Origin of the sequence: Pedobacter quisquiliarum (genome assembly GCF_014642175.1) — a bacterium.
GTDB classification, from domain to species: domain Bacteria; phylum Bacteroidota; class Bacteroidia; order Sphingobacteriales; family Sphingobacteriaceae; genus Pedobacter; species Pedobacter quisquiliarum.
This window is the reverse complement of the sequence record NZ_BMIL01000009.1, coordinates 115343-171143: the sequence shown is the minus strand read 5'-3', so window position 1 is coordinate 171143 and position 55801 is coordinate 115343. Positions and strand designations below refer to the sequence as shown.

The 55801-nt window shown below is 43.3% G+C and carries 56 protein-coding genes and 1 pseudogene (1 of these 57 only partly in view); 35 read left to right on the top strand and 22 right to left on the bottom strand.

Annotated elements, in window-relative coordinates; all coding sequences use genetic code 11:
- Positions 1-138: 138 nt before the first annotated feature.
- The gene (locus IEW69_RS14050) at positions 139-831 is read left to right on the top strand and encodes an ankyrin repeat domain-containing protein (protein WP_188627502.1); all 693 of its coding nucleotides are present in this window, start codon (positions 139-141) and stop codon (positions 829-831) included.
- Positions 832-1443: 612 nt separating this feature from the next.
- On the opposite strand, the gene IEW69_RS14045 is transcribed toward IEW69_RS14050, so the two are convergent.
- Genes IEW69_RS14045 through IEW69_RS14035 form a run of 3 tightly spaced genes read right to left on the bottom strand, consistent with a single transcriptional unit; the run spans position 1444 to position 5036 of the window.
- Complete coding sequence (locus IEW69_RS14045) at positions 1444-3033, bottom strand: hypothetical protein (RefSeq protein WP_188627501.1); 1590 nt, start codon at positions 3031-3033, stop codon at positions 1444-1446.
- 18 nt (positions 3034-3051) lie between these two features.
- The gene (locus IEW69_RS14040) at positions 3052-4491 is read right to left on the bottom strand and encodes a hypothetical protein (protein WP_188627500.1); all 1440 of its coding nucleotides are present in this window, start codon (positions 4489-4491) and stop codon (positions 3052-3054) included.
- A gap of 32 nt (positions 4492-4523) precedes the next feature.
- Entirely contained in the window at positions 4524-5036 is a 513-nt protein-coding gene (locus IEW69_RS14035) for a papain-like cysteine protease family protein (RefSeq protein WP_188627499.1), read from the bottom strand.
- A 264-nt stretch (positions 5037-5300) separates the two neighbouring features.
- Between IEW69_RS14035 and IEW69_RS14030 the strand changes: the two genes are divergently transcribed.
- Positions 5301-5966, top strand: coding sequence for a helix-turn-helix domain-containing protein (locus IEW69_RS14030; protein WP_188627498.1), 666 nt, complete (start codon positions 5301-5303; stop codon positions 5964-5966).
- Between the two features lie 195 nt (positions 5967-6161).
- On the opposite strand, the gene IEW69_RS14025 is transcribed toward IEW69_RS14030, so the two are convergent.
- Entirely contained in the window at positions 6162-6740 is a 579-nt protein-coding gene (locus tag IEW69_RS14025; protein ID WP_188627497.1) for a fasciclin domain-containing protein, read from the bottom strand.
- Positions 6741-6933: 193 nt separating this feature from the next.
- On the opposite strand from IEW69_RS14025, the gene IEW69_RS14020 reads away from it, so the two are divergent.
- Together IEW69_RS14020 and IEW69_RS14015 are read left to right on the top strand one after the other, a co-directional pair.
- Positions 6934-7308, top strand: a complete 375-nt coding sequence (locus IEW69_RS14020) for a DUF1304 domain-containing protein (protein WP_229663628.1) — start codon at positions 6934-6936, stop codon at positions 7306-7308.
- Positions 7309-7440: 132 nt separating this feature from the next.
- Positions 7441-7851, top strand: a complete 411-nt coding sequence (locus tag IEW69_RS14015; RefSeq protein ID WP_188627496.1) for a putative quinol monooxygenase — start codon at positions 7441-7443, stop codon at positions 7849-7851.
- Positions 7852-7869: 18 nt separating this feature from the next.
- On the opposite strand, the gene IEW69_RS14010 is transcribed toward IEW69_RS14015, so the two are convergent.
- Positions 7870-8370, bottom strand: a complete 501-nt coding sequence (locus tag IEW69_RS14010; protein WP_188627495.1) for a MepB family protein — start codon at positions 8368-8370, stop codon at positions 7870-7872.
- 257 nt (positions 8371-8627) lie between these two features.
- On the opposite strand from IEW69_RS14010, the gene IEW69_RS14005 reads away from it, so the two are divergent.
- Positions 8628-9035, top strand: a complete 408-nt coding sequence (locus tag IEW69_RS14005; RefSeq protein ID WP_188627494.1) for an SDR family NAD(P)-dependent oxidoreductase — start codon at positions 8628-8630, stop codon at positions 9033-9035.
- A gap of 46 nt (positions 9036-9081) precedes the next feature.
- Positions 9082-9243 (top strand): annotated as a pseudogene (locus IEW69_RS14000) (helix-turn-helix domain-containing protein); the annotation flags it as partial.
- Between the two features lie 4 nt (positions 9244-9247).
- Here IEW69_RS14000 and IEW69_RS13995 read toward each other — a convergent pair.
- Complete coding sequence (locus tag IEW69_RS13995; protein ID WP_188627493.1) at positions 9248-10270, bottom strand: LLM class flavin-dependent oxidoreductase; 1023 nt, start codon at positions 10268-10270, stop codon at positions 9248-9250.
- Positions 10271-10372: 102 nt separating this feature from the next.
- Positions 10373-10975 carry an FMN-dependent NADH-azoreductase gene (locus IEW69_RS13990; protein WP_188627492.1) on the bottom strand — a complete coding sequence of 201 codons (603 nt, stop codon included), beginning with the start codon at positions 10973-10975 and terminating at the stop codon, positions 10373-10375.
- A 122-nt stretch (positions 10976-11097) separates the two neighbouring features.
- Here IEW69_RS13990 and IEW69_RS13985 point away from each other — a divergent pair, with 122 nt between their 5' ends.
- The 7 genes from IEW69_RS13985 (at position 11098) to IEW69_RS13955 (ending at position 17252) form a co-directional block, all read left to right on the top strand.
- A complete protein-coding gene (locus IEW69_RS13985) occupies positions 11098-11475 on the top strand; it encodes a winged helix-turn-helix transcriptional regulator (RefSeq protein ID WP_188627491.1) in 378 nt (125 codons plus the stop codon).
- A gap of 167 nt (positions 11476-11642) precedes the next feature.
- The gene (locus IEW69_RS13980; protein ID WP_229663627.1) at positions 11643-12107 is read left to right on the top strand and encodes a DinB family protein; all 465 of its coding nucleotides are present in this window, start codon (positions 11643-11645) and stop codon (positions 12105-12107) included.
- Positions 12108-12140: 33 nt separating this feature from the next.
- Entirely contained in the window at positions 12141-13724 is a 1584-nt protein-coding gene (locus tag IEW69_RS13975; protein ID WP_188627490.1) for a glycoside hydrolase, read from the top strand.
- Positions 13725-13802: 78 nt separating this feature from the next.
- Positions 13803-14594: a 3-keto-disaccharide hydrolase gene (locus IEW69_RS13970; RefSeq protein ID WP_188627489.1), complete on the top strand. Its 792-nt coding sequence runs from the start codon at positions 13803-13805 to the stop codon at positions 14592-14594.
- Positions 14595-14754: 160 nt separating this feature from the next.
- A complete protein-coding gene (locus IEW69_RS13965) occupies positions 14755-15318 on the top strand; it encodes a Crp/Fnr family transcriptional regulator (protein ID WP_188627488.1) in 564 nt (187 codons plus the stop codon).
- Between the two features lie 76 nt (positions 15319-15394).
- Positions 15395-16333 (top strand): alpha/beta fold hydrolase, encoded by a 939-nt coding sequence (locus IEW69_RS13960; protein ID WP_188627487.1) that lies wholly within the window; start codon positions 15395-15397, stop codon positions 16331-16333.
- A gap of 22 nt (positions 16334-16355) precedes the next feature.
- Positions 16356-17252, top strand: a complete 897-nt coding sequence (locus IEW69_RS13955) for an NmrA family NAD(P)-binding protein (protein WP_188627486.1) — start codon at positions 16356-16358, stop codon at positions 17250-17252.
- A gap of 21 nt (positions 17253-17273) precedes the next feature.
- On the opposite strand, the gene IEW69_RS13950 is transcribed toward IEW69_RS13955, so the two are convergent.
- Complete coding sequence (locus tag IEW69_RS13950) at positions 17274-18206, bottom strand: bestrophin family protein (RefSeq protein ID WP_229663626.1); 933 nt, start codon at positions 18204-18206, stop codon at positions 17274-17276.
- A 126-nt stretch (positions 18207-18332) separates the two neighbouring features.
- Between IEW69_RS13950 and IEW69_RS13945 the strand changes: the two genes are divergently transcribed.
- From IEW69_RS13945 to IEW69_RS13935, 3 genes are all read left to right on the top strand, one after another.
- Complete coding sequence (locus tag IEW69_RS13945) at positions 18333-18725, top strand: hypothetical protein (protein WP_188627485.1); 393 nt, start codon at positions 18333-18335, stop codon at positions 18723-18725.
- Between the two features lie 13 nt (positions 18726-18738).
- Positions 18739-20763 carry a BCCT family transporter gene (locus tag IEW69_RS13940; protein WP_188627484.1) on the top strand — a complete coding sequence of 675 codons (2025 nt, stop codon included), beginning with the start codon at positions 18739-18741 and terminating at the stop codon, positions 20761-20763.
- A gap of 71 nt (positions 20764-20834) precedes the next feature.
- Complete coding sequence (locus IEW69_RS13935) at positions 20835-22103, top strand: Hsp70 family protein (protein ID WP_188627483.1); 1269 nt, start codon at positions 20835-20837, stop codon at positions 22101-22103.
- Here the strand turns inward: IEW69_RS13935 and IEW69_RS13930 are convergent.
- Positions 22100-22492, bottom strand: coding sequence for a hypothetical protein (locus tag IEW69_RS13930; protein WP_188627482.1), 393 nt, complete (start codon positions 22490-22492; stop codon positions 22100-22102). The genes IEW69_RS13935 and IEW69_RS13930 overlap by 4 nt on opposite strands.
- A gap of 345 nt (positions 22493-22837) precedes the next feature.
- Between IEW69_RS13930 and IEW69_RS13925 the strand changes: the two genes are divergently transcribed.
- The 4 genes from IEW69_RS13925 (at position 22838) to IEW69_RS13910 (ending at position 26306) form a co-directional block, all read left to right on the top strand.
- Positions 22838-23512 carry a ferritin-like domain-containing protein gene (locus IEW69_RS13925; RefSeq protein WP_188627481.1) on the top strand — a complete coding sequence of 225 codons (675 nt, stop codon included), beginning with the start codon at positions 22838-22840 and terminating at the stop codon, positions 23510-23512.
- A gap of 10 nt (positions 23513-23522) precedes the next feature.
- Positions 23523-24353, top strand: coding sequence for a ferritin-like domain-containing protein (locus IEW69_RS13920; protein ID WP_188627480.1), 831 nt, complete (start codon positions 23523-23525; stop codon positions 24351-24353).
- Positions 24354-24491: 138 nt separating this feature from the next.
- A complete protein-coding gene (locus tag IEW69_RS13915; protein WP_188627479.1) occupies positions 24492-25331 on the top strand; it encodes an SDR family NAD(P)-dependent oxidoreductase in 840 nt (279 codons plus the stop codon).
- A 72-nt stretch (positions 25332-25403) separates the two neighbouring features.
- Positions 25404-26306, top strand: coding sequence for a helix-turn-helix domain-containing protein (locus IEW69_RS13910; protein ID WP_308420592.1), 903 nt, complete (start codon positions 25404-25406; stop codon positions 26304-26306).
- 110 nt (positions 26307-26416) lie between these two features.
- Here IEW69_RS13910 and IEW69_RS13905 read toward each other — a convergent pair whose 3' ends face one another.
- The gene (locus tag IEW69_RS13905) at positions 26417-28333 is read right to left on the bottom strand and encodes an ATP-dependent DNA helicase (RefSeq protein ID WP_188627478.1); all 1917 of its coding nucleotides are present in this window, start codon (positions 28331-28333) and stop codon (positions 26417-26419) included.
- 252 nt (positions 28334-28585) lie between these two features.
- Here IEW69_RS13905 and IEW69_RS13900 point away from each other — a divergent pair, with 252 nt between their 5' ends.
- The 4 genes from IEW69_RS13900 to IEW69_RS13885 are packed head-to-tail and all read left to right on the top strand — an operon-like array spanning position 28586 to position 32492.
- Positions 28586-29149 (top strand): UbiX family flavin prenyltransferase, encoded by a 564-nt coding sequence (locus IEW69_RS13900; RefSeq protein WP_188627477.1) that lies wholly within the window; start codon positions 28586-28588, stop codon positions 29147-29149.
- A 34-nt stretch (positions 29150-29183) separates the two neighbouring features.
- Positions 29184-30503 (top strand): tRNA (N(6)-L-threonylcarbamoyladenosine(37)-C(2))-methylthiotransferase MtaB, encoded by a 1320-nt coding sequence (gene mtaB / locus IEW69_RS13895; protein ID WP_188627476.1) that lies wholly within the window; start codon positions 29184-29186, stop codon positions 30501-30503.
- 29 nt (positions 30504-30532) lie between these two features.
- On the top strand, positions 30533-31687 hold the full coding sequence (locus IEW69_RS13890) for a prolipoprotein diacylglyceryl transferase (RefSeq protein WP_188627475.1): 1155 nt from the start codon (positions 30533-30535) through the stop codon (positions 31685-31687).
- 10 nt (positions 31688-31697) lie between these two features.
- Entirely contained in the window at positions 31698-32492 is a 795-nt protein-coding gene (locus tag IEW69_RS13885) for an inositol monophosphatase family protein (RefSeq protein ID WP_188627474.1), read from the top strand.
- A gap of 62 nt (positions 32493-32554) precedes the next feature.
- On the opposite strand, the gene IEW69_RS13880 is transcribed toward IEW69_RS13885, so the two are convergent.
- The 3 genes from IEW69_RS13880 to IEW69_RS13870 all read right to left on the bottom strand — a co-directional run bounded on the left by IEW69_RS13880 (position 32555) and on the right by IEW69_RS13870 (position 34859).
- Entirely contained in the window at positions 32555-33112 is a 558-nt protein-coding gene (locus IEW69_RS13880) for a NifU family protein (RefSeq protein WP_188627473.1), read from the bottom strand.
- Between the two features lie 77 nt (positions 33113-33189).
- Entirely contained in the window at positions 33190-34536 is a 1347-nt protein-coding gene (gene purB / locus IEW69_RS13875; protein ID WP_188627472.1) for an adenylosuccinate lyase, read from the bottom strand.
- Positions 34537-34640: 104 nt separating this feature from the next.
- The gene (locus tag IEW69_RS13870) at positions 34641-34859 is read right to left on the bottom strand and encodes a hypothetical protein (protein ID WP_188627471.1); all 219 of its coding nucleotides are present in this window, start codon (positions 34857-34859) and stop codon (positions 34641-34643) included.
- 139 nt (positions 34860-34998) lie between these two features.
- Here IEW69_RS13870 and IEW69_RS13865 point away from each other — a divergent pair, with 139 nt between their 5' ends.
- The 3 genes from IEW69_RS13865 (at position 34999) to IEW69_RS13855 (ending at position 37522) form a co-directional block, all read left to right on the top strand.
- Positions 34999-35565 carry an RNA polymerase sigma factor gene (locus IEW69_RS13865; protein ID WP_188627470.1) on the top strand — a complete coding sequence of 189 codons (567 nt, stop codon included), beginning with the start codon at positions 34999-35001 and terminating at the stop codon, positions 35563-35565.
- A 3-nt stretch (positions 35566-35568) separates the two neighbouring features.
- Entirely contained in the window at positions 35569-36663 is a 1095-nt protein-coding gene (locus IEW69_RS13860) for a S1C family serine protease (RefSeq protein WP_188627469.1), read from the top strand.
- 223 nt (positions 36664-36886) lie between these two features.
- Positions 36887-37522 carry a peroxiredoxin gene (locus IEW69_RS13855; RefSeq protein WP_188627468.1) on the top strand — a complete coding sequence of 212 codons (636 nt, stop codon included), beginning with the start codon at positions 36887-36889 and terminating at the stop codon, positions 37520-37522.
- A 16-nt stretch (positions 37523-37538) separates the two neighbouring features.
- On the opposite strand, the gene IEW69_RS13850 is transcribed toward IEW69_RS13855, so the two are convergent.
- The 5 genes from IEW69_RS13850 to IEW69_RS13830 all read right to left on the bottom strand — a co-directional run bounded on the left by IEW69_RS13850 (position 37539) and on the right by IEW69_RS13830 (position 42115).
- Positions 37539-38810, bottom strand: a complete 1272-nt coding sequence (locus IEW69_RS13850) for a THUMP-like domain-containing protein (RefSeq protein WP_188627467.1) — start codon at positions 38808-38810, stop codon at positions 37539-37541.
- A 66-nt stretch (positions 38811-38876) separates the two neighbouring features.
- On the bottom strand, positions 38877-40151 hold the full coding sequence (locus IEW69_RS13845) for an aspartate kinase (RefSeq protein ID WP_188627466.1): 1275 nt from the start codon (positions 40149-40151) through the stop codon (positions 38877-38879).
- Positions 40138-40971, bottom strand: a complete 834-nt coding sequence (locus IEW69_RS13840; protein WP_188627465.1) for a DUF3298 and DUF4163 domain-containing protein — start codon at positions 40969-40971, stop codon at positions 40138-40140. Before IEW69_RS13840 ends, IEW69_RS13845 begins: the two co-directional genes overlap by 14 nt.
- The gene (locus tag IEW69_RS13835) at positions 40971-41435 is read right to left on the bottom strand and encodes a GNAT family N-acetyltransferase (protein WP_188627464.1); all 465 of its coding nucleotides are present in this window, start codon (positions 41433-41435) and stop codon (positions 40971-40973) included. Before IEW69_RS13835 ends, IEW69_RS13840 begins: the two co-directional genes overlap by 1 nt.
- Positions 41435-42115 carry a YggS family pyridoxal phosphate-dependent enzyme gene (locus tag IEW69_RS13830; protein ID WP_188627463.1) on the bottom strand — a complete coding sequence of 227 codons (681 nt, stop codon included), beginning with the start codon at positions 42113-42115 and terminating at the stop codon, positions 41435-41437. The genes IEW69_RS13835 and IEW69_RS13830 overlap by 1 nt, the downstream gene beginning before the upstream one ends.
- A gap of 70 nt (positions 42116-42185) precedes the next feature.
- Here IEW69_RS13830 and IEW69_RS13825 point away from each other — a divergent pair, with 70 nt between their 5' ends.
- Genes IEW69_RS13825 through IEW69_RS13810 form a run of 4 tightly spaced genes read left to right on the top strand, consistent with a single transcriptional unit; the run spans position 42186 to position 46312 of the window.
- Entirely contained in the window at positions 42186-42548 is a 363-nt protein-coding gene (locus IEW69_RS13825) for a DUF4296 domain-containing protein (protein ID WP_262890784.1), read from the top strand.
- Positions 42545-44917, top strand: coding sequence for an endonuclease MutS2 (locus IEW69_RS13820; protein WP_188627461.1), 2373 nt, complete (start codon positions 42545-42547; stop codon positions 44915-44917). The genes IEW69_RS13825 and IEW69_RS13820 overlap by 4 nt, the downstream gene beginning before the upstream one ends.
- Positions 44918-44937: 20 nt before the next feature.
- On the top strand, positions 44938-45642 hold the full coding sequence (locus tag IEW69_RS13815; RefSeq protein ID WP_188627460.1) for a CoA transferase subunit A: 705 nt from the start codon (positions 44938-44940) through the stop codon (positions 45640-45642).
- A gap of 10 nt (positions 45643-45652) precedes the next feature.
- Positions 45653-46312: a CoA transferase subunit B gene (locus tag IEW69_RS13810; RefSeq protein ID WP_188627459.1), complete on the top strand. Its 660-nt coding sequence runs from the start codon at positions 45653-45655 to the stop codon at positions 46310-46312.
- Here the strand turns inward: IEW69_RS13810 and IEW69_RS13805 are convergent.
- Both IEW69_RS13805 and IEW69_RS13800 read right to left on the bottom strand, forming a co-directional pair.
- The gene (locus IEW69_RS13805) at positions 46309-46959 is read right to left on the bottom strand and encodes a uridine kinase family protein (RefSeq protein ID WP_188627458.1); all 651 of its coding nucleotides are present in this window, start codon (positions 46957-46959) and stop codon (positions 46309-46311) included. The two genes, IEW69_RS13810 and IEW69_RS13805, sit on opposite strands and share 4 nt — an antisense overlap.
- Complete coding sequence (locus IEW69_RS13800) at positions 46949-48142, bottom strand: LysM peptidoglycan-binding domain-containing protein (protein ID WP_188627457.1); 1194 nt, start codon at positions 48140-48142, stop codon at positions 46949-46951. The genes IEW69_RS13805 and IEW69_RS13800 overlap by 11 nt, the downstream gene beginning before the upstream one ends.
- Before the next feature lie 174 nt (positions 48143-48316).
- On the opposite strand from IEW69_RS13800, the gene IEW69_RS13795 reads away from it, so the two are divergent.
- Complete coding sequence (locus tag IEW69_RS13795) at positions 48317-48796, top strand: Dps family protein (protein WP_188627456.1); 480 nt, start codon at positions 48317-48319, stop codon at positions 48794-48796.
- A 91-nt stretch (positions 48797-48887) separates the two neighbouring features.
- Complete coding sequence (locus IEW69_RS13790; protein ID WP_188627455.1) at positions 48888-50717, top strand: UbiD family decarboxylase; 1830 nt, start codon at positions 48888-48890, stop codon at positions 50715-50717.
- Positions 50718-50962: 245 nt separating this feature from the next.
- Here the strand turns inward: IEW69_RS13790 and IEW69_RS13785 are convergent, their stop codons facing one another.
- Both IEW69_RS13785 and IEW69_RS13780 read right to left on the bottom strand, forming a co-directional pair.
- Complete coding sequence (locus tag IEW69_RS13785; RefSeq protein WP_188627454.1) at positions 50963-52477, bottom strand: OmpP1/FadL family transporter; 1515 nt, start codon at positions 52475-52477, stop codon at positions 50963-50965.
- A gap of 18 nt (positions 52478-52495) precedes the next feature.
- Complete coding sequence (locus IEW69_RS13780) at positions 52496-53449, bottom strand: hypothetical protein (RefSeq protein WP_188627453.1); 954 nt, start codon at positions 53447-53449, stop codon at positions 52496-52498.
- Between the two features lie 100 nt (positions 53450-53549).
- Here IEW69_RS13780 and proS point away from each other — a divergent pair, with 100 nt between their 5' ends.
- On the top strand, positions 53550-55022 hold the full coding sequence (gene proS, locus IEW69_RS13775; RefSeq protein ID WP_188627452.1) for a proline--tRNA ligase: 1473 nt from the start codon (positions 53550-53552) through the stop codon (positions 55020-55022).
- Positions 55023-55065: 43 nt separating this feature from the next.
- Positions 55066-55801, top strand: the 5' portion of a protein-coding gene (locus IEW69_RS13770) for a cystathionine gamma-synthase (protein WP_188627505.1). The gene runs 404 nt beyond the window's last position; the window shows 736 of its 1140 coding nt (coding positions 1-736); its start codon is at positions 55066-55068; the stop codon falls past the right edge of the window.

Below are 55801 nucleotides of genomic sequence, written 5' to 3'. Positions count from 1 at the left end.
CTAAATTCGAGCGAGTATTACACAACTGATTCAAAACTTTTGTCCAACTAATAAGGGGTCGGTGCACTTTTTTCTATACAAGCATGCGCACAACGGAATAGAAATGTAGATGCCTTTGAAAGTACCGGGGCTTATGAGTTGGCTCAAGCAGTAAGTAACGAGGACCTATCTAAAATTGAAAAAATAGTAAAACAAAATCCCAAGTTGTTAAATGTTATATCAGCATCTGGATTTAATGTACTGATGCTATGTTTGTATATTGAAAAGTTCGCTTCTTTTAAAAGGTTAATAGAATTGGGAGCTAACTCGAATTCTATCAACCCTTACACCAAGCATAGCGTGTTAATTGAAGCTTGCAAACCATTTGGAACTAGCTTAGAGTGGAGAACAGATAATAGATATGCTGAACTTTTATTAATGAAAGGAGCAGATCCAAATTATGCAGTCGAACAAGACTTTACGAATGAGCAAAGGGTAAATATTAGTGCAACCTCACCAATATTTCGGGCATCCAGATTGGATTTGGGACTGGTTAAAACCTTAGTTCGGTTTGGAGCTGACTATGAAAAACGTATTGGAGGCACAAAACCTTTCGCACAAGCAGTAACCTTCAAAAAGTTTGCTATAATTAATTATTATATCGACAGTTTAAAAATAGATCTAAAGGCCCCTTTAACAATCGGAACTTCTGATAGCCTATTCGTACAAGATTATATTGACAAGTTTATGGCTTATCAGGGGGGAACTGAAGGGTATGAGCTCAAACAAAAGCTGATTAAACGATTAACAGCGAAAGGCATAGACTTTAAAAATCATAAATATAAGCTGTAAGAAAGTCTATGAATTCAGTTGTACTAAGCCCTAAGTATAATTGATGCTGCTAGCAGAATTAACGAAGGTTTACAATCAAGGAGCACAGTTGAGTCAATTTCCTATGTGTTACAATATGCTATGAAAAATAAAATAGCATTAAAAAATGTTGTGTCAACTCCTTAGTACTATTACCTGGACAAAGGTTTTCAATCAGTTATCTAATACTCGTTGTTGAGTGTAAAGTGAACTGTTTCACTTTAATAAACGCCTATCAGAAGCCTCTATTCTCCTGAAAAGTTACGATCTGTGATGTGAAGACGGTAAATGCTAATTATACACTTTCCTTTACATTCAATTATAAGATCTTAATTGAGGATCGAAAATTATTATTTTGTTTTCGAGAGCGTTAATTGGATTGGGCAGCCGTATGGCTGTCCTTTTCTTCTTAATTTTTATTCGGAGTAAAATTCATACTTATGCTAGATATAAAAGACCTACTACAGAAAAAATCCAATAGGTTTATTTATTAACCTTATCTTAACATAAGAATAATTACAAGCTTTGTCTCACTGAAACGGTAATTAATTGCGACATTAACTTTGACCATTTTGGCTTGTAGAAGCGCTAGCCTTAGCCCTCCCAGTTTAATTGAAGGTCAGGAGATGGACATTGCGGAAGCTGATTGCAAATGAAAGCAAGTAATTCCATCTCCGGAGTACTAATCACTGTTGCTGAAGGCGTGGGCGCGGCCACCATATCTGGTTGTGCGTTCAACGTTGTAAATACCTTTGGCGACCATGAAGCCTTATAAAACCTTGAAACACGTGCTTTGACGACAGGTTGCTCAGTGGTCTTTAAATTGATCATAGTCGAAGGATGCACTCTTGGATTCACATTTATCATGTTGATTAGGCTAGCGTGGAAGACCGGGTTCACTGCTGGTGCAGCAGAAGTGCTGGATGCATCAATAAGGTTTTTCTTGAGTAACAATTCCTTGGTTTTGAAATGTCTGTCATTTCTTAACTTCAGCACTTCGTTATTTTTTAAAAGCATATTCGTCTGGAAAGCTGGTTTGAGTTTTCGAAATATGAGGTCGAGCAACCCTTTTTTTGTCCCTTGCGGTTCAACTACCGCTTGCTTCATCTCTACCTTAAGATTTCTGACGAATATCATTTTTTGCGGAAACGCAGGAAGTCTCCCGCTGCCAGACCCATCGGCTAGTGGTGCAATCCCGTCTGGTAGTTTCCAGAAACGTTGAAGCAGAAAGTCACTATAATGCAGCCATTCTCGGATAATCTCAACTACAGTATACTCTACACTTAGTTTATTGATGTCAATATTATCATCAGCGACCTCAAATAAATCTTTCAGACTTGCTGGCGCCTTACTGACCAGTGATTGTACTTCAGATTGGTCCAGGCTCAGTTCATGCCAGCCAGCATCATCTTCGAAGAAATTGATTGGTGAAAAGAAAGTGGGGATATAATTCAATTCGTTTGCAAGATGGTCGATTGAAGTCGCTTTTGAAAAGAGTTCATATTCAAGTTTCAGGTCGCCAATTGTTTTGTTAGGTGATGCTGCTGAAAGGGAAAGAAAGTCCCCTAGATATTTTTCTACTTGAGCGCGCTTTCCGGCCGATTCCCAAATTAAAAGGTTCCGTTCAATATCCTTCTTCAATATTGGCTCATCGTTGATCCATTGCTGCTTAACTGCCTCCGATCCATCTCCAGTAGCATTTATATTCGCTAGCGACCTGTTTTTGTATTCACTAACAGCAATCTTATAGAGCTGTTCATACTTATCGTAATTAGCCAGGTTCGTGGTGGTTTCGCCATTAGGAAGTATGATGGGCTCATTTAGATAAGCAATGGCTTTTGCGAACCTAACTTCTTGCTCTGGACCACGTACGTTACTCGCGGGTATGGCATTTTTTAGCGTTTCATGGTAGACTTCCTGCAAAGGTTCGCTTACTGGTCTGATAAAATCTCCTACTTCAGCCACAAAGTTGAAAGTATTTGAGAAGTCGAACATCTTTATCGCTGTATCAATTGGACCAACGCCATATTTGTCCGGTTGCATGAAGTAGAAGTTCTCCTTGGTCACAGGAAAGGCGCCGTTCTGAAATGCTAGAAACTTATTAGATTCACTATTCCCTTGCTTATCTGTTTCAAAGATGAGTTTCATTTTAGTGATGAGGGCAATCGCAATGGTAGGTGTCATGATTTTCTCCGAATTATATCAATCAAATGCAGCATTAGGGTCTGGGTTTGGACAGGTACCCACCAGGCGGTTCACAAAACCAAGTAATTGCATACCCTGGCATTTGATACCTTGTCCGGTGTCTTCCGAATGAAAGTCATGTATTTCCTGTCCTCTGGAATACCCACCCTTAACTCTAAAAGGTCCCCAGCCAGCAGATGCACTCGCATTGAACTGGCTTCTGAAGCTACTAGCTTCCCATGAACCCTTGTCGAACTGGATCTCCAGATCCTTTGCAAAGATGGCATTGGTCGAATAGGCGATGAAACTTCCATTCGGCGGGTTGCCGCCATCAGATAATTGAGGATTGCCAAATGTCCATGTGCCCGGATCTAGCTTCCATCCCCTGCATGAAAAGAGTTCGGTACCAAACCATGGACGGATAATTTTTACTTGTGTCAGGCCGAACTTCATGGAGTAGTTCTGTGTCTGGACGTTGCTGTGCGTTCTTTCGGTGCTACCACCGGCTGAACCACCTGCACTCCAAAGCCCCAGGTTCACGCCACCACCCACATTCCATTTAGTCGTCGTTTTATCGGAGTGACTGGTATATTCATTTTCAGAGAAAGAGAAGTCCATCCAGCTTTGTTTGTAGAAATTAGCAGGGTATAGGCGGACAGGATGAAAAGTGAAGTCGATCATCGACTCTGTGAAAGCGGCTCTGTCGTACACGTCTCGTAGCTCCGCAAACCAAGCCGCCATACTGCGGCCAGTTACCTGCGCAATATATGCTTGCATATCTTCTACTTCGTTCTTGTAGCCAGCACCAGTCCAGCTATTCATTGCAGCCTTCACCTTATTGCGATATATTGGAGCGTTGACCGAGAAGTCCAGTACCGCCTGCTTTTCATCGCTTGTAGCTGCATTTATTCTTTTGAGGTTGTAGAGTAGTGCGGCCTCTTCGTAAGCATATAGCTTTTCAGTATAGGCTTGTAAAACAGGTCCTTCAACAACGCTAGATTTTACTTCGTCGGTCACCAGGTTTTTCTCCTCTTTGATGGTGTAGAGTAACTTCTTGAATTTCTCCATCTTCTCTTTTTCTGTATCGGTAGGAGAAAGGTTGGTTACCTTGGCAAACTTCAGAATATTGCCATAAATTTTACTCAATCGTTCCTGGCTGTTACGATCCATGGTTTGACCTTGATCAGCGTTATAAACCGCGGTCGGGTCTGGTACCAAATCCGAGAACATGGCGAAGTCTGCCGCCTGCATCACCAGCCGGCGCACGTCGTTTGCGTCGGCTCCATTGAAGCCCTTCTCCAGAAACTCAAAATCACTTTCTGAAAAGGGCATTCCTGGCATGATCCAGGAGATAAAACTGTTTCTATTGGCAGGCGCATACTCATCACCACCAGTAATAATCTCATTAAGTTTTCCGAGTGTCGCTTTGATCAGGTCATCGCTGTTGAAAATTGCCATTGCTATTAGGTTTAAGAAAAATCATCGGACAGTTAAAAGTGCATCACCTGAATTCTGGGCGCACCATCTACCGCCTCAAACTTTGAGGCGAAGGTTTCAAAGTCTTCATCATACTCAGTTCCATCTCCTGGATCGACGATGTGGAGGTAAACAGTACCGGATTCGTCCCCACTAATTCCAGAAATGATCCTGGCATGGATGGCAAAGAACTCGCTGGTGTCTTCGTCTGTAATCACGATGACAGGACCGTAACTAACCAACAGGTTGTAAATGCCTTCAGGCGAATAGCATTGGGGATACTCAATGGTCATTCCAGCGGATTCGGCAAAGTCCTGATGGTCGCCGGCGCTTAACCCTTCCTCGCTGTCGAATAAGCTGCGATATTTGTCGCCGGCAATATCCATAGCGGTCTCAATGGCGTAGCTTTGTTGATCGCGCCAAGACATCAGCATGGTCGCTACGGTGGCCCAGCAGGCCATTCCGTTTGGTTGTTGAATCGGGAATATGTATCCCGGTACCTGGTAGTCGGTTATCGTTGTTGACATGATAGATAGTATTGAAATATCTTGTCAAAGGTAATTTCGTAACTGTCTGATGCATAGTATAAATACGACATAAATTAACTATATTGTATCTCCTAAACTCAAATCGTGTTTTTCAAATATTATTGTTGTCACCCGGCATTGAAGGAATTCATCAGTGGAATTTATGTGCTCAATATCGATTTCAGCTTAGTTACCAATCTCTCATCGCTTTATACTTACGTGCCCACCTACACACGTTTTATTTGTTTTTATTTGGAAGATCCTGTGAAGGTGAAAAAGAATGATGGTGAATACGAGATTCGAGCCCGCTCTATCATCATTGGGCCGCAATTAACTTCTGTTTCATTGGACCTGGGTAAAAAGCATAGAAGCGTTATCGTAGGTTTAACACCATGTGGAATGCATCGACTGCTTGGCATTCCACTCGAAGAAATTGTAGACAGAGACTACGACGCGACGCTGATTTTGGGTCCTGAGGTCGAAGAAGTCCTTGACAGGCTGATGGGCGCGAAGACGAATGATGATCAAAACGAGGTGATTCAAAATTATTTCTTGTACAAGCTTTCACAACTCAGGCCTGCCTTGCCCTTTGATAAAGCAATGCTTCAGCAAGTACAAGCCAGGGGCCTTCTGTCGATAGACTTCCTTGCGTCACAATCTTGCCTTAGTGTTCGGCAGTTTGAGCGTAAGACGCTTGAGCGGATTGGCTTCTCACCTAAACTATATGCCAGGATAATCCGCTTCACCAATGCTTACAAGTATAAGGAGTTAAATCCCAACGCTACCTGGAGTGACATTGCTTATCGCTTTGGCTATTTCGATCAGATGCACTTCATCCGCGACTTTAAATGTTTCGCCGGATTTACGCCCCACTTCCTTACTGAAAATGATCTTGTACATTCTGTTCGCTTTCAATCCATAGGAAACTAACCGCACTGTCGGAATTTGCTAGCTAAGTATTTTGAAAGAACATTCAGGAACAGTCCAAGCCTAATGCACAATAGGCTTATGCGCTTTTTAGCGGGATATTTCCGAGCGGAATACCCGGTAAAACAAAAAGGGCAAGCTGACAAATATGTCAGCTTGCCCTTTTCAGGATTTCTGTTCTTCGAACTCAGTAGGAGCTTAGTTTGGCATTAATACAGTGTCTACAACATGTATTACGCCATTTTTTTGCTGAACATCAGCAATCGTTACCGTGCTCATACCATCTTTTTCATCTTTAAGAACGAGTTTACCATCTTTCATCCATGCCCAAAGTTTACCTCCTGCAACGGTTGTAAGTTCGGCTTTGCCATTTCCTTTTTTAATTGCTGCTTGAATCGCTTCGGCGTCCATTTTACCGGCGACTACGTGGTAGGTTAAGATTTTACTTAGCGTGGCTTTGTTTTCGGGCATCACCAAAGATTCCACCGTTCCTTTTGGCAATTTGTCAAAAGCCGAATTTGTCGGCGCAAATACGGTAAAGGGCCCAGCACCTTTTAACGTTTCTACTAAGCCTGCAGCCTTTACAGCAGTAACCAGAGTTGTATGATCTTTGGAGTTAACCGCATTGTCAACGATGTCCTTGGACGGATACATTGCTGCGCCACCTACCATTTTAGTTTTTTCAGTAGTGCTCATCGCAGACTGCGCCTGAACATTCATGTTATTAGCAAAAGAGAATGCTACCACTGCAATTGCGGAGAAAATAATTTTTTTCATTTGTGATTATATTTAAGGTTTGGTTGATTTACGAAAACCCCGCAGTATTGGATTTCAAACTGGTATAATTAGCTAACAGGGGTTCGGGTCTTTACCTCAGTTTTAATCTCAAATGCTGACTTTCAAGACTTCCTCATAGGTGATCAGATCTATTTTTCTTTCTATCTTTAATTACAGTAGATATTAAATAATTATGGATTCTATATACATCATCTCAAAGGTTTTCATCGCAATAGTTGCTACTGAGCACCTGTTCATTCTATGGATGGAAATGTTTGCCTGGGAAACAACCGGTAAAAGAGTTTTTAGAGATGCGCTGCCTGAAGAATTATTTAAGCCCACAAAGGGTTTAGCCGCCAGTCAAGGACTCTACAACGGCTTTTTGTCGGCAGGATTGATATGGAGTCTTTTTATCTCCGATCCAAGCTGGCAAAATAACGTTGCTTGCTTTTTCTTAGCTTGTGTGATAACAGCAGGAGTTTATGGAGCGCTAGTTTCCTCTAAGAAAATTTTCTTCACTCAGGCATTACCTGCAATTATTACTTTGATATTAGTACTGTTGAGTTAGGCTTTAAAACCTTTTGATGTTTTGCCAAATAGGTTAATGGATTTTAGTATTATGGCTTAGGTCCATGGCATAAAAGATCAGAAGATGGACAATCGTGGTAACTGATTGCATATTTATCAAATAAATTAGAGCATGAAAATTAGATTCAAAAGTCTATTAACAATCGCCTTCGTCATGGTGCTACTAACCTTTGATAAGACACCAGCTACCGCTCAGCAGGACAACAGGAAAATAAGGATCGCAAATATTCAGATTGATCCGGTCTATTTGGCCGAGTATAAGGCAGCACTAGCCGAGCATGCAAAGGTAGCCATTCGCGTAGAACCAGGCGTGCTCGCTTTGCAGGCCGTTTACGACAAAGCGCAACCTACTAAGGTGACAGTTTTTGAAGTATACGCCAGTGAAGAAGCATACCAATTTCATTTAAAGACACCTCATTTCCTTAAATATAAAAATGGCACGCTTAAAATGGTGAAGTCTCTTGAACTGGTCGAGGTTGTTCCTATTGAGATAGCAATCAAACCGCAGCTGATTAGAAAATAACATGCTCAGGTTTGCCGGTTAATATGCCGCACTACATATTTTCTGCAACTTTTCTATTGTTTTTTCCTCATCGAATAGCTCGACGAAAAATTCATTCTGCCATTTCTTTGTGCTGAGACCTTGTCTATTAACAGGGACATCCCAGTCAGGGTAAACTCTGAACCCTCGTTTCCCTTCCCTGGCCTCAGCTGTTAGTATTCCCATTCTGGCCAGTATCTTCTTTGGAAAAACAAAAAAACCGCATTGAGGAGCACGCTCAATGAGAATGATGTAAAAGTCAAAATCATCATCCAAATCATATGGCAGGGTGCGGCCCATTGGGTCTCTTTTCCATAACGTCACGAATTGACCTATTTTCTTAGGGGTAATTTTAGCTTTTCTAAATTTTACATGTTTACCTCCAATTTGGAAACTGCAACCAAAGTAGTCCGGACACGCTTTATCCTCCTTTGCATTGACGATTTCAGATCCAAAGGTTTTGAATACAAACGACTCAATTTTAATTAGCTCTTCAAACATGTTTAATTATCATTGTAATTTGTTGCAAGAAATATGTTTCCAGTTCAAAGTATAACATTTATTTCTTTTTTGTGAATAGGATACGCAGTATCTACTGAATGTTCGAGTGGATAGCAATTCATTATCTGTTGCTCGAGATCGTCTTACCGATTTCTACTACTTTCTATGCATTAACCTTTTCAACAAAGAAAGTTGACCCTTTCAACAAAACACAGCACCTGAGAACGCAATAGCTTTGTTATACAAAATTAGCAAAGATGAAAAAGACAGTTTTAATTACAGGTGCTTCGGCTGGAATTGGCAGAGCAACCGCGATTTTTTTAGCAGAACATGGCTACAATGTTTATGGTGCTGCTCGCAGGATCGAGAAAATGGCCGACCTAACCGCTTATGGGATTAAGCCCATCGTACTGGATGTTACGGTGGACCATAGTGTGGAGGCTTGTGTTGAACAAATTATAAATGAGTCTGGCAGCATTGATATTCTGGTGAACAATGCCGGCTTCGGTTCCGAAGGCGCTATTGAAGATGTTACCAAACAAGATGCAAAATATCAAATGGATGTAAACGTCTTTGGGGCTATGCATTTGACGCAGTTGGTGTTGCCAAAAATGCGCGAAAACGGATATGGTAAAATCATAAACATTTCCTCAGTATGCCCATGATCAACCTGTCTGATAATGCGTTTTTAAGAGGCTTCTTCGACTCCTTGCGGAGAAGCGCCTGGAGCAAGCCCACTATTTGATTTCGAAGAAGAACCAACGTCCTTCAGACGTCTATCTTGAAGTTGGATTTGAAAATCTCTCTCATTTTTACTTCGCATTCAAAAAGCTATTTGGACATGCGCCAACGAAGTTGGCTGCACATCAATAGCCTGTTATCGCCAACCCAGCCCTGGTGCCACGTGCTCCAAGATCGAAGACAGGAGGTGAACGTTGTATTCAACGCCTATGGTATTTGGTATGGTTAACAGGATGGTGTCTGCTTCCTGTAATGCTTCATCTTTGGCCAATTCTTCGATCAGTTTATCCGGTTCCGCTGCGTAGCTTTTCCCGAACACCGCTCGTGTACCAGGCTCTATATAACCGAAGCTATCTTTGCCTTTTCCTTGCTGTCCGAAGTAGTACCTGTCCTGATCATTCACAATTGCGAAGATGGAACGGCTTACCGAAACTCTGGCTTCACGAGTATGCCCCGCATTCTTCCAGGCTTCTTTATAAGCTCTGATCTGTTCTGCCTGCTGGATATGGAAGGGTTTACCGTTCTCGTCAAACTTTAACGTAGAGCTTTGCAGATGCATGCCGTTTTCAGCCGCCCAAATGGCTGTTGCATTCGTTGCTGCACCCCACCAGATGCGTTCGCGCAGACCTTCGGCGTGTGGTTCCAGGCGTAACAATCCTGGAGGGTTCGGAAACATTGGATTAGGACTCGGCTGTGCAAAGCCTTTTCCGGAAAGTTTGTCTAAGAAGGCCAGTGCTTTTTCCCGGCCCATATCGGCATCGGTCTGTCCTTCCGCAGGTGCGTAACCGAAATGACGCCAGCCATCAACAACTTGCTCGGGTGATCCTCTGCTAAGGCCCAGTTGCAATCTGCCGCCGGAAATCAGATCGGCTGCGCCGGCATCTTCCACCATATACATTGGGTTTTCATAGCGCATGTCAATCACCCCGGTTCCAATCTCAATCGTGCTGGTCTTCGCACCAATAGCAGATAATAACGGAAAGGGTGATGCCAGCTGTGCGGCAAAGTGATGGACCCGGAAATAAGCGCCATCTACGCCAAGTTCCTCGGCAGCAACAGCCAGATCGATCGACTGTAGTAAGGTGTCGCCTGCAGTTCGGGTGGCGTAAGCAGGGTGATTGGACCAGTGTCCAAATGATAAGAATCCGATTTTCTTCATTGCATCACAAATCTAATGAATTAATATGCACACCAGCAATCCTGCCAAAGATGAATCCAAGCCAGCTGCATGTCGACTGGATTCATCTCAGCAGAGGAAAGCTTAGTCTATGTTTATGCTTTGGATTGCCTTTTCTAAAGCATGCTCCTTAATGCCGGCGATCTTAACACCTTCTACACGGAGTACATCAACTTCAGTCATGCCCAGAAAGCCAAGGAAGGATTTTAGGTAAGGTGCTACAAAGTCGTTCTGCTGACCGGGTCCTTCGGAGTAGACGCCGCCGGAAGACATGGCCACATAGACTTTCTTGCCTTGAATCAGCCCTATAGATCCATGCTCGCCATAGGTAAAGGTAATGCCCGCTCTGGTGATCAGGTCAAGCCATGCTTTTAAGGCAGTATGAATGGTGAAGTTATAAAGCGGTGCACCGATCACGATGATATCTGCTGCCATCAGCTGTTTTACGGCTTCGTCCGAGCAGCGCAGGGATTCCCGGTCTTCTTCCGTAAGCTGCTCACCCGGGGTAAACATGGACTGCAGGATCTTTAGATTGAGATGCGGGAGGTCCAGATCGTTCAGATTTACTTCTTCAACGCTGCTGCCTGGATATTTGTCCGTGATCTTTTCGACTACGGCTTTACCAAGTTTGATGCTGTAGGACGCAGGGCCCTGAATGCTTGAGATTAAATGAAGGATACGTTTCATATTGATTGTGATTTTTAGTTTACATGTTTTTGCTGCACCAAAGGTATCCTCAGCAGCTACTAAAAAGATAGTACTTACCTAAAGGAAAGCGCTTACTTATAGGAAAGTACGTAGCTTTGAGTATGGAAACGATGATCAAGGATTGCGAAATGGTGCTGGGCAAGGAGGAGTGTGCCGGCTCTATGAAACATGTGCTGGATGCGCTCTATGTGCTGGGTGGGAAGTGGAAACTTCCCCTGATTTTAAGCCTTATAGATGGACCGAAGCGCTTCAATGAAATTCAGCATGATCTTAAGGGGATATCGCCAAAGATCCTGGCTAACGAGCTGAAAAATCTGGAGCTTAATGAATTTGTAGAGCGGAAAGTATATGCAACCACCCCGGTGACGATTATTTATGAAGCTACCGAACATAGTGCAACCCTCAGGAAGGTGCTGTATGAGCTAAGTGTTTGGGGTGAGGCGCATCGCGAAAAGATCCGCAACAGCATGAAGAGATAACGTTTCAGGCACCCTGCAGTAAATGCAGGAGTTGTTTTCAGTCAGCACTAGAAAGTTCATGCTGGATGGAGAAATATCCTCACCTGCCTGCCTAGCTTAGCCTACGCAGATTTTACAAACGGATGGGGCCTGCTGTTGTTAAGTTTAACATACATTAAGAACTAACGATGACACTGCTTACCGACACCTTAAACATCATATTCAAACGGGATCTGCTTAAACTGAAGGAAGAGCTAAACCTGTACAACCATGAAGAAAACCTGTGGCGTGTGGAGGGGAACATCTCCAACACCGCAGGTAACCTTTGCCTGCATCTCATCGGGAACTTAAACACTTATATCGGCGACGTGCTGGGGCATACGGGATATGTGCGGAACAGGCCTGAAGAGTTTTCCTTAAAGAATATACCCAGGGAAATGTTACTGGCTGAGCTGGATCGGACCATTAAAGTTATTGAAGACGTTCTGCCCAGACTTACGGAAACGCAACTTGCCGATGAATACCCGCGGCCGGTGTTCGAATATTCAATGACGACCGGGTATTTTCTGGTCCATCTGGCAACTCATCTGAATTATCACCTCGGACAGGTGAATTATCACCGACGATTGCTGGATGTTGATCTACACCTATGATGATTTGAGTATATTGGTGTAAAAGTATTCCCGATGAAATCCCTGAATTTATATCTATCCCTTTCCATTTTGTTGCTTTTCCCGTTCAGCAGTAAGGGGCAAAACCGATCCGTACAGACCCTGGAGATCTCCGTCGACGCTAATAATAAAGCACAAACCATTCACAACTTTGGCGCATCCGGTTGCTGGTTTTCTGAAGGTATTGGTAAGTACTGGCCGGAAGAGAAACGTGAGCGATTGGCGGAATTACTGTTTAGTCGTGCCGAGGCAACGGATGGCAGTTTTAAAGGAATAGGCTTATCTGCATGGCGCTTTAACATTGGCGCTGGTACTGCGGAGCAGGGCGATAGCAGTGGTATCAAGGATTTCCGCAAGCGCGTGGAATCCTTTCTTGCGCCCGATGGAACCTACGACTGGAACAAACAGGCCGGTTACATGTGGTTCGTTAGGAAGGCAAAGGATTATGGCGTGGAAAACCTCATCGCTTTTTCAAATAGCCCACCGGTGCAGTTTACAAAGAATGGCCTTGGCTTTAAAACAGAGAAAGATTATACAACAAACCTGAAAGCCGACAAGTATGAAGCCTATGCTGATTTCCTGACGGAGGTGATCAAACACTTTGATGGGGAGGGACTGCATTTTAAATACATCAGTCCGGTGAATGAACCCCAGTGGGATTGGTCCAATAAACATGGTGAGGCCAGCCAGGAAGGTAGTCCATGGAGCAATGCTGATATCCATAAAGTTGTAGGTAACTTGAATGCATCCCTGGAAAGAAAGCAGCTGAATACGCAGATACTGACCCCGGAGGCGGGTATGCTCACTTACTTGTATGGTGGACAATCAGGAGCTTCAAATCAGATCCAAAGCTTCTTCGGGAATCCTAGTAAAACCAGTCTACAGAACTTTAAACAGGTACCTCGCATCATCGCTGGACACAGTTACTTTACAGAAAATGGCGACAGTGCCATGGTTGCGGTGCGTAAGCATGTGCGGGATACGGCAAGCAAATACCAGCTTGAATACTGGCAATCGGAGTATTCCATGCTTGGGGATGGATTCAGAGAGGGAACGAAGGCCAAGCGCAGTCAGATGGATTGTGCACTTTTTCTGGCGAAGATCATCAATCAGGACCTCACAATTGGTAATGCTGCGGCATGGCAGCTTTGGAATGTTTGGGAACCCGGCAGTGCAGCCTGGGACACACGGTACTACCTGATTGCCTTATCACCCGCCAATCCGGAGTATACAGATGGTGATTTTACCATCACCAAAAATCTTTGGGCAATGGGGAACTACAGCCTTTTTGTGCGACCCGGTATGAAGCGCTTGATAACCAGCAGGAATGATGGTCGCAACGACGTTGAAGTTGCTCAGGATGTGATGGTCTCTGCTTTTAATGGCGGAGCTGATCAGTTGGTGATGGTGTTTGTAAACTACAGTGATCAGCCAAGGACGATCCGGCCGGCATTAAAGAACTTCAAGGCGATAAAAAGTTATAAGACTTATGTGACCACAGCTGACGTAAATGATAACCTGAGGCCCTCGGCATCACAGAAGTTCGGTGGAACGTTCCGCATATTGCCGCGTTCTGTGACGACAGTGGTTTTGAATTAATGGCCTGAGAATTTGTGATTTATTCTAATCTATATCACTATTTTATTTGTAACTTAATCGCAACCTATAATCCAGCAAATGCGTGTCTTTAAACTTACAATCCTGCTGCTCCTGGCATTGACCAGCTTCAAAACCATAAAGGAAGCTGATCGTAAGCCGGAATGGGTAAAGCTGTTCAACGGCAAAGACATTCGGGACTGGTTTGTGAAGATCCACCACCATGAAGTGGGAGAAAATTTTGGGAACACCTTCAGGGCAGAGGATGGAATTATAAAGGTTCGCTATGATCAATATGGTGATTTCAATGATCAGTTCGGTCATCTGTATTACAAGGTTCCATATGCATACTATCATCTTAAATTAGAGTACCGCTTTGTTGGAGAACTGCAAAAAGGCGCACCGGAATATACCTTACGCAATAGCGGCGTAATGTTTCATTCGCAGGACCCGCGAACCATGCCCAAAGAACAAGACTGGCCAATCTCTGTGGAGTTCCAGTTCCTGGGCGGGCTGGGAGATGGTAAGCCACGGCCGACAGGAAACATGTGTTCTCCCGGTACTAAAATCATTTATGAAGGCAAACTAGACGAACGCCACTGTATCAATTCGACATCAAAAACCTATGACGGTGATCAATGGGTTAAGGCAGAGCTCATCGTGCTTGGCGATTCTCTGATTACACACATCATCAATGGGGACACCGTGATGAAGTACTCAAAACCTCAGATTGGTGGAGACGTGGTCAACCGCTATGATCCGGCGATTAAACAGGATGGGAAGTTGTTAAAAAGCGGCTATATTGCGTTACAAAGTGAGGGACAGCCCATCGACTTCAGGAATATAGAACTTAAAGATCTTTCCCGAAAATGAAATACTATTTTTCTGGCCGCATCGCTAATTCTGAGCGCGATCTTTTTGGTCAAACTATTTAGTGGGTTTCGTTCTGCAAAGCCTTGAGTTATTTTAATGTCGGAACATTCCTGCTTAAATCTTTGTTAGCGTACACGTAACTTACGAGCGCGCACACAACATGGAGGAATTTGTAACTTTTATCAGATCAATTGTTGGTATTCACGATTCAGATCTGCAGCTTCTACTTTCCAAATGTGTCAAGCGTTCCGTGCCAAGAGGACAATTAATACTTCGCAAGGGGCAGGTCGCCAGTAAATATTTCTTCATCGTGTCTGGTGGCATCCGGTTTTTTTATGATCAGAATGGACAGGAAATGACGACCTGGATCTCCTTTAAAAATGAGTTCTTTACGGAGATCTCAAGCCTAAATCCACAGCGGCCAACCAGATTCAATATTGAAACCATTGAAGATTCGGAGCTGGTGGTCATTGACAAGAAAGACATGGACTTTCTCTATGCGCATATCTCTGCATGGGAGGTGTTTGGGCGGAAGATCTGGGAGGAAACGTCGGTAAGGATGATCGACCAGATTATCAATTTCCAGACCATGACTGCCGAAGAGCGCTATCTATCATTCATGAATAATCCTGAATTTCTAAAGAAAATCCCCGTGAAGCAGCTGGCAGCGATACTGGGGATCACACCGAATGCACTGAGCCGGATTCGCAAAAACATCAGGTGATTTCATTATCTACCAGTTGGTAGAATCAGGTGTGGCTTTCCGCGCTACTTTTGAGTCCTAATCTAAACAACAAATTATGACTCAACCGAATGTGCAATCAAGTTTAAGCCGGGGCGCTATTGCAGATGATGAACTTCTTAAAGACTTTCCAGGTTTTAAAAATAACTATTCGACTGTAAATGGTGTTACCTTACATTGGGTGGAGGGCGGCGAAGGCATGCCGCTTATCTGTTTGCCAGGATGGCCGCAGACCTGGTATTCCTACCGACCAATAGCGCTTGAACTCGCCAAAGCCTACCGCGTGTTCATTGTCGATATCCGGGGAATGGGAAGCTCCGAAAAACCAGCTTCAGGCTATGATAAAAAGACGATGGCGGATGACATCCTGGCGCTGGTACAGGAACTCGGATTTGATAAAGTGCACATCATGGGACATGATATCGGCGGGATGGTAGCCATGAGTTTTGCATTCAATTATCCGGCATTTACCGAGAAGCTTATTGTGCTGGATGGTTCACACCCAGGAGAAGGGATGCTGCATATGCCACTGATACCTGCCGCAGGAAGTTTCGGCGCAAAAATGGATGGGAACATGCCATATGCATGGTGGATGGGCTTCAATCAAGTTAAAGGGCTGCCAGAGCAATTGCTTGAAGGTAGATTTCAATTCCTGCTGGACTGGTTGTTTAGCTATGTTATGATTGATGACCGTAAGATGTCGGCCTTTGAACGTGCGGTATATGCGGCTGCATACAATGATGCTGACAGCATCAGGGCATCTAATGGATGGTATCAAAGTTTTGGGCAGGACATAGAAGATGCAAAAAGCTATCAGCAGCTTAAGATGCCAGTGCTGGGCGTTGGTAGTTACATCAGCTACAATTACATGAAAATGGGACTGCCTGCACTTGCAGACAATTTAAAATTGGTTGAAATAGCCGATAGCGGCCACTACCTGTATGAGGAACAAACTGAAAAGGTGCTTGAGGCTGTAATCAGCTTCCTTGCAGATTAATTAAACACATAAAACTTGAAACATGATAAAGAACATTTTAGTGGCCGGTGCCACAGGTAACCTGGGCGGCAGGATATGTAGGGAACTGGTTAACAGGGGCGCGTCTGTAACCGCTGTGGTCAGACCCGCTACTGACCCGGAGAAGGTTGAGAACCTCCGTACACTTGGCGTTGAGGTTAAGGTTGTCGACTTGAATAGTATCGAAGAGCTTACTAAAGCTTGTACGGGTGTCGACGGCGTGGTTTCGGCGCTTGCCGGATTGGCTGACGTGATTGTAGATCTGCAAAGCCGTGTGTTGGACGGTGCCATAAAGGCCGGGGTGGGCCGGTTTATACCTTCTGATTTTTGTACCGACTACAACGGATTGGAGCCAGGGAATAACAGGAATTTTGATTTGCGCAGGACATTTAAGGCGTACCTGGATTCAACGGGTATTAAGGCGACTTCAATCTTTAATGGTGCTTTCGCCGACATTCTGAAATACAATACGCCGGTTTTGAATCTGAAAGATCAAAGCATCGGGTACTGGGACGACAAGCAAGATTGGAAATTGGATTTTACAACGATGGATAATACCGCTGCTTTTACGGCGATGGCTGCACTTGACGAAGATGCACCTAGGAATCTGCAGATCGCAAGCTTCCAGGTCAGCCCTGTTGCGCTCAGCGAACATGTACTCGAGATTACCGGACGTACTTTCAATCTGCATAGGCTGTCTTCAATGGAAGATTTTGCTGGATACATAAAGCAACAAAGGGCCAATGATCCGGCAGGAGAGCAGGAGCTGTATGCCAAATGGCAGCAAAGCCAATATATGTATTCAATGTTTTCCACCCATCATGGGGATCTGGCAAATGACCGGTATGAAGGTATCGAATGGGTTAGTGCCCCGGCATACCTGGAAACCTTTGTCCGTTAAATTTGCACACCGTTTTCCCGGTTATAGAACGTACTCGTCATTAATTGGCTTAACAGGTTCTGGAATATCTTCCGCACCCATCATTTCCAAAAGGTTGATCTCTATACCTCGGGTAATTTGATTTAAGGGGATACTGGCCGAGTTGTTCACGAAAGGATTAACCAGGTTCATTCCGTTAATCTGCGTGGAAACAAACACAAAGCCGATCAGCCAGCCCAGGAAGATGGACACGACACCCGCACTTTCACTGATGACTAAGGTAAAGGTGACTACAAATAGCCAGATGAATACTTTGGTCATGTAAGAGTACGTAGTCGGGAAAACGGTGTTTTTTATGCGTTCAGCCATACCCATGCTGTCGGAGAACCGGACTAGCATGGCGTTAATTTCAATAAAGCGAAATCCATCAATGTGGCCATTCTTGGAAAGCATTTGCAGATCAGCAGATTGCAGGTTCAAGATGGCATTATGCAGATTGGTGGCACCTTTTATCGATGATCTATCCTCGTCATTCAGGTAGCGCACGTTACAATCGTTCGTTCCACCTCTTAGATTAGTTTTTAAGGCATATAGGAACGCAATATGTCTGTAGATCATTCGCTTAACTGTGGTTTGATCACCCTCCACATAATTCAAAAGACTGCGCGCATAGGAGCGTGAATCGTTTACCAGAGAACCCCATATTCTTCGTGCTTCCCACCAGCGATCGTAGGCCTGATTGTTATTGAAACCAATGAAAAAGGCGATTGCTGTACCAAGCAGGGTTGGTATGATCGCCGGGATAACATAATTATTGGCAATGAGGTGTTCTCGAATCATGTATGCGACGGTACATGAGACAATCATGATCAAATCTACTTGCCAGGTGTCTTTTAGAATACGGCTGATGCGGATGTTTTGGGCTAGAAGCATAGAAGGTGTGGCAATTTGCTGTCTCGATTTACTAACAATCATGCCAGAACACGCTTATTTTGAAGAACTAACCCGTTAACGTGCTCAGAATAATGGTGGATGTGCAAACAAAGTTGTTTCAGATATCTTATTATAGGAGTTGCACTGTTTAATATTGAACCATCAATCATGAAGCACAATTTAGCCCTTTTCGTAATCCTTGTCATTACCGGTGTTCTCGGAGTCGGTTGCGGTGTCATTAATAAAGGCACGGACGGTTTAACCATCACGCAGGCTATACCGGCGCATTCGAGGATGTTGATCCGCATAGAAGATGAATCAGCGTTTAAATTAGATATTGAAAATCAATCCAATGATACCCTCACGTTGGAACGAAAAGGGTTGGACAACCTTATGATTACGAAAGCCAGCATTAAAGCGATCATAGAGCCGGCTGCTGGGGCGGCCTTGTCAAATCCAACTGCCCGAGGCGTCAAGGTGAAGTTGAAAGTGTACGACCACAAGTCTAAGGTAATTCACAGTGTGGAAGCGATTAAGGCGGAAGCCAAACCCGCACCGTAGCTTCTTTACATTTATGGGAGCGCTAAAAACGACATGGTTTACTAAGAGTACCTTCAAAAAGGGTATTGTGGTGCCAAGCTTGATCTTTATACTGGCCATTACATTTGTTTCCAGCTTCTTCCCGCAACAAGCCGGGCTGTATCTAGGTGTTGTGCAGGAATGGATTTTCATCAACCTCAATTGGGTATATGTATGGGTGGTAACGATTTTCGTACTATTTCTATTATTCTTATTTTTTAGTAAGTACGGCGCTATCCGACTTGGTGATAATGATTCTGAGCCGGAATATTCCTTCTTCTCCTGGATTTCCATGCTTTTTGCCGCAGGTATGGGCATCGGACTGATGTATTTTGGTGTTGCAGAACCCATAGGTCACTTTTCAGATCCAACATTTGCTGCGCTTGACGAAGTTAAACGCGCCAAGAATGCACAACTTTATACTTTCTTTCACTGGGGTATCCATGCATGGGCAGTTTACGGTGTTGTCGGATTATCACTCGCATACTTTACGTATCGATATCGGCTCCCACTATCACTACGCAGTTGCTTTTATCCGATCTTAAAAAATAGGATCAATGGTTCTGCCGGAGATGTAATCGATACCTTCGCTTTATGTAGTACGTTTTTTGGGATAACGACAACTTTGGGTTTCGGTGTAGTGCAACTTAATGCAGGCCTTGTCGAACTCGGTTTAATGAAGGAAGCCGGATTCAGTTATCAAGTGGCAATTGTGTTCGTCATCATGACCGTCTCCATAGCGTCTGCAACATCAGGCGTAAACAAGGGTGTTAAGTTTTTGAGCCAGCTAAATATCATTCTCGCACTTGCTTTTTTGTTGTTCATATTGATCTGTGGCCCGACGGTTTTTCTGCTGGGCTCGTTATCTGAAGGTATTGGCTATTACCTTTCACAGTTCTTCAGTCTGGCATTTAATACCCATGCCTATGAACCTGAAACGCAGCAGTGGTTCTTCAACTGGACTGTCTTGTATTGGGCATGGTGGATCTCCTGGTCTCCATATGTGGGCTTGTTTATTGCAAAAATATCTAAGGGGCGTACCATCCGTGAGTTTATTGGAGCCGTACTAATCATTCCCACCGCTTTTAACTTTTTGTGGATGACGGTACTCGGAAACAGTGCAACCTGGCTGGACCGCAATTCCGCTAGCGGCCTGTTGAGTTCCATGGCGAATAGAGCCGATGAGCTGCTGTTTAAGTTCCTAGATCTGCTTCCTGCACCTGGAATCAGCAGCACTTTGGCAATTTTCATCATTTTTGTTTTCTTCGTTACGTCTGCTGACTCGGGCATCTATGTGATGAACAATATTGCCACGAATAATGCAATGAAGTCGCCCAAATGGCAAATGGTTTTCTGGGGCGTGCTGTTAGGCCTTCTGTCGCTTGTGCTACTTAATGCTGGCGGACTGGAATCACTGCAAACCATGACGCTGATTACCGCGCTGCCATTTTCTATAATCATGTGCATGTTCTGCTACAGTCTGGTAAAAGGTCTGGTTATAGACGACATTTACTATTCAAGGGCATATTCGCATGCTGCGAACAACTGGTCTGGTGAGTTCTGGAGAGAGAGACTACAGCGAATCCTGTCGTTTAAAAACCGGGAAGCGGTGGATGGCTTCATGCAGGACACGGTTAAAGTTGCGCTTGAGGAGCTCGCTGCAGCGTTTAATGCGAAGGGTGTAACGGCGGTCGTCAGTACTAAAGAAAGGCCTACAGCTATAGCGCTAACCATCAAACATGAGCAGTTGGAAGATTTTACCTACGGGGTTAGAACGGAGTCGAAAATCATATCTGAATTTCTCATGAACGAAGAAAACATTCCAGGCGTTGATGGTAACAAGACCTATATTCCAAAGACCTACTTTGGGGATAATAGGATAGGATACAACATCGAATACTTTAACAAGAATGAGGTAATTGCTGATGCATTAAAGCAATATGAACGCTTTATCCAGCTCAGCTCCGAGGTTAAAAACGAGTTGTTCACAGACAATACCTTGCGGGATCCACAAGCATAGACAGAAAGGCATCCATTACTAACATAATTTTTTATACTTTCGCCCCCTCAAAAAATTAAAGGGGACGCGCTATGGGAAAGTATTTGTATGGAATAGATTTTGGAACAACCAACTCGGCATTGGCAATTTACAATGAAGATACCGCTGAAATCCAGCATACGATCATTATTCCCTCTTTGATTTACTTTTTTGAGCACCGCCACGCCGATGGTAGTCCAAACTTTGTTGTGGGTGAAGAGGCGATTTCGGCGTACTTGAGTGAAGGCATGAAAGGCCGGTTTATCAAATCAGTGAAGCAGATTCTTTCGCGAAGCAGCTTCATTGAAACGCGCATTCAGAATGCCAGATATAACGCCTCGCAGCTCGTGGCCATCATCATCAGTGAACTTAAGACCCGTGCGGACCAGCTGATTGGTGAGTCTTGCAATAAGGCGGTAATTGGCAGGCCAGTGTTCTTCGATGATCACAATGTTCAAAAGGATACCCTAGCGCAGACAAGACTTACCAAAGCTGCGGAACTTGCCGGCTTTACCGATTTAAGGTTTCAATTTGAACCTATTGGTGCTGCATTTGCTTATGAGCGTACTTTAAAGAAAGCGGAGCATGTGCTTGTTGCGGATTTAGGGGGAGGGACCACTGATTTTACCTATCTGATTCTAGACCCGACCAAAGTAGGAGATAAGGACCGCAAGAACGACATGATGGCCACTGGTGGTATTTACATTGGTGGAGATAGTTTTGATGCCGCATTCATGTGGGAGCGTGGCACGCCATATTTTGGAAAATATACCGAGTATGAAGCTACACCTGGTAAGCGGTTGACGGTACCGAAATCATTGTTTGCAAACATCTGTTCCTGGGAACAGATGAACTTCTTCAATGGTCCACGCATTAAGAAAGATATTGAGGACTATTATTATTTCTCTGGGAAGGATTCTAAGTTCAAGAACCTCATTACGTTGATTGATCATAATCTGGGGTATTCCGTTTTCAGATCTATTGAGTACACGAAAATTGAGCTCTCCGCTACTGATCGCGCGAAGTTCAGTTATAATCAGATGGACATCGTCATTGAAGAGGATATCGTGCTTGCTGAATATGAGCAAATCATCGGTAAGCATGTGGATCAGATTGCTGGTTACCTGGAAAATTTCCTGACAGACAACAAAATAGAGCCCACGAAAATCGACAGCCTCTTCCTGACGGGCGGTACATCAATGGTCGGTGCTATTCAGAAATTATTCATGCAACGCTTCCCCCATGTAAATCTTAATTCCGGTGATAACTTCAGGAGTGTTGCAAAAGGGCTGGCGCTTAGCGGGTATCTTTTTGAAGATTAATTATAGTCCAACTCGCGCTCGACAATTTCTTTAGGCAGTACTTTTTCGAGTATAAGACGCTGCGCGCCATCAATATTTATGAACTTCCAATCGCGGCCCTTGTTGGAAGATATCGCAATAGATTTCTTCCTTGCTATTACGCTAAATTGGTCCTTCTCAGCATTATACTGCACATTGTTTGATCCAAATGTATTTGCAAGGGCCGCAACAGTCCTTGTTGAACGCGTTTCCTTTTGTTCTTTAGTTTCGGTTTCCTGCGGAATGAAGACCATTGACATATTGGTTGTATACCTTAGTTCGGAATAATAGCAGCTATCGATCATCTCTGGTGTACTGATGTTCAGCAGTTCCATATCCAGAATGGCGACTTTTACCTGTTCATTTGACAAGCCCACGTGCAATGCTTCAATAAGGCTTTCTTTGGGGACAACTCGAACATTTTTTCGGGTAACATGTCGACCAGTTTAGCATAGTCACCCTTTTGAGTGAGTTCGCCTAATCGTGTAAAGTCGCGCGCTATACTTTCTTTTAATGTTTGTGCCGAAATTGTGAATGATAGCAGGATAAAGAAGCTGCTTAAGAGCGTTGATTTTAAGGTCATTTTCTTACATGAAAGTTCAGGAACTAAGGTAAGATAAAACTTTATTGGAAAAATTATTTCTGTTTGTAAATCCAGGGCATTGGTTGTTGCGTAAATGAAAGCATAACATTAACCAACTATTAATAACCAAGCAATGGAAAATCAAGACATTTTAGAATCAGGGATTCAACGCCGTTCCTTTTTGCGGTATGCAGGAGCCGGTATGGCCGTTGTTGCACTAACTGCAGCAGGCTGTTCAAAAGACGACATGGTAGATCCGGTAACCGGTGCGGTTGACCTGGGATCTGGCGACATTGGCATCTTAAATTATGCTTATGCGCTTGAGCAACTTGAAGCGGCTTTCTACGAAGCAGTTATCAAGACGCCTTTTGCAGGCATGACCGAGACAGAGAAAATTTTCTTAACAGACATCCGGGACCATGAGTTGGCGCACCGCGATTTCTTCAAAGCAGCATTGGGCGACAAAGCCATTCCTGCGCTGGAGGTTAATTTTTCTGCTATCAATTTTAATGACAAGGCTTCGGTCCTTGGAACTGCAAAAGCTTTTGAAGACCTGGGTGTATCCGCCTATAATGGTGCTGGTAAATTGATAAAATCTCCTGATTACCTAACGCTTGCTGGTAAGATTGTTTCTGTAGAGGCTCGTCATGCGGCACTAATCCGTGACCTGATTGAAAATGGCAGCTTCGCTAACATGGAAGTTGTTGATGCCAATGGACTAGATGTGGCACGCACACCGAAAGAGGTTCTAGCGATTGCAAAAGCCTACATCAAAACTGAAATTACTGCCAATAACTTACCTTCTTAAACCAGAAATCATGAACATTGTAAATATATTATCAGAAATAGAAAAAGTAGACGGCGAAATCTATGAACGCCTGAGTCCACGTCGTGCTGCAATGAAGCAATTTTATTGCTTCGGTGCCAAGATTGCCGCTGCTGCAATTCCACTATCTTTAGGTTCGATGTTTAATAAAGCTTATGGTCAGTCTGCACCGGTAGCGGTTGAAAACGTATTGAACTACGCACTTACATTAGAATACCTTGAATATTATTTCTATCGCACTGGTTCAGGCACAAACGGATTAATTCCTGCAGGTCCTGGCGTTGGTGCCATTAAAACCATCTGTGATCACGAAATGCAACACGTGAACCTCTTAAAAGGTGCAATCACCGGATTGGGTAAAACACCGGTTTCATTTACATCGGCTAACTTTGACTATACCGCAAAGGGTACCTTCCCAACGGTTTTCTCAGATTATAAGACTTTCCTTGCTGTAGCACAGGCGCTTGAAGATACGGGTGTAAGAGCTTATAAGGGGCAGGCGGTGAACCTGATGTCTGCACCAGGTGTATTGCAAACGGCACTACAAATTCACTCGGTTGAAGCTCGTCATGCTTCACACATCCGCCAGATGCGCCGTGCACCCGCAGGTGGTGGCCTAACAGCCATGAAGCCATGGATTACCGGTGCAAATGATAGTGGAGTACCACAAGTAGATGCGGTTTATAAAGGTGAAGATAATACAACCCAGGGAGGTGTTAACATCAGAAACCTTGGCTATAGCGAAAGAGCTGCGACAGAAGCATTCGATGAAACGTTGACCATGGCTGAGGTAAATGCCATAGCAAGCTTGTTTATCAAATAAGACGATCTTTGTTAGGTTGTTGAGGGTAGCTGTAGTGGCTACCCTTTTTTGTTTGATTTTTGCAGCTTATCGTTTGATGATTGCATCGGCAAGGGTATTTCGGTGCCATACCTTTGTGATCAATCAAATTAGCATAACATGGAAAATCAAAAAGTATGGTTCGTTACAGGTGCTTCGAAAGGACTTGGACTTACCTTAGTTAAGAGATTAATTGATCAGGGATTTAGTGTGGCTGCAACGTCCCGTCGTCTCAATGACCTCGAAAAGGAGGTAGGCAAACACGAGCAGTTTTTACCACTTGAGGTGGATTTAACCAATGAAGCAAGTGTTTCAGCAGCATTAACATCTACTATTTCGAAATTCGGCCGCATTGATGTGGTGGTCAACAATGCAGGGTATGGTTTAGTGGGTGGACTAGAAGAGTTAAGTGATCAGGAAAGCAGGGGCAATTTTGACATCAATGTTTTTGGAATGCTGAACGTAATCCGAAATGTGTTGCCTCAAATGCGCAAACAATCTTCCGGACACATTTTTAACATTGCTTCTATAGGGGGATTCATCGGAACTTTCCCCGGCTTTGGCATTTATTGTGCAACGAAGTTTGCCGTCCATGGTTTATCGGAATCGCTGTCTACAGAGGTAGAACCAATGGGTATCAAGGTAACCATCGTTTCACCTGGGTACTTTAGAACTAACTTCCTGGATGCTTCGCTAGCAGTACCCGCAAATCCGATTGATGCTTATGCTGCGGTACGTGCTTCACAATCCATGCATCAGGATCAGATTAATGGCAATCAGCCGAATGATCCTGAAAAAGCAGCAGCGGTATTAATCGCGGCAGCAGCACTTGATCAAGCACCTTTGCATCTGTTTTTGGGTGATGATGCGTATCAGATGGTTGATCAGAAGATTAAAAATGTCGTACAGGAGATGGAAGTGCTAAAAGCGTTGGCAACCTCAACAGCTTTCAGTAGTTAGGTGTTCTTACGCCAGGTATTCCTGCATGGACCTGCAGGGATACTTCTTTTGTTTAATTTGTAGTAATTTCGAATGATGGACAAAGCACAAAGTATCGAGTCGTTTTACAAATCTAAGTTGAACTGTATTCCCGAAAACCTCCAGAAGGAGATGGGGCACTTCAATGTGTTTATGCTGGATGACTTTGTGGGCTGTCACGCTAAACCGATACCGTATAGCCGTAAAGATTTCTACAAGATTAGCCTTATTGAAGGCCGGAACAACATTTACTATGCAGATAAAACTGTGGTGATAGATGAGTTTGCATTGCTATTTGCAAATCCTCAGGTGCCATACACATGGGAGTCTCTGGATGATGATCAAAGTGGTTTCTTTTGCATTTTCACTGAGGCGTTTTTCCAGCAGTATGGCAATTTCAAGGAATATCCGGTGTTTAAACCAGGCGCTGATGCTGTTTATACCTTAAATGCAGATCAACGTCAGGCCGTAAAAAATATCTTCTCCCGGATGTTTGAGGAGATCGCAACGGATTATGTGTACAAGTATGATGTGCTGCGAAGTCTGGTGTTTGAGCTTATTCATAGTGCCTTGAAGTTTCAGCCTGCACAATCTAATCCGTTGAGTAAGCAGAAAGCTTCCTTGCGGGTAGCATCTTTGTTTATTGAACTGCTGGAACGACAGTTTCCTATCGAGTCGCCCAGGCAGCAAATGAAGCTACGGACGCCCGCGGAATTTGCAAATCACCTATGCATACATGTAAACCACCTTAACCGTTCTCTGAAAGAAGCTACGGAGAAGACTACGACGCAGCTAATCGCGGCGCGTATATTACAGGAAGCACGTGCATTACTCAAACATACAGATTGGAATATTTCCGAGATCGCCTGGTGCTTAGGTTTCGAAGAACTACCACATTTCATCAACTTCTTCAAAAAGAATATACATCAGACGCCCGGTTCCTTCCGAAACGTTTAGGTCTATATTCCCTTTGTAGCCATATACTGATGCGTTGTCAACTCAGTTATATGCTTCGCTTGTTTAATGATGTGTTCATGGATTTTTGTTTAGAAATGCGTGAACCGAAATTAGAAAAGCTGAAGGTTTACTGCGTTGTTATTGCCTGCACCTGCAGCAGGTTTTGAAATTACCCGCGCTTTCTGCTTACTGATCCAGGTTTTGCACTGATCTGCTGCAATGGGCTGTTTCAATAGCTCGAGGGATTGCTGCATCTGCAATAGGCGGTGCTCAACGGTTTGTCTGAACTTAATCAGGAGCTGCTGAAGGTGTTGCTGAACCTTTGTTTTTGCTTTTACACGAATGTTCTTATTGAGTGGGTTCAGAACCAGCGTCGTCAGCTCTTTGCTGAAGTAAAGAAAAGCGGCTTCAAGTCTGTTGCTTAATTGTGTCTGATCAAAGCCCTTAGTTTCATGAAGTGACAACAATTGAGTATGGAACTTTGCAAGCAATGTACCCAGGTTTTCCAGGGATTGCTCCATCTGGCTTAAGGCAATTTGAAGCTCGGGCAAGCTGGCTTTCTTCAGGTCCGCGTTGTTGAGCAGTGCTGCCAGAGCATCCTGGATACTGAATAAGGTGTAGTTCCGGAGCACAAGCTGAAGGATAAACCTTTCCTGGGCCGTTGAAATACTGTTGTTCAGGACTTCAGCTGTTGCAGGTTTCATAAAATTGATCACCTCCGGATTAGAGCGAAGACTTTCTGTGCTGATCTTTGACCTAAGGATAAGTCCATCTAGAGTTCTTACGCGACTTAGTGCCACATAAACCTGCCCGGCGATAAATGATTTACCAGCGTCAATAATCGCATGGTCGAAGGTAAGTCCCTGGCTTTTATGAATGGTTACAGCCCAGGCAAGTTTAATGGGATACTGTGTGAATTCGCCAACTTGCTGCTGCATTATATCTTCTTCGCCCTCGGCTTTATACTCAAAAGATTGCCATGCGCTTTTCTTTAGCAACATGTCTTCTTCACCGGGGAATGCAATATAGATTTCCGTTGCATCAATGGAGATCGACTTGATTTTGCCAATTTTTCCATTGTAGTACCTGCGGTTTCCGCCCACATCGTTTTTAATGAACATCACCTGTGCACCTGCTTTTAACTTTAGTGTTTGTTCTGCTTGCAGGCCAAGATCGCGGAAAGCGCCGGTGATTTCACCTTCAAAAGTATATTCCTGCCCAGATAGTGCTTCCAGTTTCTGTTTGTTGATGGCGTTTGCTTCCGCGTTGTGGGAAGTAATGATGATTGGATTCAAATCTTCCGTAGCCTGAAATTCCGGGTCATAGCGTTCATTAAGCAATTTAAGGCTGGTTTCGGTGATCGTATTGTTACGAATGTCATTCAGGATGTTAATGAAAGCTGGTTCCGTTTGGCGGAACACTTCCGTGAGTTCTACCTGAAGCACCGGATGCCGGCGGATGACATGAGCATCGAAGAAATAAGGGGAGGCATACGCACGGTTCAAGAACGACCATTCTTCTCTCTTTGTAACTGGCGGAAGTTGATAGAGATCACCAATCAGCAAGAGCTGTACACCCCCGAATGCTTCATTTGTGCCTCTGACCTTCCTGAGAATGGCGTCAATAACGTCCAGCAAGTCACAGCGGACCATGGAGACCTCATCAATAACCAGTAACTCTAATAGGCGAAACAAGTCCATCTTGTCCTTACCATAACTTAACTCACCGACCATCGACTGGATGGAGAGTATACCCGATTGCAGGTTTTCGAGACTGATATCTCCGGGGAAAAAAGATCCTGGAGGCAGTTGGAAGAAGGAGTTGATGGTGGTACCCTTGGCATTCATTGCGGCAACGCCTGTTGGTGCCAGGATTGCCATCTTTTTAGTTGTGCTGTCTTGTATCTTTCTCAACAGCGTTGTTTTACCAGTACCCGCCTTTCCCGTCAGGAAGATGTTCTGATTTGTATATTCAATAAAATCTAAAATTTTCTCAGCAATGAAGTTTGATGGTGCAGCATCGGTCATGCCGCAAATTTACGAGAAATAATGCTTTTCAGTTTTGTAGATTTAAGAGAGTTGCTCTACTATACGTTATAAATATTGCTCAAATTAGGAAGGAATGTGTGAAATTTTCACCCTTTTAACTTTGTATATTGAAAATTTAAATTACATTTGGGCTTACCCTTTAGGGGGTATGTTTTTCATAGGTAGATGTAGGGTCGAATACTTGTATTCGGCCCTTTTTTTATGGCATAGCTTATGTATCTGTTTTAACTCATGAGAAAAAAGAAAATCATTGTTGCCGTGACCGGCGCAAGTGGCTCCATTTACGCAAAACTGTTGTTGGATGGTTTAGCGCAAATGCAGGATCAGATTGAGCGCGTAGGGGTAGTCATGTCTGATAATGCGAAAGAAGTGTGGCGCTTTGAATTGGGTAATGAAGATTACGACGATTACAAGTTTGACTTCTACGGTAAAATGGATTTTAATGCGCCATTCGCATCCGGCTCCGCAAAGTTTGACACAATGATTATCATTCCCTGTTCAATGGGAACGCTTGGGCGAATCGCTACGGGAGTATCAAATGACCTGATCACCCGTGCTGCAGATGTGGTTCTGAAAGAGCGCAGAAAATTGATCGCCGTTGTTCGCGACACCCCTTTCAGCCTGATACACATTAACAATATGAAAGTTGTAACTGAAGCAGGTGGGATCATTTGCCCGGCAAATCCTTCATTTTACAGCATGCCAAAAACCATAGAAGAGGTGGCGCAAACCGTTGTAAGCCGTGTTATTGATCTCGCTGGTTTGGAACAGGATAGCTATCGCTGGAATGACTGATTATTAGAAAAAAGGCTATCTTTGCACATTCAAAATGAAGAAAGTTGCATTTTATACATTAGGTTGTAAGTTAAATTTTTCAGAGACATCTTCCATTGGTCGACTGTTTACTGATGCTGGCTATTCGGTTGTAGAATTCACCGAAGGTGCAGATGTCTATGTCATTAACACTTGTTCTGTTACAGAGCATGCAGATAAGAAGTGCCGAAAGGTTGTTAAAGAAGCCTTGAAGTATTCACCGAATGCCTATGTGACGATTGTAGGCTGTTATGCCCAGTTGAAACCACAGGAGATCGCAGAGATTGAAGGTGTGGATATGGTGCTTGGTGCAGCGGAGAAATTCCGTATTGTAGAATTTATCTCCGATCTGACTAAACAGCCGAAAGCGGTTATCCACCAACAAAATATAGAGAAAGTAAACCACAACTTCATTGCCGCTTATTCTATTGGCGACAGAACAAGGACCTTCCTTAAGGTTCAGGATGGTTGTGATTATCCTTGTACATACTGCACGATTCCATTGGCCAGGGGTGGCAGCAGGAGTGATACCATTGAAAATGTGGTGAACCGCGCAGCCCAGATCGCAGCGAGTGGCGTTAAAGAAATTGTACTCACTGGGGTAAACCTTGGCGATTTCGGCATTCGTAACGGCCAGCGGGAAGATAAGTTCTTCGATCTGGTACGTGCATTGGATGAGGTAGAAGGCATCGAACGGATCCGGATTTCTTCTATTGAGCCAAATCTATTAAGCAATGAAATCATCGAGTTTGTTGCGACATCGAAACGCTTTGTGCCACATTTCCATATTCCATTGCAATCCGGTTCAAACAAGATATTAGGCTTAATGAAACGACGTTACCGTCGCGAATTGTACACGGAACGTGTTGCTGCAATTAAAGCGGTAATGCCGGACTGCTGTATTGGTGTTGACGTGATCGTTGGTTTTCCCGGAGAAACGCAGGAAGACTTCTTAGATACTTACCAGTTTTTAAATGGTCTTGATGTTTCGTACTTGCACGTGTTTACCTATTCGGAACGTGAACAAACGGTTGCTGCGGAGCTTCCAGGCGTAATTCCGGGCAGTACGCGAGCAGATCGCAGTAAGATGCTGCACATCTTATCTGACAAGAAAAGAAGAGCTTTCTACCAGTCGCAAATCGGTACAGTTGGTGAAGTGCTTTTTGAAGATGACCAGAAAGGTGGTTTTATGCATGGCTTTACCAAGAACTATGTGAAGGTGAAAGCTAAATATGATCCCGTGATGGTGAATGAGCTTAAAATGGTTCAACTATTATCCATGACTGCAGATGGTGAGGTTGAAGTTGCCGAAGCAGAAGCTGTTTTACATCATTAATCCTATATTCGCATAAACTACATTATTATATGTTCCCTACCGTTTCGCATTTTTTAGAATATCTTTTCGGCATTCAGATACCTTTACCATTTAATACTTTTGGCGTTTTTGTTGCGCTGGCATTCATTGCCGGATATTGGGCTTTTACGAAAGAAATGCAACGTAAGGAGTCGCTTGGGATTTTACATCCGAGAAAGCGGACATACGTAATTGGGAAAAAGGCAACTACAACAGAGATGGTCATAAATGGAATTTTTGGATTCCTGATCGGCTACAAACTCGTTTATGCCTTAATAAACTACAGCTTATTTGTCTACGATGCGCAAACGGTGTTGCTGTCGACAAAAGGAAATATTCTCGGCGGACTGGCTTTTGCGGGCTTGTTCATTTACTGGGACATCCAGGAAAAGAATAAACATAAGCTTGATAGACCAAAGAACGTTGAAGTAACAGAGTATCCACATCAATTGATGGGCAACCTGATTGTCTGGGCTGCGGTCTGGGGCTTTTTGGGCGCTAAGATTTTTGATAACCTGGAACACTGGGATACCTTTATACAGGATCCAATTGGCGGGCTATTGTCGTTCAGTGGCTTAACCTTTTATGGTGGATTGATTTGCGGTGGCGCTGCGGTAATCATTATTGCCAGGAAAAATGGCATTAAACCGTTGCACATGCTGGATGTTGGTGGTCCTGGAATGATGCTGGCTTACAGCGTTGGCCGGATTGGCTGCCATATGTCTGGAGACGGTGACTGGGGAATTGTAAATTTAAATCCAAAACCATTTAGCTGGATGCCAGACTGGCTTTGGGCTTATACCTATCCGAATAACGTTGCTATGGAAGGGGTGAAGATCCCGAACTGTGTAGGTAAGTTTTGCTTCGAATTGCCACAACCGGTCTATCCAACGCCTTTGTATGAAGTTATTGCGGCATTTGCGATATTCCTGATCCTTTGGCAAATCCGCCACAAGATTAAGCTACCTGGAATGCTGTTCGGCATTTACCTGATGTTTAACGGATTGGAGCGTTTCTTAATCGAGCTTATTCGTGTGAATACAAAATATCATGTGGGAGACATTGCCTTCACACAAGCGGAGCTGATCTCTTCTATTCTATTTATTTCTGGCCTGGTTATGGTAATATTCGCCATCAAGAACAAGGAAAAACACGCTAACTACTAAATCGGTACGCATGGATTATGAATTGTTATGCACCCAGGTTTTGGGCATTGTTCGTCTGACCGGTAATTTTATCCGCAAGGAATCAATGTCTTTCGACAGCAGCAAAGTTGAGTTTAAAGGGCTGAATGATCTGGTGTCTTATGTGGATAAACAAGCAGAACGTATTCTGGTAGACAATCTTTCTGAGTTGCTGCCGGAATCTGGCTTCATCACGGAAGAACAAACTATAAATAAGCAGGGTGAGGTTTACAACTGGATCATAGATCCGCTGGATGGCACCACAAACTTTATACATGGCATACCGACATATTCAGTAAGCGTTGCCTTGTATGCCAATGATGAGCCGGTGATTGGCGTTGTATACGAAATCAATCGTGGGGAAATGTTCTATGCCTATAAAGGTGGAGCAGCTTATTTGAACAATAAAGTCATTCAGGTTTCTACCAGAACCGCAGTTGCTGATACACTGCTTGCAACGGGCTTCCCATATTATGATTTCGAGAAGCAGGCGCAATACATGGCTTTATTTACGGAGTTGATGCGAAGCTGTCATGGCTTGCGAAGGATTGGATCTGCTGCGGTAGATCTTGCTTATGTAGCGTGTGGCCGCTTTGATGCTTTTTTCGAATATAATCTTAATGCCTGGGACGTTGCTGCCGGTGCTTTCATCATACAACAGGCTGGAGGTAAAGTGATGAATTTTTCAGGGGGTGCCGAATTTATTGAGACCAGGGAACTATTGGCTACAAACAGCAGGATTGATGCGGAGCTGCTTGGATTTATTCGGAATCATTTTAAAGCGTAGCTTTAAAAATATAGGCATAAAAAAGACCCGCGAAGCGGGTCTTTTTTATGCCTTAGGATTTTCTATAATGCTTCTGAAACAACCTCTTTCACTTCAGGTACCATGCGTTGAAGCAGGTTCTGAATGCCAGACTTCAAGGTAATTGTAGAAGAAGGACAACCGCTGCATGAACCTCTAAGTTCTACGGTTACAACGCCATCACCTTCATCAAACGACTTGTAGCTGATTGCGCCACCATCTTGTTCAACAGCAGGACGCACATAGTCGTGCAAGATCTGCTGAATTTTCTTCTCAATATCTGAACCCTCAAAGCTTGGTGCTTCGTCGGATGTTTCTTCCTTGATTTTATATTCTGATTCTACCGCACCTTTAACAAACTCCTTCAGGATTGGTTCGATATCTGCCCAGTCTGCATCTTCAGATTTTGTAACGGTAACGAAGTTACTAGCGAAAAACACACCTGTTACGAAGTTGAACTTGAACAGCTCTTTAGCAAATGGAGAGTGCTCTGCACTTTCTTTTGATGCAAAATCTTCACTGCCATTGATCAATAGTTTATTGACCATGAATTTCATTGTAGCAGGATTCGGGGTCTGTTCTGTATATACGTTGATCGTCATTGTCTTCTTTTTTCTTACAAAAATAATTAATAAACAGTCTAATCTGAGATATCGATGTCTGTTTTAGGTCATTATGTTTAAAACACACCAGTGTATGAAAATGGCGTAATCAGTTTTAGCTCCGCCTTTACCAGGTCGCTCACATCCAGTCCGTTGATGAACGTAGCCATGGTTTCTGCAGTGATTTTTTGGTTTGTTCTGGTAAGGTCCTTAAGCGCCTCATAGGGATTCGGATAAGCTTCTCTTCTGAGGATGGTTTGAATTGCTTCTGCAACGACAGCCCAGTTATTTTCAAGATCTGCATCAATTGCTTCGTTGTTGAGAATGATCTTGTTCAGTCCCTTTAATGTTGAGCTAATGGTGATCATGGTGTGTGCCATTGGTACACCAATATTCCTCAATACGGTAGAATCGGTAAGGTCACGTTGTAGTCTGGAAATCGGAAGCTTAGCGGCGAAAAATTCAAAGAGTGCATTCGCGATGCCGGCATTTCCTTCTGCATTTTCGAAGTCAATTGGGTTAACCTTGTGTGGCATTGCTGACGATCCAATTTCACCTTCTTTAATCTTTTGCTTGAAGTAGTTTTTTGAAATGTAGGTCCAGATATCGCGGTCAAGATCAATGATGATGTTGTTTATTCTTTTTAATGCGTCACATTGCGCAGCAAATTGGTCGTAGTGTTCGATTTGTGTAGTGTACTGTGAACGACTTAAACCAAGGGTGTTGTTTACGAACTCGTTTGAAAAATCTACCCAGTTGATTGCAGGGTAGGCGATGTGATGTGCATTGAAGTTACCTGTAGCACCACCAAATTTGGCAGCATTGGGTATGTTCTTCAGGTTCTGCAGTTGAATTTTGATCCGCTCTGCAAATACCATGAATTCTTTACCCAGTTTGGTAGGTGATGCTGGCTGGCCATGCGTGTGTGCAAGTAAGGGCACATCTTTCCAGCTATTGGCAAGATCGGAGATTTTAGTAATCAGCTCTTCTAGGCCTGGATAGTACACCTCTTCAAGCGCTAACTTAAAGGTGTAGGGAATAGCCGTATTATTGATGTCCTGAGAAGTTAATCCAAAGTGGATAAATTCCTTATAATCGGACAAGCTAAGTGCATCGAACTTATTCTTAATGAAGTATTCTACTGCCTTTACATCATGGTTGGTCACCTTTTCAGTATCCTTTACAGCTTGCGCATCTGCTTCATTAAAGTTGATGTAAATACCTCTTAAAGCTTCGTACTGACTTTTATTGAAGTCTGCAAGGCCCGGAAGTCCGGCATTGCACAGCGCTATGAAATACTCGATTTCTACAAAGACGCGGTATTTAATAAGAGCAGATTCTGAGAAGTAGTTGGCGAGGTTTTGGGTTGTTAACCTGTAACGTCCATCAACCGGGGAGATGGCTTGAAGTGCAGAGAAGTTCATGAAAAAGGGTCTATTAATACGCTGCAAAGGTAACATTAATTGTTAATGCATAAAAAAAGAGGCTTCCGGTTAGGAAAGCCTCTTTTTTTATGGGTAAAGTTAAATTATGGTTTAACTTCAGTTGTAGAAGTTTCAACTTTAACAGTTGTATCTTGAACAGTTGAGTCAGTGATTACAGTGTCAGTTGCAGTAGTATCAGTGATGATTGCAGAAGAATCAGTCATTGTAGTATCGTTTCCTGAACCAGAACCTTCTGAGCTACAAGCTGCTACTGATAAAGAGATTGCTAAAGCTAAAAAGCCAAATTTAAATAAGTTTTTCATTTCAATTCTGTTTTAAATAATTAATTAATTTTACTGATTAATACCCATATGGATAAAAGGTAACCCAGCTTTTTAAAAAAACTTTTAATAATTATTTTGTTAGCATTGGGTTACCATTCACGTTTAAACGTATTAATTAGTGAGTAAAAAGTTAAGCAGTTCAGTTCCAACAGATAGAGAGGTTGTATTAGGGATATTAAATGATTCTGAGGATGCGCTAAATAAACTGTACATCGGGTATTTCCCAATGGTGCTGCAGTTTATCTTGAATAATAATGGTGATGAGGATGATGCTAAGGACGTTTACCAGGAGACAATTATTATACTATATAATAAGATAAAGACCGGTGAATTTGAATTAACAAGTAAACTGAAGACCTATATATATTCTGTCAGCAGACGCATTTGGTTGAAAAAACTAACGCAACCCGGCAGAAAGTCGAGCAACATCGCGGAATTTGAAGACATCATGGCTGTTGAGACGGACGTAGAGGTGTATGAGGCTAAAGATCTCCAGTTTGAAAAAATGGGAGCAGCACTTGAAAGCCTCGGTGAACCTTGCAAGACGATTATTCAGGATTTTTATATTAACAATTTATCCATGCAGGATATTTCTGAGAAATTCGGTTATACAAACACTGATAATGCAAAAACACAGAAATATAAATGCCTGCAACGGTTGAAAAAGTTGTTTTTTCAGATTTAATCTATGAGAAACGAAATAGAACTAGAGGCGTTAATTGAGGCGTATTTAAATGGTGAACTTAGTGCAGACGAAGTTCAGGCATTTGAGCTGCGACGTGCTGCCGATCCAAACCTGGATCACAAAGTCGTTGCACATAAAATGTTCCTGGAATCTTTAAATGAGTTTGGTACGACAAGTTCTTTGAGAGATAAGTTGAATAAAATACATTCGACCATAGACGTGGACGCACTTAGTGACGAGTTGAGACCGCATCCTTCCTTCATAGTTAATCTATGGAGAAAGAACAAGTCGGCGATGGCAGTAGCTGCTTCCTTCCTGGTATTAACGTTCGTATCCATTTATTCGATCTCCCATAGCAGCAAGCAAAACGGCAGTTACGAGATGATGAGAAGAGAGCTGGTGAAAATTCAGAATTCTCAGAATCGCCTGATTAGAAATGTGAATTCAAATAATAAGGCTGCTAAAGCACCTTCAAATCCGGCTCAATTTGGCGGAACTGGTTTCGCATTAACTTCCAACGGTTATTTGTGCACAAACTACCACGTAATTGATAAAGCGGACTCCATTTATGTGCAGAATAGCAAAGGGGATTCATATAAGGTGAAGGTCGTTTATCAGGATCCACAGTATGATTTAGCCATTTTAAAGATCGTTGATAGTCAGTTTACATCATTGAGTACACTCCCATATAAGCTGAAGTTGAATAATACTGGCATGGGTGAACATGTTTACACTTTAGGGTTTCCTAAGGATGATGCGGTGTTGGGAGAAGGTTACCTAAGTTCTAAAACAGGGTATGGTGGCGATACTTTATCTTACCAGGTTGACATCCGTGTTAATCCCGGAAATAGTGGTGGTCCGTTATTGGATAACCAAGGCAACGTAATTGGGGTAATCAGTGCGAAAGAAACATCAATCGACGGTGCCGCTTATGCCATCAAATCTAAATATGTGCTTGAAGCACTTCGTGCAATTCCCCAGGATTCACTTGGTGCAACTGTAAAGGTCAACAAAAAGAATCCTTTGCAAGGTCTGCAACGTACGGAGCAAATTGAGAAAATCCAAGATCATGTATTTATGATCAAGGTTTATAATTAAGCTTAGGAGGTTCAGACTTTCTGAATAGCATATCAGCCACACGAGATTTTAGACCCCTGGAACAAACGTTCAGGGGTTTTTTGTGGCTTCTAGATCTTGAACATTTATTAATCTGTTTGGTAATCAGGTGCACAGTCATTAATAATTTGTGATGAATCGCTGTAGCTTTCTTGTTTTTCTAATAAGATTGTTATTTTGAGATACTAAACTTTAAACCAAAATTATGAGTATCAGAATAGGTGATGTAGCGCCAAATTTTCAAGCAAAAACATCGATAGGCGACATTGATTTTTACGAATTCTTAGGAGATAGCTGGGGCGTGCTATTTTCGCATCCAGCAGATTATACGCCTGTATGTACGACGGAGCTTGGCCGCACGGCTGCTTTAAAAGGTGAATTTGAAAAGCGAAATGTTAAAGTACTTGCTTTAAGTGTGGATTCTGCGGAATCTCATAAGGGTTGGATCAATGACATCAATGAGACGCAGGATACCACCGTGGAATTTCCAATCATTGCAGATGAGGACAAGAAAATTGCAGACTTGTATGATATGATTCACCCGAATGCATCGGAAACTTTGACGGTTAGATCATTATTCATTATTTCTCCTGACAAGAAGGTAAAGTTGATGTTAACCTATCCGGCATCTACCGGACGTAATTTTACAGAAGTTTTAAGGGTTATAGATTCGTTGCAGTTGACGGCTAACTATAGCGTAGCCACGCCAGCGGACTGGAACGATGGTGATGATGTAGTTATTATGAACAGCATCAAGACCGAGGATATTCCTGAACGTTTTCCAAAGGGGCATAAGATCATTAAACCTTACCTTAGAACAACACCACAGCCTAACAAATAGCTGTAGCATTTAATACTTAATAATATTGTAGAATTGAAGCTTTCAGAATCACGTAGCCTAACTCTTGACTCCTGGTGAAAATCAGGAACTCATCTTGTGAAGGTTTGATCTTGAAAGCTTTAATTAGATCTTCAGGCTTCGCCGGGTAGTTTCTCACAATAACATTCCCGAAAAGATCCTTTTGCTTTTTAAGTTCCTTCTTTGTCAGCGTTTCACTAAGCTGGAAAATCCGACCCGGGAATTCTGGATTGATCTGATCAGAAATGTAGAGGTGCGATTGTACATCAAGCTTCTTCAGCTTGAACATTTCCCCTATGGTGTTGAATTCTCCACTCTTTAACAAAGCCACATCAGGCTCATATAAATAACGTTTGTGGTTGTTCTTTGCCTGACCCCAGGGTATTGATGTGTCTATTTGCAGATCGCTTTTTAGCTGCAGATTAGCCTGTTCGTTGGACTCGGTTGTAACATGATCTATATGAGGCTCGCTGTTGCGGCTTGAACGATCGAAGCTTACTTTCTTAATCTGCGCATTGATTGTTACACTGGTGATCTTTGGGTGCGGGTTGTTTGAACCAGCATCCAGAATAAACAGCAGCTCCTTGCACTCGTTTTTCACACTAATAATTTGAACTTCAGCTACATGCTTCAATTCATCAATGCCCGCTGATAGATCAAGTAGGGGAGAGGTTTTTATGATTAATCTTTTGGCTTTACTAAGTAGTAGGTCGAGGTGCTCCACAACATTAGGACTACAGTCTTTGAGCATGAATACCTTACCCGATTTGCCTCTTCGTGCCGGATCAATGTAGATTGTGCCGAAATTTTCGGTGGTATTTGCAAGAAAGGTTAGGCCGTCGGTATTCAGAAATTCCATGTTCGATACCTGAAGCTGCCTTGCATTGTGGGCAGCAATCATTGACAATTCTGGGATCAGCTCGCAATGGGTTACCTTTTTAGCCTTCTTGCTAAAAGCAAAACAGTCTACACCAAAGCCACCAGTAAGGTCCAAAACATGATCGCCCTCAATTAGAGAAGATTTGTAGGCTGCCGTCTTTTCTGAAGAACATTGCTCAATGGAAATCATCGGGGGATAGTAAATCCCTGAAGCATTAAACCAGCTGGGTAGCTTATTTTCAGAACGACGTTTAGCAAGTATTTGCCCCGCAAGTTCCTGTGCGGAAACATGGGCAAAGGGACTAATGGACATGGCAAGCTTATGCACATCATCTTTAAGATGCGTATTAATAAAGTGCTGTACAGCCTCGTCTAATATTGCGGGATTCATGTGTGTTCGTGTTTTCCAGCTACGATAGCCATGAGTTGACTTAATTGGTTTATTTCGACTTGTATTCTATTGCATTACAGGCTTATTCTTCATCAGAAGCTGGCAGGTATGTCTGCTTTTCAGTTCGAGTAAGATGTCCTTGTGCAGGGTTACTCGTTCAATTGTTTCCTCATTATAGTACCTGATGGTCACCAGTTCTAAGCCTGTATTGTATTTGATGTGATAGTTTATGGAAAGGTCCGCGATTAACTTCTGAATTTTCTCTTCTTCATAGTCGGCACTTACCGAGAAACTCACGGCGGAGTTATGCATGGTATTTACTTTAACCTTGTAGGCATGAAAAGTCTGGAATATTTGACTCAGGTTTTCTTCGATAATGAATGACAGGTCTTTCGGCATTATGGAGATCAAAACCTGATTCACCTTAAAGATGAAGGAAGGAATGCTCACCGGTGGGGCTACGCCGCTGATCTTTGTGCCAGTTTCTTCAGGATTCTTAAAGGATTTAACGAACAGTGGTATGTTGTGATTCTGTAGGGGTTTGATGGTCTTCGGGTGGATGACTGTTGCGCCGTAGTATGTTAGCTCAATGGCATCGTGATAAGACAGCTCATGGATCTTCTCCGTGCGTTCAAACCACTTTGGATCGGCATTAAGCACACCTGGAACATCTTTCCAGATCGTTAACGATGTTGCACCAAGGCAGGCGCTGAATATTGCCGCCGAATAGTCTGAGCCCTCACGGCCAAGCGTTGTTGTGAAATTCTCGCTGGTGCCGCCAATGAAGCCTTGGGTGATCACAAAGCCTTTGTTCAGTATCGCAGGCAAGGTTTTTCTTACTTCCGCCTCCGTTTTTACCCAATCTACATTCGCTTCCTTGTAGTTGTTATCTGTTTTTATGTAGTTCCTGGCATCCACCCAGGTGGAAAGACACTCGATGCTATTTAAGTATGCTGCTACGATTTTGCTGGATGCCACTTCCCCGATGGAAACGATTTGATCAAAGATGTACTCGGGTGTATCCCCAGGTTCTTCCTCCAAAAGCCACTCAATCTCGACGAACGCATTGTTCAGGTCGTCAAAAATGGCTGGATGTTGCTCGGGGAAGAGTTCCTGTAGTACTTGAAAATGGTCTTGCTTTAGTTCTTCAAGCAATATTGTGGCTGTGGGTTCAAGCTTTAAATATGCGTTGGTAAGTGCAACAAGCTTGTTTGTGGTATGTCCAATTGCTGAAATTACAATCAGCAGCTGGTCGCCCTGGAATTTTTTAAGAATGTTGCCAACGTTTCTAATGGCTTCTGCATTTTGTATGGATGCACCACCAAATTTATATACCTGCATTATTTACGATTCTGTTGATAGGGGAATTTGCTTGGATTAAGTCCTTTATTGAAGCGTAGGGAATAAGCAATCTTGTTACCCCAGCTGCATATGGCTTAATCTCATAAGGATTATACAAGAATTCAAGTCCTTGTGGTGTTATGGTGAAGTTTGAATTTAGATGGAATTGATCATTCTCAAAGAAATATGCGCCCGCAAGACTCTGTGTAGGTGTAAGGCCTTCGTTCTTCCGGAAGATTTGCTCTGCAACTGCTTGTAGCTTACTAAAAGTGTTCGGTTTTAAGATAGAATCCAGTGTAAGCACACTGCGCGTCTGACGGTCATAATTTACATAGCTGATGCTTGAATTTGGATGCGCACCGCCCATGTAATCTGCCTGCGAGAATTTAAGTGCAAGGAGAGGGGCATGCTGACGAATTACATCAACCTTTACTTCCAGAAACCAGGTTTGTATGTTATCCTCGTTGTAAGTCAGGTAGTCATCAAACCCCTTAACAAAGCTATTAGCGAGTTCCGCATAGGTGTTGTAGGAGCGGTCTGGATTAGATCCGCCTTCGCATACCCTTTGCTCAATTAGTTTGTCTAACTTTTCATCATTAAACCTGGGATACGTGATCACTGCTCTGGTGGTGTCCGTAGTGTGTTCATCTACAGTAACCAGGTTCTTGCTAATCACTTTTACAACGTCGTAGCTGTAAGTTAAGGTGTCCGTTTCTGTGCCATTGTCCTGGGTGGTGGAGTCACCTTGTTCCTGCTTTTTGTTTTCACTCTGACAGGCGAACAGCCCCAGACAAAGTAAAATGATTAGTAATTTCCTCATTATGCGTTCAGTTGTTCAGTTGAAAAGGAGGCGTTTAGCCACCCTGCTTCAAGGCTAGCTTGATATTTATTGTAGAAATTAATCGCAGGGGCATTCCAATCTAGCACTTGCCAGGACATGCCGTTAAACCCTTTTTCCCTTGCTTCCTGCATCACCCGCTCGAACAAGATCTTGCCGATGCCTTTGCCTCGTTCTTCAGCTGTTACGATGAAATCTTCAAGATATAACCTGCATCCTTTCCAGGTGGAATAACGTACGTAATACAGTGCGAAGCCAAGAATTTGACCCTCTCGCTCGGCGACGAATGCCTTCCAAACGGGATTATTGCCGAAGCCGGCTTCTACAAATTCTTCTAGTTTAACCGTGACTTCTTGAGGGGCTTTCTCGTAAAGAGCAAGCTCATGAATAAGTTCGAGGAGTCTTTCACAATCTTCTTGAACAGCAAATCTAATCGTTAACTCCATTACGCTTCCTTGATTTTTCTCTTACCAAAAATACTGCTGCCAATCCGAACCATGGTGCTACCTTCTTCAATTGCGATTTTATAGTCTGAGGACATGCCCATAGATAGCTCCTTGAAATAATCATCCTTCCTGAAAAACGATACCTTCACGCCGTCAAAAAGAACCTTCAATTCTTCAAACTCGTCTCTGATCTGCTTTTCGGTGTCTGTATTGCTTGCAATGCCCATTAAACCAACGATACGCACGTTCTTTAATACGGTAAATTCCTCGGCGCGAAGCAATTCGACAACTTCATCAAATCCCAAACCGAACTTGGTATCTTCATCAGCTATGTACACCTGGAGAAGGCAGTCTATTGTGCGGTTGTTTTTTGCTGCCTGTTTGTTGATTTCTTGCAGAAGCTTAAGGCTGTCTACCGACTCAATTACTGATATAAATGGTGCTATGTATTTTACTTTGTTGGTTTGTAAATGCCCGATGAGGTGCCATTCTATATCTTTTGGGAGTACGGCTTGTTTTTCAACCAGTTCCTGAACGATGTTCTCTCCAAAAACACGATGGCCGGCATTATAGGCTTCAAGTACAGCGTCTGCATCCTGATATTTCGAAACAGCCACAAGCTGCACTGCGCTTGCATCCAATTCCTTTTTATATTTTAATAAGTTATTTGCTATGCTCATTAATCAGTATTTTTGGTAAAATTAACAACCTTAGTCTACAATGGCTAAGAAAACGTAATGTTTTAACTAAATGAGGAAATTTCTCTCGCTTATTTTTATCAGTTTTTCTATAATCTGTTGTAAATCCAAAGAGATCCCTAAGGACATCATTCCACCAAATCAAATGCAGAAAATCTTGTATGACATCCACATTGCGGATGCTTATATAACGACGATTGGTGATGCAGATTCCGCTAAGAAGGTCTCTTCTGCATATTATAAAGGGATATACAAGAAATTTAAAACAGACTCCGTGCGGTATAATAAAAGCATGGATTACTACTACCAAAATCCTGGTTTGCTCACCGATATGTACGACAGGATTAAGGCAGATCTGGAAAAAACCAAGCAAAAGCAAGACACGATTTCCGTTAAACCGGTAACCGATATATGATATACCCCGAAAGTTGTTTAGAAAGACTTGGATTTCACGAAGTCAAACAACACATAAGCCAATACTGCTTAAGTCCAATGGGCAAGCAGCTGGTTAGTAAGATGCAGGTCATGACCAAGTTTGACCAGATCAACAAATTTCTCCGCCAAACCAAAGAATTCAAAAGTATTCTTGAAAATCAGGAGCCACTGCAGATCAGTGCCTTTTACGACCTTAAGTACCTGGCAGATAAGATTAGAGCAGAGGGGAGTTACCTGGTAGAAGAGGAGCTTTTCCAAATGTACACGTCTTTGCAGACGGTGTTTACCGTTATTCGCTTTTTCGAAGAACGGGCTGAAATTTACCCTAACCTGGAAGCACTGTTTGAACATCTTCCTATGGAAAAGAACATCCTTAAGAAGATTGAAACCGTACTTGATCCAAAGGGAAAGATAAAGCCGAATGCTTCTCCGGCTTTGCTGGACATACTTACAGAAATTGCCAAGGGAGAACAGGACGTGCGCAAACGAATGGACTCCATTTACAAAATGGCCGTTAGCCGGAACTGGGTGGCGGATGGTAGCCTTACGATCAGGGATGGTAGAATGTGTATTCCGCTGTTAGCAGAGAACAAACGTAAGCTCAAAGGATTTATCCATGATGAATCTGCAAGCGGACAAACCGTGTACATGGAGCCGGAGGAAGTTTTCACCCTGAACAATAAGCTTCGGGATTTGGAATTTGATAAAAGGAGAGAGGTCATAAGGATCCTCATCGCACTCACTACAGATTTAAGGCCGTACACTGCATTGCTACTTTCGTACCACGGGTTTCTAACCAAACTCGATTTCGTGCGTGCTAAGGCGCTGTTTGCAATTGAGGTGGAGGCTGACATGCCAGTACTTATCAAAGAAGCAAAAACACGCCTAATCAATGCTCGTCATCCATTGCTTATGCTTTCCTTCCGGGAAGAGCAACGAACGGTCGTTCCGTTGAATATTCATTTGGATGAGCGATTGAGGATTTTACTGGTATCCGGACCAAATGCGGGTGGTAAATCTGTATGCATGAAAACAGTCGGACTGCTACAGATCATGATCCAGTCGGGTTTATTGATACCTGTAGATGAAGCATCTGAAGTTGGAATATTTGATCAGATTTTTGCCGACATCGGTGATGATCAGTCCATAGAAAGTGACCTGAGTACCTATAGTGCCCACCTTACAAAAATGCGATACTTCGTGGCGCACGCTACACCGAAGTCCCTGATGCTCATAGATGAGTTTGGGACAGGGACTGATCCGCAGTTTGGTGGTCCAATGGCTGAAGCCGTACTCGAAGTATTAAACAATAAAAAAGTACGGGGTGTAATTACAACTCACTATTCGAACTTGAAGCTTTTCGCAGGCGATACAGAAGGACTTGAAAATGCGTCTATGTTGTTTGACAATACTAAAATGCGCCCCCTCTATGTACTCGAAATTGGCAAGCCTGGTAGTTCCTACGCTTTTGAAATAGCGCAGAACATCGGTTTGCAAAAGGAAGTGCTTGAACTTGCCAGACAGAAAACGGGTACCAATCAGAATAGGATCGATAGCCTGCTCGTTGATCTGGAGCGTGAGAAAAAGGACATCTACGACAAAAAGGTTCAACTTTCAAACCAGCAGAACAAAGCTAAGAACCTTGCTGCTGAGAATGAAAAACTTAAATTATACCTGGAGGAGAACAAGAAGGTGTTAATTAAGGAAGCAAAGCTTGAAGCGCAACGCATTATCAAAGATGCAAACAAGCTTGTTGAAAACACCATTTCACAGATCAAGGAGCAACAGGCAGACAAAACAGTCACTAAGCAATTGCGCCAAAACTTACAAAAGGAACTTCTAAATCACCAAGTAAAGGAGGAGAAAAAACCGGAACCAATCGCTTTGAGCAATACACTAATAGAAGTTGGCGATTGGGTACAGTTACGCAACACCGAGACAACGGGTCAGGTGCTCGAGATCAATCGGGGGAATCTGGTACTTGCCATTGGTGATCTACGATCTGTTGTAAAAAAGGAAAGAGTAGATAAGATCAGCAATAAACAGGCGAAGAAGGTTGTTCAAAGTAATTCTTTCTCCGGTAGGATTTCAGATGCGATTACCAACTTCAACGCCGAACTCGATTTAAGAGGGAGGCGCGGCGAAGATGCGATTTATGAAGTTGAAAAATACCTTGACAAAGCCATTATGCTAGGTTTTCCATACGTCAAGATAATCCATGGCAAAGGCGATGGGATTCTTAGAAAGTTAATCAGGGAATATGTCAGGAAATATAGCCAGGTGAACCGCGTTGAAGATGAACACCAGGACCGGGGAGGCGATGGTATCTCGTATGTATATTTTAATTAATTTAGCCGCAAACCAAATATATGATCAATAAAGTAGTAGCGGGGGCTGATGAAGCCATCCACGATTTAAAAGACGGGCAAACCTTGATGCTTGGCGGCTTTGGTCTGTGCGGAATCCCTGAGAATTGCATCAACGCATTAGTGCGTAAAGGCATCAAAGACCTGACTTGCATTTCAAACAACGCCGGTGTCGATGATTTTGGCATCGGGCTTTTGCTCCAAAGTCGGCAGGTTAAAAAAATGATCTCATCTTATGTAGGTGAAAACGCAGAATTCGAGCGACAGCTGCTTAGTGGCGAGTTAGAGGTGGAACTGATCCCGCAAGGGACTTTAGCGACACGATGCCTTGCCGCTGGCTATGGCATGCCGGCAATATTTACACCAGCTGGAGTAGGTACTGAAGTCGCCGAAGGCAAAGAAGTAAGAAACTTTAATGGTAAGGAATACCTTATGGAGTACGCGTTTGAGGCGGATTTCGCAATTGTAAAAGCCTGGAAAGGTGACACAGCAGGCAATCTGATTTATAAATCAACTGCAAGGAATTTCAATCCTGTAATGGCTACTGCCGGCAAAATTACCATTGCAGAAGTTGAAGAACTCGTAGAAGCAGGTGAGCTTGATCCCGATCAAATACATACCCCAGGTGTTTATGTACACAGAATATTCCAAGGCGTAGATTACGAGAAACGCATTGAACAACGTACCTTAAGATCCAAAAATCCTTAATCAGCAAAACATGTTAGATAAAAATGGAATTGCAAAGAGAATTGCAAAAGAGTTAAAAGATGGATTTTATGTGAACCTGGGCATCGGAATTCCAACCTTAGTGGCCAACTATATTCCTGAAGGCATCAACGTCGTACTACAATCCGAAAACGGATTGTTGGGCATGGGACCATTCCCCATAGAAGGACAAGAAGACCCAGATCTAATCAATGCTGGCAAACAGACCATTACAACCCTACCTGGAAGTTCAATCTTCGACTCTGCACTAAGCTTCGGTATGATCAGAAGTCAGAAGATTGACTTAACGATCCTAGGTGCAATGGAGGTATCGGAACACGGAGATATCGCCAACTGGAAAATACCAGGTAAAATGGTGAAAGGCATGGGCGGCGCAATGGATCTTGTTGCTTCTGCAAAAAACATCATCGTAGCCATGCAACATGTAAACAAAGCTGGTGAAAGCAAGCTATTGCCCAAATGCAGCCTTCCTTTAACGGGCGTGAACTGCATCAAGAAAGTGGTTACTGAACTCGCTGTGCTCGACATTCTGCCGGAAGGTGGATTTCAATTGTTAGAGCGAGCCCCAGGGGTGAGTGTAGACTACATCAAACAGGCAACTGCCGGCCGATTGATCGCGCCGGAAGATACACCTGAAATGAAATTCGATTAAGCTGTATTCTTTTCTTCAATAAGGGGCTTTAGCTCATCTGAAATCTGTTGCGAAGCAACAATAATATCATCTGCCACATGTTTGTTATTCATAATAACCTTGTGGCAGCTGCCTTTATAAGGCAACAAGTATCTGCGATAGGCGGGTAGTACATGATTTACCCACTGATACATCACCATGTCTCTCGTGTATCCACGTTCAATTTCATCCCTTGAAATACGTCTGTTCAAGGTGATTTCCTCATCCGCATCCATGAAAATCTTCATGTCGAACAAATCCGAAATCTCTTTAAAGTGGAAGACAAATAGGCCTTCTACAATTATAATTGGAGCAGAGGTAATGTTTAATAACCTCGCATGCTCCTCATTCATATTAAAAGTATATTCTTTTTTCTCAACAGCCTCACCTGCAATAAGACGCTTCAAGTCGTGCAGTAAACGGGCATCATCAATACCTTCCGGAAGATCGAAATTAATCCAGCCGTTCTCATCGATTTTCTGTTCCTGCTTAGGACGATAGTAATCATCCTGGGAAATTAGACTTACTTCTTCGGTTCTAAAGTGGTGAAGAAAACACTTCAGGAAGAACGTTTTACCTGACCCACTACCACCTGCTACGCCTATTACAAAAGGCTTCTTATTGCTCATTATCTTGTCCGCTGTACGTTATATTGCAAAAAAATCTTTTATCAATCGCGCCGATTGAATCTGCTACAGCCTTTGTCATAACCAGTATCACATCCCTCGTAGATTCATTCTCGGTATACTTTCCCACAACTTTCGCAAATGCAGATCTGTTCGTCATCGGATTGGTAATCTTTACGATCGTCCCAACCGGAGCGGTGCGATGCAAAACAAGCATCTTTACCGGATCTAAATCCTGATCTGTGATCCAAACTGCGGTACCCTTCTCATCTACCTGATTTAAACCATATCTGCTCGCATCACCCCTCAATGAGGGATCTTTAATCGTGGCATCATCCAGGCTATCAGCCGCTGGTTCCGTTTTTACCGGATACTGTCCGCTAATCAGCAACTTCTGGCCCACGCGTAGCGAATTATTCGGTAGGTTATTTTTCGCTTTCAGCTGATCGATGGTCATTTTGTATGTCGTAGCGATGGAATACATCGTTTCATTGGAGGCAACGGTATGCTCAACAAACTTCTCGTTCAAAGCTGGGTTTCTATTCGTCGAATCTACAGGCTTCGACTGCGGTCTAGTTGCTGCAGTATTTGTTCCTGGAGGGAGAATAGGTTTAGGTTGTTCTACAGGTCTGGTGTTGTTGCCAGCGCGAACGTTGCCTGTTTGCGGGGCTGGATTCTGAGCCACTACGGTCTCCTGTGCTGCAGATGCAGCATCAACGGGAGCAGGGACCTTTAGTTGTTGCCCGATTCTTAAGTTAATGGTTCTTAATTCATTTATCCGTCGTAGCTCAGGGACGGTTGTTCCATGTGCCCGGGCAATACTATTCAAATTATCTTTCGGTTTAACTTCGTAGTCAATCAGCGTTGGTTCAACACTTTCGGCATTAGAGGCATTGTTTTTGGCCGATGCCTGGGCAGGCTTATTATCAAACGGCAATTTTGTTGGAATTTTGATCAAGACACCTACCTGGAGGTATTTATTCTCATTAAAGGTCATGATTTCTTTGGGGGAGACGTTGTATCTTCTACCAACCGAGTAGTAGGTGTCGTTTTTAACGATCTGGTGGATGATCACCTTACTGCCATTTAGATTTTCAACGCCGATAGAGTCGATGACCGAATGGGCTTTTACATTGGCTAAGAACATTAAATTCGTTGCCAATAGCACAGTAATATATTTATACATTAATAATTTTATAAGTTATTTGAATGGTTAAAACTAAGTTGATGCTTATTCCGAATAGTAAACGAGGAAATTACACCTCTATTGTATGAAATTTCCCGTTGCAGGAAACCATTTCATCGAAGCTTTGTTATAACTCTTGTTTCAATAATATTACAAATTAAAAAATAATAAACCATGGACGCAAAAGAAATAAGCCTGAACGAGCAAGAAGTTAAACCTGTTGTTGATCTTTTAAACGACTATCTTGCTAATTATCACATACATTACCAGAAATTGCGCGGTTGTCATTGGAATATCAAAGGTTCTAACTTTTTCACATTGCACGTAAAATTCGAAGAATTATATACGGAAGCACAAACAACAATAGATGAAATTGCTGAACGTGTGTTAACTTTAGGTAAGCCACCACACAGTCGCTTCGCGGATTACATCAATGAGTCACGCATCAAAGAAATTGACACCATTGGTATGCAAGATATGGCAATGATCGATGCAATTTTGGATGACATGTCCAAGCTGATCGAGATGGAACGTGAGCTTCTGGAGGCAACTGATGAGGCTGGTGACGAAGGAACCAACGACATGGTAAACCGGTTCATGCAGTTCAAAGAAAAGAACACCTGGATGCTTAGATCTTTTGCAGATAAGAAATAGAATCACCCTGATTACGAAAAAGCCACGCCCAAGCGTGGCTTTTTTTTGTTATAGATACTTCATTATTTATTAGTTTATACCTTTGATCCTGATGGGATATTCAAGCTTAGCAGCGTGCGTTAACGATTTAGAAAAACATGGACACCTGATCCGGATTAAGGAAGAGGTTGATCCATATCTCGAAATGGCCTCCATACATCTTCGGGTGTATGAAGAACAAGGGCCGGCCATACTTTTTGAAAATGTAAAAGGCTCTAAGTTCCCGGCTGTGTCAAACCTTTTTGGTACGCTGGAAAGGTCCAAGTTCATGTTCCGGGATAGTCTGGCGAATGTGGAACAGCTGGTCGGATTGCGATCAGATCCAATAAAAGCGATAAAGAACCCGTTTAAAACAGCAGGGGCGGGGCTAACTGCATTGTCTGCACTGCCATTAAAGCAAAGCCTGTTTAAATCTACATTCAGGAAAACCACCATCTCTGCATTGCCACAGATTGTCAATTGGCCGATGGACGGAGGACCTTTTATTACCATGCCCCAGGTTTACACAGAAGATGTAGAGAAACCAGGTATTCTGAATGCTAATCTTGGAATGTACCGGATTCAACTTGCCGGCAATGCTTATATTCAGGATCAGGAGATCGGCTTGCATTACCAGATCCACCGCGGAATAGGTGTACATCAATCTAAAGCAAATAAACTTGGTAAGCCTTTGAAGGTGAGCATCTTCGTAGGCGGACCACCATCACATCCGCTCGCCGCGGTGATGCCACTTCCGGAAGGCTTATCTGAGATGACCTTTGCTGGCGCGCTGGGCAACCGTCGGTTCCGCTATTTTTATGATGAAGAAGGTTTTTGCATCTCTGCAGATGCTGATTTTGTAATCACCGGAACCGTGTACCCCAATGAGAACAAGCCCGAAGGCCCATTTGGAGACCACCTTGGCTACTATAGTCTCACACACCCATTTCCTTTGATGAAGGTCCACAACGTTTACCATCGGGAGGATGCCATCTGGTCATTCACGGTAGTGGGTCGCCCGCCGCAGGAAGATACCAGTTTCGGAGCGCTCATCCACGAAATCACCGGATCAGCATTGCCTAAAGAAATTCATGGCCTGAAAGAAGTCAACGCAGTAGATGCAGCAGGGGTACACCCATTGCTGTTTGCCATCGGAAGTGAACGATATACACCATTTCTGGATGGACGTAGACCGCAGGAGATACTCACGATATCAAATCACATCCTTGGCAAAAATCAGCTTAGTTTAGCCAAATACCTGTTCATTGCCGCCAGGGAGGATGATGAACAGCTCTCGACGCATCATCTTCAGGAGTTTCTGATGCACGTACTTTCAAGGATGAACTTCAGAAGGGATCTCCATTTCCATACCCAAACGACCATCGACACGCTCGACTACACCGGTACGGGTTTAAATGCAGGCTCTAAAGTCGTCTTTGCTGCTGCCGGACCAGTTCGACGTTCCCTGCAGCGTACATTGCCAGCTGCCTTACCACTGCCGAAAGGTTTCAGCAATCCGCAACTTGCATTTCCAGGCGTGCTAACCCTTCAAGTGGAAGCATATACAACAGCAGCCGAAACAGCCTCCGATGTGCTCGCGCTCGACAAAGCCTTACAAAACACCGATCTGAGCGGTTTTGCGATGATCGTTCTGTGTGACGACAGTGCGTTTACCGCTTTAAACATCAACAACTTCGTATGGGTAACATTTACGCGTAGCAACCCGGCAGCAGATATCTATGGTATCGGCAGTGCTACGCACGATAAACATTGGGGTTGCGAAGGTCCAATCATTATTGACGCCCGAAAAAAGCCCCATCACGCACCAGAGCTGATCAAAGATCCAGTAATAGAAGCCAATACAACCAGAATTCTGGAAGGACTCAAACGGCAAGAACAATAAGCACGTTTAATAAAGAGCGTGGACCTAAGTCTTGTTGCTCATATTCAAAATGCTTAAGTATAAAACTAATTGAAAATGCATAAGCATAAAAATTCAAGAAGCATAGGTATAAACAAATTCAAGAAGCCTTAGCATAAAACACATTCGACAAGCACTAGCATCAAGACGAATTCAAAAAGCATAACCATAAAAAAAGGTCCTGAACGTAAGTTCAGGACCTTTTTTTATGCATTAGATTTGGATGATTAGAATCTAACCCCAAACGTTAAGAAAACGTTGTTTTTAGCAAAGTTAACATTCGCAACAGGCGCAGGTCCTACAGGATTGTTCAATGCTAACTGATAAGGACTGAAAGTATTCGTAGTCTCTACACGTTGGTAAGCAACATCAAAATAGTAGTTGTTATAACGGTATCCCAAGCCGCCACTGTAGATCTTAGTGTCAAAAACATTGTCATCATCATCTGCATATGGTGAGCCATTCAATCCGAAACCAGCTCTTAAAGCAACTGGTCCCAATTTGTACTCTCCACCCACACGATAGTTGATCGCTCCAGTATATTGATCTTTAATTTCCGCATTGTTATCGGCAATCGTTGAATTGCTTAGATAATTGTCAGAATTGCTCAACTTCATACTAGCGTAATCGATGTAGTCAATGTCAGCAGAGATTAAAGCATTGTTACCTAAGATCAGACTCGCTCCCAAAGATCCTTTATATGGTGTTCTCAGGTTGTACTCTGTCAGATAATTATCCGCCTGAGTTGGGAAGCTTGTCACACCACCGTTACTTGCTGTATACTCGGTGTATAACGATTCAGACCAGTTATCCTGGATATGTAACCAGGTAGGTGTCTGGAAAGTCGCACCAATTCTCAACGTACTTGTTGGTTTGAAAATCAAACCTAAGCGGCCGTTTACACCAGAACCATCGGTAAGTTGATTGATTCTGTATGAGAAGCTGTAATCCTCAGTCGTCAGATCATTCAAAGTTTGTACGCCTGATTCCAGGAATTCAGAATTTCTATCGTAGCGAATGTTCACGAAACCAAGTGAAGCACCCAAATACAATTGGTTCGAAATGTTCAAACCAGCAGCAACATTAAATTCTGAGGTAGAACCTGTTCTAAAGTCGTAGTTCTGCTGAACATTCGGAACTTCAGTAGCTGCATAATAACGTGTTGGATCATTAGCATCTGCTACAATTAAACCGCTGTCATACGCTTTTGCTTCTAATGAATTATCACCAAATTTATCCTGAGTTACCCCAGTTGCAATCTGTGCAAAATAGTCCGTCATGGAGTTCTGTGCGTTCTGTCCATCGTAGCGGAAGTTCGCATTGAAGTCGTTGGTCCGATTAAAACCAACACCCCAAACAATGCTTAGTGCACCTTTATTCAAATCTGCACCCTGACGTTTGCGGATAGGGGTGTAGAATACTGCACCTGCCTGATTCAGATTCAAATGGTTTTTCGAATCTTTCGTTCTTTGACCAAGATAAACAGCGTCAGCAGAAGCATTGTTAAATTCTGGCGTGATGCTGAATTCTGATCTGGTGAACATACCCAGCCCTGCAGGGTTTGCACCCAAAGAACTCATGTCACCACCTAAACCGATCTGCGCACCACCTAAACCTTTAAATCTTGAAGAGCTACCGTAATTTCCTTGAGAAAACCGTAAGGCGTCACTCGCATATTGTGCATATAATGTTCCTGTACCGGCTACTGTAGCCAGTATGAGCGTTGAAATAAACTTTTTCATGTGTGTGTTTAAAGTAAATTAGCCTCTACCTCCGGCTCTTGCTGGTCTTGATGAACCACCGCCACCGCCCATGCTACCACCGCTTGACCTTGATCCACCGTTATTAGCTGGCGGCGTATAAGTTGGTCTCGATGAACGCTCTGGTGTGTAGCCTTCAGTTCTGGTCGGTCTTTGACTTGTTGGTCTTTGACTGGTTGGTCTCTGGCTTCTTGTCGGCGCACCTACCTGGTTATCACGACCTGGTCTTGCACCTATTGCCGCACCACGGTTCGGGTTGTAGGTTCCTGCACCGGCACTTCTACCGCCAAGTACTACACCACCACCTGTGTTTCCACGTGAGCCTGCTGCATTGTTAATTCTGGATCCGCCATTGCGATAGCCAATTCCGTTTTCAGAACCTCTGGTCGGACGACCACCTGCACTTACACGACCATTTCCAACAAGGTATCCGCCACCATAGTAGCCACCACCCAGGAATCCGCCGCCGTAATAACCGCCACCCATGTATCCGCCATAAGGCCATGTGCGATAGCCCCAGAAAGGTGAATATAAACCACCATAAGAATAAGGACCCCAGAAACCGCCGCCCCAGCCGTAGTTGAAGCCTAAGCCAAAGGATAAACCTGAGTAATAAGGAGAGAAAGCATTGTATCCGTAGAAGCCGTCAAAGTATGGATCGAAGAACGGATCATAGTAGGAGCGGAATGGGCTTCCATAGTAGAATCTGTTAATACGAGAATAATAATCCATATCGTAGTTCGGGTCGCTACTGCCATAATTGTTGGTAGAGATTGAATCCTGGTACCTCGCAGCTGCAGAAGGTGCAGGTCTTTCATATGCTACCGCAGTCGCAGTCGTATTGTAAACATCATCCTGAATGTTTACGCTCTGTGCCATCTGTGGTGTCGAACAAGATGTGACAACCAAGGACGTCCACGCGAGCAGACCGGTGAATAAATAGATTGGTTTCATATATCTGATTGTTTGTGTGTGTGAACTTAAATAGCTATAAATTTATAGATTTGTAACTATTATTACAAGTCAACAAACACAAAAAACGTTCCAAGCGGCTATGAGCAAAGGTATTACAAGTAAAAATGAAGACTATTCACAGTGGTATAACGACATTGTTATAAAAGCCGACCTGGCAGAGCATTCATCTGTCAAGGGTTGTATGGTCATTAAGCCCTATGGTTACTCCATTTGGGAGAAAATGCAGGCTGTTTTAGATCAAAAATTCAAGGATACTGGTCACAGTAATGCCTATTTTCCATTATTCATTCCCAAGTCATTTTTCTCTAAAGAAGCAGCTCACGTAGAAGGTTTTGCCACGGAGTGTGCTGTCGTGACACATTATCGTCTGAAGAATGACGGAAATGGCAATATCATCGTTGATGAGACTGCCAAATTGGAAGAAGAGCTGATCGTGCGTCCTACTTCCGAAACCATCATCTGGAATACATTCAAAGGCTGGGTGCAGTCTTACCGCGACCTTCCACTACTTATAAATCAATGGGCAAACGTTGTCCGTTGGGAAATGAGAACCCGATTGTTCCTTAGAACCACGGAATTCCTGTGGCAAGAAGGGCACACTGCCCATGCAACCTCTCAGGAAGCTGTAGAAGAAACAGAAAGAATGCTAGACGTTTATGCAGATTTCGCAGAGAACTGGATGGCACTACCTGTTGTGCGTGGTAAAAAGACAGCCAATGAGCGCTTTGCGGGTGCATTAGATACCTACTGCATTGAAGCCTTGATGCAGGATGGAAAAGCCCTGCAGGCCGGAACATCCCACTTCCTGGGCCAGAACTTTGCCAAAGCATTTGATGTGAAGTTCACCAGTAAAGAAGGCAAAATAGATCACGTATGGGCTTCTTCATGGGGGGTGTCTACACGCTTAATCGGAGCGCTGATTATGGCACACAGTGATGACGCTGGATTAGTGCTTCCACCGAAACTTGCACCTATCCAAGTGGTGATCGTTCCAATCTATAAAAGTGATGCAGCCCTGGAGAACATCTCAAACTTCGTAGACAAACTAATGCCGAAATTAAAAGCCTTGGGCATCTCCGTGAAATATGATGACCGCGACACCCAACGTCCAGGTTTCAAGTTTGCAGAATACGAGCTTAAAGGCGTACCTGTTCGTGTAGCGATCGGTGCCCGGGATATGGAAAACCAAACTGTTGAACTTGCACGCAGAGATACGCGTGAGAAACAAACGGTCTCACAAGATGGTCTGGAAATCCACATCGCTCAACTGCTTAATGAAATTCAGGAAAACATCTACAATAAAGCAGAAACCTTCCGTGATGAACACATTACAGAAGCAAACTCTTACGAGGAGTTCCAGGCATTGCTTGATGGTAAAACAGGCTTTATTGCTGCACATTGGGATGGTACTACAGAGACCGAGCTAAAAATAAAAGAAGAAACAAAGGCTACAATCAGATGTATACCGTTAAATAATAAGCAGGAAGAGGGTATTTGCATCTATTCTGGCAAACCATCAACGCAACGCGTGCTGTTTGCAAGAGCATACTAACCAAGATCTGCTTTAAAATTCATAAATCATGATGAAAGACAATATGAAATTTGCCACCAAAGCCATTCACGCGGGACAGGAACCTGACCCGACCACCGGCGCGGTGATGACACCAATTTATCAAACATCTACCTACGCGCAAAAAGCGCCGGGTGACCATAAAGGTTTTGAATATTCAAGAGGAACCAACCCAACTCGTCAAGCGCTTGAAGCTTGCCTTGCTGCACTTGAGAATGCTAAATACGGTTTAGCCTTCTCCAGCGGTATGGGCGCCACGGATGCAGTAATGAAGCTATTGCAACCGGGTGATGAGGTAATTACCGGAAACGACTTATACGGTGGCTCATACCGGATCTTTACGAAGATCTACATGAAATATGGTATCAAGTTTCACTTCCTGGATCTTTCAAAGCCCGAAAACATCGAGCAATACATCAACGAAAAAACAAAGCTCGTGTGGATTGAAACACCAACCAATCCCACTATGCAGATTATTGATATTGAAGGCATCGCAAAGATTACCAAAGCGAACAACATCTTGCTTTCGGTAGATAACACTTTCGCTTCACCTTACCTGCAAAATCCAATGGATCTTGGTGCAGATATCGTGATGCACTCGGTAACCAAATACATTGGTGGTCACTCCGATGTGGTTATGGGAGCCTTGCTGGTAAATGATGATGAACTATACAAACAACTATGGTTCATTTATAATGCCTGTGGTGCAACCCCGGGACCGCAGGATGCCTTCCTGGTATTGCGTGGTATCAAAACCCTGC

Excerpts from the sequence above, each read along its gene's own strand:
- IEW69_RS14020 (WP_229663628.1), top strand. The coding sequence starts at position 6,934 with ATGGATTCTATATACATCATCTCAAAGGTTTTCATCGCAATAGTTGCT.
- IEW69_RS13810 (WP_188627459.1), top strand. The coding sequence starts at position 45,653 with ATGTTAGATAAAAATGGAATTGCAAAGAGAATTGCAAAAGAGTTAAAA.
- IEW69_RS14045 (WP_188627501.1), bottom strand. The coding sequence starts at position 3,033 with ATGACACCTACCATTGCGATTGCCCTCATCACTAAAATGAAACTCATC.
- IEW69_RS13860 (WP_188627469.1), top strand. The coding sequence starts at position 35,569 with ATGAGAAACGAAATAGAACTAGAGGCGTTAATTGAGGCGTATTTAAAT.
- IEW69_RS13790 (WP_188627455.1), top strand. The coding sequence starts at position 48,888 with ATGGGATATTCAAGCTTAGCAGCGTGCGTTAACGATTTAGAAAAACAT.
- IEW69_RS13910 (WP_308420592.1), top strand. The coding sequence starts at position 25,404 with ATGATGGACAAAGCACAAAGTATCGAGTCGTTTTACAAATCTAAGTTG.
- IEW69_RS13985 (WP_188627491.1), top strand. The coding sequence starts at position 11,098 with ATGGAAACGATGATCAAGGATTGCGAAATGGTGCTGGGCAAGGAGGAG.
- IEW69_RS13945 (WP_188627485.1), top strand. The coding sequence starts at position 18,333 with ATGAAGCACAATTTAGCCCTTTTCGTAATCCTTGTCATTACCGGTGTT.
- IEW69_RS14010 (WP_188627495.1), bottom strand. The coding sequence starts at position 8,370 with ATGTTTGAAGAGCTAATTAAAATTGAGTCGTTTGTATTCAAAACCTTT.
- IEW69_RS13900 (WP_188627477.1), top strand. The coding sequence starts at position 28,586 with ATGAGAAAAAAGAAAATCATTGTTGCCGTGACCGGCGCAAGTGGCTCC.
- IEW69_RS14035 (WP_188627499.1), bottom strand. The coding sequence starts at position 5,036 with ATGTCAACAACGATAACCGACTACCAGGTACCGGGATACATATTCCCG.
- mtaB (WP_188627476.1), top strand. The coding sequence starts at position 29,184 with ATGAAGAAAGTTGCATTTTATACATTAGGTTGTAAGTTAAATTTTTCA.
- IEW69_RS13855 (WP_188627468.1), top strand. The coding sequence starts at position 36,887 with ATGAGTATCAGAATAGGTGATGTAGCGCCAAATTTTCAAGCAAAAACA.
- IEW69_RS13960 (WP_188627487.1), top strand. The coding sequence starts at position 15,395 with ATGACTCAACCGAATGTGCAATCAAGTTTAAGCCGGGGCGCTATTGCA.
- IEW69_RS13940 (WP_188627484.1), top strand. The coding sequence starts at position 18,739 with ATGGGAGCGCTAAAAACGACATGGTTTACTAAGAGTACCTTCAAAAAG.
- IEW69_RS13845 (WP_188627466.1), bottom strand. The coding sequence starts at position 40,151 with ATGCAGGTATATAAATTTGGTGGTGCATCCATACAAAATGCAGAAGCC.
- IEW69_RS13965 (WP_188627488.1), top strand. The coding sequence starts at position 14,755 with ATGGAGGAATTTGTAACTTTTATCAGATCAATTGTTGGTATTCACGAT.
- IEW69_RS14040 (WP_188627500.1), bottom strand. The coding sequence starts at position 4,491 with ATGGCAATTTTCAACAGCGATGACCTGATCAAAGCGACACTCGGAAAA.
- IEW69_RS13870 (WP_188627471.1), bottom strand. The coding sequence starts at position 34,859 with ATGAAAAACTTATTTAAATTTGGCTTTTTAGCTTTAGCAATCTCTTTA.
- IEW69_RS13880 (WP_188627473.1), bottom strand. The coding sequence starts at position 33,112 with ATGACGATCAACGTATATACAGAACAGACCCCGAATCCTGCTACAATG.
- IEW69_RS13785 (WP_188627454.1), bottom strand. The coding sequence starts at position 52,477 with ATGAAAAAGTTTATTTCAACGCTCATACTGGCTACAGTAGCCGGTACA.
- IEW69_RS13925 (WP_188627481.1), top strand. The coding sequence starts at position 22,838 with ATGGAAAATCAAGACATTTTAGAATCAGGGATTCAACGCCGTTCCTTT.
- IEW69_RS13905 (WP_188627478.1), bottom strand. The coding sequence starts at position 28,333 with ATGACCGATGCTGCACCATCAAACTTCATTGCTGAGAAAATTTTAGAT.
- purB (WP_188627472.1), bottom strand. The coding sequence starts at position 34,536 with ATGAACTTCTCTGCACTTCAAGCCATCTCCCCGGTTGATGGACGTTAC.
- IEW69_RS13780 (WP_188627453.1), bottom strand. The coding sequence starts at position 53,449 with ATGAAACCAATCTATTTATTCACCGGTCTGCTCGCGTGGACGTCCTTG.
- IEW69_RS13990 (WP_188627492.1), bottom strand. The coding sequence starts at position 10,975 with ATGAAACGTATCCTTCATTTAATCTCAAGCATTCAGGGCCCTGCGTCC.
- IEW69_RS13950 (WP_229663626.1), bottom strand. The coding sequence starts at position 18,206 with ATGATTGTTAGTAAATCGAGACAGCAAATTGCCACACCTTCTATGCTT.
- IEW69_RS13850 (WP_188627467.1), bottom strand. The coding sequence starts at position 38,810 with ATGAATCCCGCAATATTAGACGAGGCTGTACAGCACTTTATTAATACG.
- IEW69_RS13800 (WP_188627457.1), bottom strand. The coding sequence starts at position 48,142 with ATGTATAAATATATTACTGTGCTATTGGCAACGAATTTAATGTTCTTA.
- IEW69_RS14025 (WP_188627497.1), bottom strand. The coding sequence starts at position 6,740 with ATGAAAAAAATTATTTTCTCCGCAATTGCAGTGGTAGCATTCTCTTTT.
- IEW69_RS13885 (WP_188627474.1), top strand. The coding sequence starts at position 31,698 with ATGGATTATGAATTGTTATGCACCCAGGTTTTGGGCATTGTTCGTCTG.
- IEW69_RS13795 (WP_188627456.1), top strand. The coding sequence starts at position 48,317 with ATGGACGCAAAAGAAATAAGCCTGAACGAGCAAGAAGTTAAACCTGTT.
- IEW69_RS13820 (WP_188627461.1), top strand. The coding sequence starts at position 42,545 with ATGATATACCCCGAAAGTTGTTTAGAAAGACTTGGATTTCACGAAGTC.
- IEW69_RS13805 (WP_188627458.1), bottom strand. The coding sequence starts at position 46,959 with ATGAGCAATAAGAAGCCTTTTGTAATAGGCGTAGCAGGTGGTAGTGGG.
- IEW69_RS13935 (WP_188627483.1), top strand. The coding sequence starts at position 20,835 with ATGGGAAAGTATTTGTATGGAATAGATTTTGGAACAACCAACTCGGCA.
- IEW69_RS13825 (WP_262890784.1), top strand. The coding sequence starts at position 42,186 with ATGAGGAAATTTCTCTCGCTTATTTTTATCAGTTTTTCTATAATCTGT.
- IEW69_RS13955 (WP_188627486.1), top strand. The coding sequence starts at position 16,356 with ATGATAAAGAACATTTTAGTGGCCGGTGCCACAGGTAACCTGGGCGGC.
- IEW69_RS13980 (WP_229663627.1), top strand. The coding sequence starts at position 11,643 with ATGACACTGCTTACCGACACCTTAAACATCATATTCAAACGGGATCTG.
- IEW69_RS13840 (WP_188627465.1), bottom strand. The coding sequence starts at position 40,971 with ATGAGGAAATTACTAATCATTTTACTTTGTCTGGGGCTGTTCGCCTGT.
- proS (WP_188627452.1), top strand. The coding sequence starts at position 53,550 with ATGAGCAAAGGTATTACAAGTAAAAATGAAGACTATTCACAGTGGTAT.
- IEW69_RS13890 (WP_188627475.1), top strand. The coding sequence starts at position 30,533 with ATGTTCCCTACCGTTTCGCATTTTTTAGAATATCTTTTCGGCATTCAG.
- IEW69_RS13830 (WP_188627463.1), bottom strand. The coding sequence starts at position 42,115 with ATGAGCATAGCAAATAACTTATTAAAATATAAAAAGGAATTGGATGCA.
- IEW69_RS14015 (WP_188627496.1), top strand. The coding sequence starts at position 7,441 with ATGAAAATTAGATTCAAAAGTCTATTAACAATCGCCTTCGTCATGGTG.
- IEW69_RS14005 (WP_188627494.1), top strand. The coding sequence starts at position 8,628 with ATGAAAAAGACAGTTTTAATTACAGGTGCTTCGGCTGGAATTGGCAGA.
- IEW69_RS13915 (WP_188627479.1), top strand. The coding sequence starts at position 24,492 with ATGGAAAATCAAAAAGTATGGTTCGTTACAGGTGCTTCGAAAGGACTT.
- IEW69_RS13975 (WP_188627490.1), top strand. The coding sequence starts at position 12,141 with ATGAAATCCCTGAATTTATATCTATCCCTTTCCATTTTGTTGCTTTTC.
- IEW69_RS13995 (WP_188627493.1), bottom strand. The coding sequence starts at position 10,270 with ATGAAGAAAATCGGATTCTTATCATTTGGACACTGGTCCAATCACCCT.
- IEW69_RS13920 (WP_188627480.1), top strand. The coding sequence starts at position 23,523 with ATGAACATTGTAAATATATTATCAGAAATAGAAAAAGTAGACGGCGAA.
- IEW69_RS13815 (WP_188627460.1), top strand. The coding sequence starts at position 44,938 with ATGATCAATAAAGTAGTAGCGGGGGCTGATGAAGCCATCCACGATTTA.
- IEW69_RS13970 (WP_188627489.1), top strand. The coding sequence starts at position 13,803 with ATGCGTGTCTTTAAACTTACAATCCTGCTGCTCCTGGCATTGACCAGC.
- IEW69_RS13835 (WP_188627464.1), bottom strand. The coding sequence starts at position 41,435 with ATGGAGTTAACGATTAGATTTGCTGTTCAAGAAGATTGTGAAAGACTC.